Below are 41,687 nucleotides of genomic sequence, written 5' to 3'. Positions count from 1 at the left end.
GCTGCTACGCATGGCTTCCAATCGTTGGGGAAACCGGTAACTCACGCCGTCAACACGGTATCGGCTCCACGCTTACATTGAGGTGAAGTCTACTTCCAGTGTAATTCGGGAGCACGAATTCTCGCTGCGGCAAGTCCGGTCCGGGTGGCCGGACGACTTCATAGCAAGTGTGGTGCTTCGTAGCAGCGCGGACGGACTATCAGTCCTAGACCTTGCGCGCCGCATCACGCCGCAACTCACCGATGCGGGGCAGGCAAAGCTGTGGCAACTGGTTATCGAGACCTTGGGCGACGACGCTGAATCGACCGAGTGGCAGACCTTTGATGTGGCGTCTGCGACCGCGTCGCTTATGCTGGTGCCAGCTAGACACATACCGGCGCCCACAATTGCAGCAGGTGACTCGCGGTTTATCTCAGATGTTCGCTTCCGGGCGCAGATTGGAGAAATCTGCAGTCAACATGCGATGCCGCTTTCGGCGCTCCTTTAAGTTAGGGAATTGCGAGGTGGAGGCGGCGGTGTCGTGCGAGAGGGGGGCGCGGCGTCGACCACGCCGGTAATATTCACCGGGAACCGCGATTGTGCAACTGATGCGGGAATCAGTCGCTGCCGCGTTCGCCGTTCAATGTGGCTCGGGCGGGGTTTATTCGCCGTCGAGGAACAGCCGCAGCCGTTCCGGCAGGTCTTCCAAGGCCGATTCACACTCCCATACGACAAGGACTGACCATCCGGCTTTCTCCAGTTGCAGCATCGCCGCGGCATCGCGCTCGATATTGCGATGGAGCTTGGGGTGCCAATAGTCAATGTTTGTTTTCGGGAGGTTTGTTAGCGAGCACCCATGCTGGTGCCAGAAGCAGCCGTGCACAAACACCGCTTTCCTCCGGCGCGCGAACACGATGTCTGGAGTGCCGGGCAGACTTTTGACATGGAGCCGATAGCGATATCCCATCCGCCAAAGGGTGCGCCGGACAATCCATTCCGGTGCGGTGTCTCGGCTCCGGATGCGCCGCATTCTCTCGCTGAGGCTCGTGGCACGGTGCTTTCGGGATTTGAGCATGGCGGAAAGCTGGACATAGGCGCAGATGTGCTTCTGAATTTACTCCTGCCGGCCGCGAACGAGCTTCTCAAAGCTCTTGAGAAGCTCGTTGGAAGCTGACCGAATACCGGGTTGACCCTCATGAACTTGTCGGCGCCCGAGTGCGTCCACGGCGCCTCGCCGAACTACATGCGATTGAACTGACTCTTGAGCAGTGCGCCCATCCGTTCCGCGCCATCGTTGCTGCGCAGCCCCGCATAGTGCTTCTCCACGGTTTGGGTCCGGTCGTTCAGTACCAATGCTGCAGTCTTGTAATCACCGCCGTCTGCCTTCAGGATTGAGGTCGCGACCAAGTGGCGGAACGCGTGAGCGCTGATGCCGGCGCACCGCGGAAGGTACTTGCCGGTGAGCTCGTAGACGCGTTTGCTCAAGTCGGCCCACGACACATGGCCTTTCTTGGCACCCCGTTTCCGTGTCAGGAAGACCAAGTCGGTTGGTGCTCGCAGCAGCGTCGGACGATAAATGAACAGATATCGTTCAATGTCCGGCCACGCGCTTGGCTGCACCATGCAGTCATAGTTGTGTTCGCCAGCAGCGCCGCGGCGATTCTTGAACTTGGTTTTCGATATCCGTATCCACCACGATTTATCCAGGCGTTGATACAGTTCCCCCGTATTGTCTGCACACCAGGTGAGGTGAGCGAGATTACGCCGGCGCAACGGATTGCTGGCCAGAGTCTTGATGAGAACCATGTCGCGAGCCCAGATTGCTTCCTTTCTCGGTTGGCCAATAGGACGGTCGGCCCGCATGCGCTGAATCATGTCGGCGACCACGTCCATCGGTTGGGGCAATTCAATGAAATGCCTGATGGGTTCGAAGGAGTCCCGGGACACGTCGATTTCGTTTCGATAGCTCGCGACAAGTTGCCGGGTGAGTTCGAGCTGGCGTTCGCACATCACCTCCCAGTCGAGGTCTTGATACGCGCTTGGCAGGGTGGACTGGAACTCGGGGCGTTGCCACAGATAGCCGAACCGTGGCCGCACGAGCGATGCCACGAACGCGAGAAACTGATTAACGCCTTGATTGCGTTTGCCAATACGCGACCGAGTCCAGTCGAGGAACGCCTCAAGGTAGTCCGGCACGGCGAGCCAAGCGAGCGTCTGAATAGCCTGCTCGGCGAGCCCGATGCCGCCCTGGTGGGAAGGGATGGTTAGCCAGCCGAAGTACGCCGACGTTTTCATCCAGGCGATTCTGGCCGACGCGACCTCCTGCCCCTTGTAGAATGCCCACCAGTTGGCAGCGGTTTCAGGGGTCAGCGGACACGGTGAAAATCTCCATTGCCCGCGTTCAGTACGCTTGTACGGCGGTACAGCCGCCGTCTTGTAGCGCAGATATTCCATCCATTGCCCGCGTAGTGGCGACTCCTCGGTGGGCTTGTAGCGGAACGCGACCTTGGTGAGCTTTCCGATGGTTTCGTTGTATGGGATTGGCGCGGGTGGCCCGCCGACAGCAACCTTGTGGCCGGAGACCTTCATGCCGGAGAGGTTGAGCAGGCTATTGCGCTCCAGCCCGAAATAGGCTTCAAGGCGAAGGATATATCGGGCATTGCTGGCGCGAGGCGTCTTGCCGCGAAGCCATCCCCAGAGCATGCCCTTCGGCACCGCGGCATCTCTCGCGACGCGCGCGACGGACTGGTCGTCCAGAACGCTCTTGAGTGCCTGCATGAAGGGAGTGCCATTGTCCTGGTCGATGGCCACGCGGGTGTCATGCTCAATAACGAACTCCTTCCACGGCCGAAGTGCGGACCGCGTGTTCGTAATGTTTCTGGCGGAGCGCCCGACCGCCTGCAGGGCGGTGACAAAACGCTCGATAGCCTCGGGATAACGCATGCGCATCTCGTCGCCAATTACGTCGTCTTCGGTCAGGCAATTGGCTCGCAGGAAGGCGCGCAGCGCGGAGACGCGGTTCGCGGCAGTTTGCTCGTTGAGATTCTCGAGTTGCACCTTGCGGGCGTGGTCGTCCAGCATGATGCGGTAGGTAAGGGGTACGGCCATACGGCTCCCTGGCGCCCGGCCCCTCACGCTGCTCGTCTGCGATGCTGTTAAAGACGATGGAGTGAAATACCTGCAAATCCTATAACTCGATGATTTGTCGAGTTTTTGCGTGGTCATGGCGCTCCCCCCTTTTGGTTGGAGGGCGGCGCAATTGCAGGTAATACTCGGGCGAAAAAGAGGGCGGGCAGAAATCTGCGTCGCGAACCGTATAGCTCAGTACGTGGGGCATGTCTGGATATAATTTCTCAGGCTACGGGGAAATGAAGCCGACGCGCGGGGCGACTATGGGCGAAGACAAGTGGTTTGCGAGCTTCTGCGGCAAGCTCCGAATCGACAAGGACAAGCGCGAATCCATCGCGTACCATTGGGGCCTCAACACGTTGAGCCTACATGCAACTGAAGGGGCTGCACCCTGCGTCAACTATATGGTTTTCGGCGTTACCAAATTCGAATCGCCTAGTCGTAAGCACTTCCGTGAAACACTGAGGGTACGCGCGAGCAGTCGTTAGTGTGCTGCCCCCCGCCCCAAGGAGTTTTGCCGGCCGGTTGCGGCCTGCCGTCGTGACCGCTTAGTGAATTCGCGCGCGGTGCTTGTAAACGGTGATGGCCGTCTTGCTATTGCGCCGGGCCACAATGGTGACAGCTTGACCTGACTCGACTGCGAGTCGATATTTTGGCTGCTGATTTTGCGAATCCGTTAATTTGATAAATAAAACTCATGAGAAAATGGTTTCTCGATGGTGATAATGGATTAAAGCGCTTCTACGTCACCATCCTGCTAATTTCACTGCTTGTGCTGGTATCTCTCGGGTTGACGTGGGCAACTCTGCCAGTGCAAATTTGGCCATTTGATTCTAGTTACGGCATCTACAACAAAGATTTTTGGTCTAGTTGCCTCGTGAATTTCCACACAAGTGTAGTTGATTTTGCGCTGCTGACGATTATTGCAGGAAAAATCACAGACAAAATTGACAAGGCGAGAGAGGAAAGTAGAATTAAAAGCGAGAATGTTAGGCGCATCAATGATGAACTACGCATCTTCGAGGAGTCGCGCATTCTTGGAAAGGCAAGCCTGCTCGCAAATAATGGAGTTTCCCACAAAGCTTTTTTTGCGTTGCTTCAGCTGGGGAAAATGGACACGGAAGGATTCGACTCGAAGACATTAGATGCGAGTGAGCTCAATTTTTCTGGATTAAGCACGTCGAAAGGTGCCAGCTACGCGAATTTCAATTTCTCGCAGAGCGATTTCAGTGGATGCTCTCTAGAAAAATGGGAGTTTATTGGGTGTCTGATGAGGTTTGCGATATTTTCTGGGAATAATACGAAAATCTCCAAGACTCAATTTACAGGCTGCAACCTTGAGGGTGGGGTGCTCGACAACGTGAACTTGCTGCGCTCCGAATTCACTTCATGCAGCTTAAAGAAGTCATCTTTTAAGGGTGCTACGCTCGCGCACGTTATTTTCAGACGGTGTGATTTTGATAGAATTGACTTTTCAGGGGCGAATTTGAAGAACTGCTCGTTCCACGAAAAATACCCGACGATTAAATCGCTGCAAGCGGCGATAAATATCTTCCCGGTAACCCTCGATGGCAAGGTTTGCCAGAACTGGCTCGAATATAAACAGGCAGGCGGGAAGTAGCGGCTTTCGGGTGGAGGAGTCGAACCTCCCGACGCCCAAGTTGCCTTAGGTTGCACCGGCCCCGCAATATAAGTCTGCGGGACGATTTGCAGTCTGTCAATAAGAGTTCCAGATGAACGGATGCGACAGGTCGGGCAACGGAATGCACGATGTGGGCGCGCGCGGCGAGCAAATGCGTTCCTCCAGCGTTTCGTACCTTTCCGGTGACGCGAGCTTCACGTAAGCGGCCATCCGGAGCAGCATTCCCCGCGCTCCCTTCACCCTCCACCAGCCTCCCTACGGAGGGGCATTGTTTGGGCAGCGACCGGGACTAGGCGATTCAGCCGGCGACACGTTTCTTATTAGCTCCCCTGTAGTCAGGGGGCGGAGAAGCCGGATACCTTCGCCGGTCTAGTAGGGGCTCCCATGAAGGTTTGCGCATGAAGGGCGCAATGGACCATCACGACCGGGCGCGACTGATTCAGTACAAGCAACGAGCAACGCTCCGTGAAGCCACATATCTCGTCACCAGAAGTCTTGGTGGCGCATGGAACGACGCCGTTTCGCTTCTCACCGAGTTGGTGCAAACGGACGGCCACGGTGCTCGATACGAATCGTTGGCTGATTGCTTGCGTTAGCAACGTCTGCCGCTAGATTCTAGTTAACCGCAAGAACCTCTTCGTTAATCAGGCGAGCGCTGGCGCTGTGTATGTCATGGGTTGTGAAAATGGCCAGTTGCTCGCGTTGCGCCTGTTCGCGCAATTCTGCCACTGTATCGTCCAGCGCCGCATACTCGCTGTTCCGGTAGATGGGAAGCCCGGGAGCGGGCACCCAAGCGGTCAGTTCAACCCGGTCGGGCGTCGCGAAACCGAACGCATCCCTCGCCCTTGCAAGGCGCCACAACGCCGCGGATGCGGTGCGCAGGCGAACCTGGCTTCTACCTCGCGGATTGATGGCTGCGTAGCACGTCGCGTAGGCGTGCCCGATGTAGTCGATGGAGAAACCGCTGCTGACACCGGTCAAACTGAACGGCCTGTTGAATCCAGGTTCTAGGGACGGTCTGCGGCCCACGACCTCAGCTTTCACAGCATGAACAAAGCGGCTTTCCTCTGCCGGACGGGGAACGCTTTCCTCTATCACCGCAGATGCCGCGACGGGAGCCGGCGGATGGAACAGGGCGCATCGTTCGAGCGCCACCATCACGAGGTCGTCCTCGGTATCCGCCTCGATGGCGAAGGACGGGCCAACCTGAACACCAAGCAGAGGAGGCTGCCATTGCTCGACAGCGGTCGTCGCTAGATAGTCTGCGACCAAAAGGGTGCCGTAGGTGTAGCAGGCATAGCCCAGTTCCTGCGGAAGACACTTCAGGATTTTCGACGTGACAGGGCGTGCGAAAGGCTTGCCGGACTCAAACACGCCAATCACCGCTATCGCAATCGATTCACCGGTTGCATCCAGGTTCAGCCGGACGAAACGCGCCGACCCGGTGCAGACGGGGAGTTCGGGCAGGAAAAAATCGGGCTGCATACCGGGTTACGTGGCAGAAGGTTGTAGGCCAGGAGGATTGAGCCCCGGCAGGTCGCGGATACCTAGCGTCGATTCCAGTGTATCTCGAAGTTTTTCTGCTCGCCCTTGCAGATACTGGCGCATCGGTTCGCGCAGCACCTCCGGATGGACCAGCTGCTCGTACGGTAGGCGCAACACCGCATTGACGCAAGCCGCACAGAAGTGTCTCAGGTCGGCTTTCAGCGTTGCGCGTTCTGGCAACGGAAGCTCACGGACCCGCTCGAGTAGCCGGTTGGGGCCGAGTGGAGGCTGCGACGAAAACAGGTCCAGCCCGGTGCCCCCGAGGGCACGTTCATGGTCTATCAGGACAATCGTGCGGTTCGGGGTCAATAACATGTTGCCGTCGTGGCGGTCGTCGTTGCCTATGAGTTCGTCGAACAGTGCAATTTTCGCCATGAACAGGGCGTCCAAGCCATACATTCCTGTGAGGGTTGCCTGAGTCTGACTAGTTAGTCGCACAGGCAGTGCGACTGGAATGGCGCCTGTTCCGAAGCACACCCGCTGTTCAACTGCGTCACCGAACGGCCAGAATCCGTGCATACGACCCCGATGAACTGTTACCCAGAACACCTCGGGCATCGGCAGCCCCAGTTCGCGTGCGAGCCAGGCACATACAGATTCGATACAGAACTGCAGCTCTGGAAGCAGTTTGACGTAAGCGTCAATGCCGCATGCGCGGACGGGGACCTGAATGCGCCCCTTCACAACCGGGTGAGCAGTGGTTGTGGAGAGGTCGAATGGGTCCCGATACAGCCGGGCGAGTTCGAACGGAGGAAGCACAATCGACATGAAGGCGGCCCTAGCTCTTACGGCCTTCTTTTTCTCGGGCGACGCCCTTGTAGGGTGTTCCATCGGCCTTCTGGCCCGTGAAGCGCCCCGTTTCGTCGTTGCGCTTGACCCACTGCCCCGTCTTCGAGTTAAGGACCTGCGAGCGCGCATCGACCGAGCCGATGCGGAAGTCCTTGCCTGTATTCTTCGCCATTGGTTCCTCCATGGAACACAATATACGGTAACGATATGGCACAACGACACTAAGTATAGTGTACTTTGGCAGTGTGGATTGACGGTTCGTGGCGAAAATGCGGCGGAAAGGAAAAGGAGCCGACAGGCAAGTGGCATTCCTTCGTGCGGCGTGCGAATGCACGAGGCGCGCCTCCATCGGTTGGTATTGGCCGGATTGCCGGGACCGACAATCCGTATCATAGGGCAGTGCTACGCATCGCCGGCGCACGGGAGGTGGCCCAGTTCGAGACCGGAAATTGACTACTTTTCCATAGCCTAGCCTCGACAAGCACTTCAAAGAGCAGGCGATTTCCACCTTTCTCGGTAGGCTATGCAGCTCGTTTCGTGCACGCCATACCAGTTCTTCAAGAACGTCCTTGTCGATATTGGATGCCGGCGGGTGCTGCGGTGCGATATCAGGAGCGCGACGTTCCCAGACGCATTTACGGGGCCGGGGAGCTGGGCCTTCGCACCACGCCGAACTTCGGCCGCCAGTCGGGCAGAACTCTTCGGCTTGCGGCCGTACTCGACGGTACGGCGCCATTGTGAAAATGTGTCAATTCGCTTGCTAAGCAGCCACTGCGTCCGGTCGCCCAATGGACAAACACATTCTTCTGACCTAATAATTCGCGTGGCGATAATGACGTAGAGAGACGTCTTGATAACACAAACAGCACAAAGCGATTTTTCGCCCGGGCAGGTATTTTTCCCTGAGCCGTCCCTGTATCTGGTGGCGAACTATGAGCCTCGCCCGGACAATCCGAATTGGGTCAACGTGTTGTGCGAACGGCACGATGGGGGCGACGCAATCTGCGCATACCTCTCGCCGGTGGATGCCATGCTCGACGCAATCTTCGCCTCGAAGCAAGGCAAGCGCTACTACGCAATTCCCGCTAGCGGATTCGTTCCGACGACATTCATTGACGACAACAACGGTCGTCTTGCGCTCGACGTGCACCTGGGCTGGCCGGCGCGGAACGGCCAGTTGATTGCCCGGCGCAACGGCAAGCCCGTCTCCTGCGCTTCGCATCACGAGATGCAGGTTCCACCCGAGCACGCTTATCACATCGTGTTCAGACTTGAACAGCGCACCCTGGCAGTTCTCGACGAGCTATATATGAGCGCCGGCCTGTTTGCGTACCGAGAGACGTTCAACACGATGATGGGCTGGCCTGAAACGCGCCGCAACCGAGCCGTTACGGCGGCCGTGCAAAAGATGGGCGGCCTCGCGCCGGCGGAGAGCGAGTACAACCAGATGGCGCTCTACGACGCTGAGTTCGAGCAGTGGCATTTTGTATCCCCTGCGCCACTGGCAAAGCTTTGACTCGACGACTGAAGTTGTTGGTTTCCCGGCAAGAACGGATTTGCGGGAAGCCAGGATGGTTCTACGGCCACTAGCCTGTTCAACGTTTTTAAAGGTATCACCAGCATGAGGCGCAGCTACTTGATGGTGGGCGACAAGTCGTCTGCCAACGGAACGGTGATTGAAGGGGTGCCTATGACGACCCATCACGGCACCGAACCGACCTTTCTCGGTGCGCAGGTGACTTGTCCGGCCTGCAAATCCGTCGGCCGTATTGTCCCGACGGGGCCACGCTGGCCGGGTTCAATGATGGGTAAGGAGCCAGCGCTGGAAGGTGACATCTGCGCCTGTAAATGCGACCCGCCCCCGGTGATGATTGCCTCTCAAACCGACATGTACATGACCTTCGAGAGCAATCATTTGGCCGACCTCGGTTTTGCGCCAAGCGGCGAGCTGATTGAGCACGCGTTCAAGACGCACGACCAGCACTTTCGGATTATCAACAGCGACGGGGAGCCAGTGGAAGGGTTGCCTTATATGCTCAAGAGCGCGGATGGAAAAACCGTGCAAGGCATTACATCAGCGAACGGGAAAACCGAACTCATCTCAGCTGACCAAGCGCATGATGTCCAGTTCTTTCTTCACTTGGCGGGAGGGAGTGAGTAATGCAGCTGGCCAACGCGCTGATGACCCCCAAGGACGAACGTAAGGCCGTCACGGTTCAACACAAAATCTACTGGATTCACCGGCATGAATGGAATGCCCAGTGGATAGCTCAATACCATGCTGCAGTACCCGCACTGGCCAAGGAAATACAGGCTCGAAAGGTCGATATGTCGAAGCTGGAGAGCGAACCCATCGACGGGTCACCTACCGGTGGAAATGACACGAACCGATTTACCTGTGAGGATTTCGCCTTCGAAATCCTCATTGAGTTCGCCTCCCGCAACAAGTTGCCCTTGAAAATCAAGACCGGCTCCGCGGTCTTTAAAAACATCGACATGGACTATCAGTCCGGAAACAAGACGGCTCCGCCGACACCGGCTGGATTTGCTCTTGATGTCGCTTATGCCAGCGGCGCGCCCGACGTGCTGAAAAACTCGCTCCCTGTAGCGGACAGTGACCTGTTGCCAGGCGACCTCTTCGTCGAATTTAACGGCGGGCATATCCAGGTCGTAACCGGCGCGGGGCCAGGGCGGATAGAAATCATGCAGGGCAACTTCCCTGGACCGGGCGAGACACCCCGCCGAAAGTGGACAAGCTATCTGGAACTCGGTCCCTGGATTCGCGCGACGAATACTGGCAACCGGGAAAGCTCGAACTACCTGGGCTCCCCTGTTCAAAATGCCGTGTACGAGCAGCGCAATGGCAAGTGGATGTATCAGCGTCTCTACGGCGACTATCGAGACTGGGACGCCGATGTCTGGGGAAGCATGAACAAGCACGTGCGCTGGAACTTCGCCGAGTTCAACAACCTATGAAACTGAGACTCACCGTTGCTATGCTTGCGGCGCTCGTGCTGTGCTACGTCGCAGCTGGCGTCCCTTCCATCGGCTTGCTCCTTAGGCCTTCCGTAATAGGAGAGGCCCTCGCATTGAAGCCAATCACCTATCATTGGGCTAACCGACTGGACCGCGCGATACCGGAAGCGGAATTGCTGGCGAGCCGTTTTTATGTCTTGGTGTTGGCGGCCATCAGCTTGGCAGCGAGTGGATTGGTGTTCCGAGGCGCGCGCACCGGCAAGAGCTTCGCATTTGTGCTTGGGTGGTCCGTTGCATTGCTCGTCATCCTGCTCTACGCGCAAACTCAAGCTTTCTATACGGTCGGCTAACTTATGAAGAAGCGGACGCAAATCGCGCTGGCGACAGCGGCATCCATCCTCTCCCTGGTGGGCATGGTCTTCAGCGTTGGTGCGCTGCTTTCTCTCAGGAGCGTCGACCAACTCCATCACCTGCTGAGCTACGATTACCTCAGCTTTGTGGATGGTCAGACTGCCGGCGGTCTGGCGACTGACTTCTTCACGGGTATCGCGTTGGTGCTCATCGGGAGCATTCTGTTCACCAAAACCCAGCGTGCTGGTGACGTGGGCAAGGCGGTGGCCAGCTTCCTGCTCCTGTTCATTGCCTGTACTCTCATCTACGCCTGCCTGAACCCTCGCATCGGTGTTCGGCCGTATTGAAGGGTGCTGATGCGGCGTCCGCGTCATTCTCACGTTTATAGCGTGATGCCTTCCAGAACGGCTGCATACGGCTTGAGCGATGGGCATGCCTTCAGGAGCTTTTCGGGCTCGATGACCACGCCATAGAGAAACACATCCAGAGCCTGCTCGGGCAGCGAAGAGTTCGCGTGAATGCCCGCCGCTCGCAAAGCACGCCGAATTTGGCCATTCCGGCGAAGTGCCGCGGCCATGGGCATGGTTACTCCACCACGATTGCGGTTCATTTCGGCAAGCAGCTCTTCCACCGTCAAATCGTCGAGACCCGGCTTCAGCTTACGGATTGCTGTACGTGCCTGCGCCTCAAGTTCAGCCGCCCTGGCGCCTGTTGCCGTCAGTGCCGCATCGCTCGTCGTGTGGAAATCTTCTTGACCCGCGCCGGCCACCGCCGTGCCAGCGACCAGCTTCAGATGCGCCATAACAATTCCCTCCTCAGAAACGATATCGGCAATGAGGTAGGCGGGCTGAACCCCTGAATCCCGGTACCAAGGACCGATATTTTCGCCGTGCCCGCGCTCTGCCATCGAAGGTCACTTCGGAGAGTTCGCACAACCTACCGTTCACGCAGTGGGCCACGGCGTTTGCCGACGACCAGACGCTCACGGCTGCCATGCTCGACCGGCTCTTGCATCACGCCCACATCGTGCAAATCAGTGGCGAGAGCTACAGGCTGAAGGACAAGCGAAAGGCAGGGCAAACGGGAACGCGGACAAGCGCGAAAGCGGCCGCGTGACACAGACCCCGGGTGGGTCAGGTTTACTTCGGCGTATCGCCGAAAAGTGGGTCAGATTTCAATCGGCGTTGACAACTATGTTCGAGAAGAATGCGGCTTGCACAAAATGCAGACCAGCTTTCAGGGCGTTGTCGCCGCACACGCGGAGCCGCCCGCTCCCTGACGAGCTTCGCTCAGGCGTGCGCTGCGCGCCGCTAATTCTGCAGGCGCTCTTTCTGGCTCATGTCGAGCAGGACCAGGCTGCCACGCCTGTATCACGGATGAAGCGATTTTCGAGGTTTCCCGCTACGAATCCGGCCCGAAGCGTTGTCCGGCCGTTGTTGGCACATCCTTCGCTTCGGGTAAGAGGTCGGCAAGGAGGAGGCAATCATGCGCAGACTCGTTCATTCGTTGCTGGGGCTGTTGTGGATTCTGGCGGGGCCTAGCGCCGCACCGGGTGCGTGGGCGACGACCACGTTGACGTTCGATGACGTACCGACCGGGTCGCTCACCAATCAATACCAAAGCTTGGGGGTGATGGCGTCCGGCGTGGACGTGGCTAATGCGGCCTTTACCGTTTATGCCGCCAACACGCCCCCAAACATCGCCTTCGCACCGAACGGCCTGATGACATTTACCATTGACCCCACCGTCATCGGCAACGTCCAATCGATATCGGCCTACATCGGGCCAAGCACAACCACCACCCTCTCGGCGTACGACGCGTCTGGCGCTTTGGTTGGGCAAACGGTCTTGCCGGCCAGCCCAACGTACTGGAACTTGGCGCCCGCTTCAGTGACGTCCTCGGGCAACCCGATTGTGTCGGTCCAGATTCAGGGGGGAGCCTCGGATTATGCAATCGACACGCTGACGTTCGCAACCGACGTGCCGTTCGCGAAGTACGCCGCGACCGTGTACCTGGCACCGAAGGTTTCGTATTTCTCGGCCACGGAAACCTTCACGTTGGGCGCTGCCAGCATTGGCATCAATCCGCCTGCGCAGGCGGTCACGCTGACCTTCGGCACCCTCTCGCTGACCATCCCGCCCGGCTCCTTCGCCAAGGACCTGCCGCCCCGGGGCAGTTCGTACGTCTACCAGGGCGCGCTTAATGGCGGGATTCTCTACGTGTCGATTAAGCCGACCAAGACGCCCAACACCTACCAGCTGTTTGCGCTGGGCTCCGGCTACGCAATCCCGTCCGGCCTGTCGACGATGCCGGTGAGCTTGAGCATCGGTGACAGCGACGGGCACACGACTGTCACGCCGAACTATGTGCAGCATGTGCCGACGTCACCCTAACGTTCCCGGCTGATTGCACTCGACGTTGCTCCGCGGATGCCAGTGCGTATCGTTGGCGTGACGTTGATGATGTCCGCGTCGCATATGCGCCTCTGCCACCCGCAGGTATCCCTCGTTGTCGTCCAGTAGCGGTTCTCATAAGATGAACGATGCCATTGCCCATCGCGAGGGGAAAAATGAACGTCTATCGGGGACCGAGCAGCAAGGACTTTGGCGATGACACCCATCAGCTCGTATCAAGTAACGAGCTTTCAAAGGACATGAAACCGTGGTCGGGGCACTATATGACGTCGGCCAACCTCACTAAGGGGGTTGCGCCCGAACGGCAGTCGATTGCTCACATTGGCCTCAGTGAGGCTGACGTACTGGCGTTATATCGCGCGTTGATTGACGAAAAATTCCGGTTATTCGATGCCCTGCAGCATGAAAACATAAATCTCAAAACAAAGATTCTGAGACTCGAAAACAAGATTACCGACCTCAATGTCATCGCTGGTGTACCGGGCAACACCGACAAGGAGCGAGTAGCAAAGATTCGAGAACGGCTCAACAAGCGCTAAACATGCAAAATCATGGCGTAGTGCTCGATTGTTCAATAAGGACGGTGGTGCGTCATCACCGCTCCATTTCGCGAAGCGGGCAAGTAGTCCGCGACGTTGAAGCGTCTCAACGACGGGTTTGTTACCGCCCGCGATGATGTGTGCGCCCATCGCGCTCCATCATGCGCACGACCGAAGGGTTGGCCTGCGAAAGATGGTCGATTTCCGCTCGATAGCCGTATAGTCGATGGAGCGCCAAGGCGATGGCGCATGAACGTGAATATCCGCCCTCGCAGTGCACGACGACCGACACCACGTCAGTCGGCAAGGCGCCGACGAAGGAGTGAATGGCCTGAGCCTGTTCTGCGGTGAACGCGTGTGCGAGCTTGCCTCGCGACTTGTTCGAGAGGTTCGGGCTCAGGAAATCGACGTCCGCAAAACTGAGCCGTAGCAGATGGGCGAAGCCATCTAGGCTGGCTAGTGGGCGCTCCGGCGCGGTGACCGAGATGACGGCAATCGACGGTAGCCGCGGCAGCTTCTCGGCGTCGCCACGCGGCAGCGCGAATACCTGGCGCGAACCATTCGCCGGCGGCTTGTACAGCTTGCCCACAACCTCTTGAAGTCGCTGGACCATCGGCTGGATACTAGAAACTTAGGGAGAGGGGGCAGCGGCGGCGCATATGATGCCGCGAGTTGGCGGCCTAAATGTCGTCATCAATGTCATGTTCGTAGACTTGTTCAGAAATTGCCTTCCGGGTTTTGGACTTTCCTACACGTGCAGGAGCGCAATCACCCTTTTCCACGACGATTTTTCCCGCATGGACGCCTTGCGTTTCGAGTTCGCATTTGGGCCACCCAGTCACGAGCTTGACAGCAGCGAGAGCAGGAAGCAACACGTCGAGCCACTTGCTTTGCTGCATTCCCTGTCGTCCCGCCAGCGGTAGCAACGTCTCCGGAAGCATGGGATAAGGGGTCGACCATGTCGAGAAAAGGGCGTGCAAGCCTTTCGCGAGGGGTTTGCCGTCAAGGAGCCGCCGCTGTGACCGCCGGAGAATCGTCCACTGATTACCGTCGAACAATCGGGCCAGCTCGACATCGAGCAGAATGTCATAGTCCTCGCCGGCCGCCGTCGTTTTATCGAGTTGATGCATCTTGAGAATGAGCCGGGACTTGCCAGACAAAAGGCCATGCACCGAAAACTCGAACTCGGCGCGATAGAGGCGGTCCAGCGATTCATCCAGAAGCTTCCGGGTCTTGCCGCCGGCGCTTCGTTCGAGCGCCCTTAGCAACTCGGCGCGACTGAACACGACGTGGGACTCGCGGCACGTTTCGTTGCCGCTGACAAATACACGCCTCAGAAGCTCATAGAAGACATCGGCGTCACCCTGGTCGAGTTGGTGGCCAGCCGTCTGGAAGACCTCAATGTCGCTCGTTGATGGCAACCGGGTTCGTTCGCGATACAGAGGCCGTTCGGCATGGCTACGATAGAACCGCGTACTGAAGATGGAGCTACGCGCGAGCGCGTGCGCCGTCACCACGTTATTGTTCAACCCGTGCTTGAGTCGCAGCTTCGGCCACGTCACTGGGCTGGCGTTCTGGAGGGCGGTCATTGCATCTCTCTCGTGTAGTCCCGTGGCCGCCCAACGGACGGCAGGTAGTATAGTTGCGGAATCATTCATGCCGGCCAGTCAGGGGACTTGCGGATAATGCCGCCGGGACTTGCGGATGAAATGTGGGGACTTGCGGAACGGCGCGCAGAAAAAATTGCCAGCGAATAGTGCGGATTCTTCCTGGCGCCGGCCGGGCAATTCATAAACAGGAGAATTTCAAACAAGGCGCTGTGGGGCAGGGCAGCTCGCTCCGCTCGCGGCAGCTAACACGCGGCGTCTTCGCTCGCTCTGCGGGCGGACATCATTCCGCCCTCGCGGCACTGGCTTGCCAGGACGGGCGGGATTGCGGAAACGGGTGTGCAAATGCTTCCGCCCGTGGCTTCCCGCGGCGGTCGCTTCCGAGGTGCCGTGCCGGCCCCTGGTAGCAGGAAGGGCAACCGGTGCGCAGTCGGCTATGTTCGCGGGATGCAGCCCGCTCGTTCAAGTCATTTGCCAAAATTGGGTGCAGGGACTTATGGCTAATGGCGAGCGCTGTTGTACGGGCACGGAGCATAGACGTACTCGTGGCGGCAGCTTTCGTCGGCCGTCGCTATGTGACGCGGAAACTGGTTGCGCCCCGCCGCTCTGCTAGAACCGGAGCTTTTGCTGCTTGGCTTCGCAAGCGCCGGTTGCGCGCGCCGGATGGTCGAAGCGGCTGATAGCCGTAGTGTAGGAAAATTCGCCGCTCGACCGTGATACCCGGAAGATGTCATTCGAGAAGTGCCAGCCCCGGACGACATACTCGGTGCCGTCCTCGGCGAGCTTCTCCACTGGCACCTCAATCGCCTTCCCCCTCGGAAAATAGCTGGTCGTCGATTCTTCCGCCTTGCAGAGCAGTTGCGTGAATTCGGCGCAGTGAGCCGCGAGCGAAAACAAAAACAAGGCCGCAGCCAAGGAGATTTTCTTGAGCGTCATAACGTTGTCGAACTGCATAGCCTTTTGATGCCGAATCCAGCATGGCGTTGCGAAATGCTCGAGAGCCGTCTCGGGTACCACATGGCGACGCGCATCGCGCACGCCACTTCACCACGGCCGGTGTCGGGATGTCATTCGTTGGCCATTCCCTCCTGGCCGCGGGCTCGGTCGTTGTGCCAGCCTCGCTCGCAGTCATCAGATAGGCGGGCCTGTACGCTCCAATCGGCACGCTCGTGCCACACATTCTACGAATAACGTAGGTCCGCGACAAGTGCGACCCTTCGAATCTCGTAGGTCGGGAGCGCCGGTTGCCAACGACGGGGCAGCAGGGAGGTTTTCTCAGATTCGCTGAGAAAACGTGAGAAAAAAGCGTCGTGTCGTCGGCGGCGACCGGCCGGCCAACAACACGGTCAATCTCTTCGCGGTGCGTTCACGACTCCGGCTCTTCCGCGATGCAGTCGTTGCAGTACACGCGCGACCAATATTTGCGGAACGTGCCGGCACTGCCGCAGCATTCGCAGACAGTTCGCGCAAGAAGCTCCGCCTTCTCGACCGCGTCACGGATGCGATTATGCGATGGCATGTCGAAGAAGAATCCTAATGTCAGCTTGATGTCGAGCAGGCCGTTCGTCGTTTCAATGCTTCTGCAGAGCGGGAGTACCGGGTACGGGTTGTACTCCTCCAGAAGAGATTGCTCCCGCAGTGCCTGTTCGAGCGACACGAGGAAGGCGGGCAAGCGTGCCTCGTTCGCCCATAGCGCCTGAATTTCACGCTCAATCTCGTCCGCGAGCAGAGCAATTACCGAGTACCACCCGGCGCCACACTGGATGCCGTGGAGCGCAATGTTCGACGGGTATGCCTCCGGACAATTCATGGCGCGGAAGAACAGCGGATACGCCGAGGCCAGGCGCTGCTGCAGTTCCATCGACATTCGCGCACGCGGCTCATTGTTGGCCGGCTCGGTAGCTTCAATCGCTGCTGGCCGGCGTGTCCGATGACCGTCCACAGATGGACCTCCTTCCGGATATTTGTTTCGGGTCGTGCGTGTCCTGCGGCGAATCGGGAGCCGGGAATCGGGTGTGGCATTAAATGCGCAGCCAAAAGCTTACCAAGGCGGCTCTGGCTTGTTCGAGGCGGTTGGCGGCGCCGAGGGGCGGCGTCGGATTCTACGAATTACGTAGAGAAACGGCAAGGGATTCCTACGATATTCGCAGCATGAGGATAAAGGAGCCTGCCACCCTATTCGGCCGCCGCCTACGGGCAGCGCGGCAGCGGGCCGATATCCCGCAAGACCGGCTGGGAGTCCAGATTGGGCTCGACGAGGGTACGGCGAGTGCCCGAATGAGCCGCTATGAAACGGGCACACATGAGCCTCCGTTTGGCATCGCCGTCAAATTGGCGCGGGCGCTCCATCTTCCCGCCGCATACTTCTATTGCGAAGACGACGAGCTTGCCGACCTCGTGCTGGCGTGGGTGCGCCTGCCCAAGACCGAGCGCAAGCATATCAAGGCCATGATTGACGTCATCCTGGCAGGCAGGCGTAGCAAGTAGTGGCCGTCACGCGACCCGGCGGGCAAAGTCGACGCGGATGACGTTCCCGGTCGAGCCGGTTGACATCGGTGATGAGACCGGCTCCTCTGTTTGCTGACGCGTGCCAGCGTCGCGGTTCTCGCGACTGCTTGTTGAAGACTGCATCGCATTGATGGCCTTGGCAACTTGCGCTGACGGCGCGGCGTCATAGGCAAGCGGGGCGGTTGACGGTGCCGGCGCATGGTCGTCCAGCACCTCCTTGAGCGAGACGGACGCGCCCTGTTTGAGCCGAAGCCGGCCACGGTGGAGTGTCGAATCGGGCGAATTGACCTGAAAGGCCTCATCCAAGCGCTTGGCGAAGCTTCCCGCGCACAGATGCGCATAGCGCAGCAGCATGCGGGTATCGCGGTGGCCGCTGAAGTGCTGAAGGTCGACCAGCGAGAACCCGCCGGGCGTGCGGCTGCCGGCCTCGGCGACGCGGGAAATGGCTTCATGGCGCAGGTCATGGATGCGCACCTCGCCGCTGCCAGTCAGGCCTGCGGCGATGCAAATGCGCTGCCAGGCCTTGCGCAGGCCGTCGACGCCAATTGGGAACGCCAGCTGGCTGGTGCGCGGCAGCTGGCGCAGCAGCTCGACGAGGTCGCTGCGAAGGGGCAAGGTGCGGGGCCGGCCATTCTTGGTTTCGGGCAGAAACGCGGCCTGGCCGTCCAGGTCCACGTTGGACCAAGTCAGCGTCAGCGTCTCGCTTCGGCGGGCCCCGGTCATCAGCTGGAAGTGGATGAAAGTCTCCAGCAACGGAATGTGCTCGTACGTCTCCTCGGCTTCCGCCTGGTAGCGCTGTCGAGCGCCCTTGATAACCTGCTTGCGCCGGTACACGGTGGTCGCGCTGTTTGCGTCCTCGCGCTCTGCTGCCATCAGCAGCTCGAGGCGCAGAGCGATGGACTGCGCGCGGTCCTCCTCACGGGCGGCGGCCAGCAAGCGCGCCTCCTCGCCATCCTTCAGGCGGCGGTCCCGTTCGTTGTAGTAGCGGGGCCGGCGTACACCGTCCATCGGGTTCTTGGCGACGTGAATCCGCCAGGTGTCAATGGCGATGTGGCAGACCGCCGAGAAGATGTCGATTTCGCGGTCGACCGTGCTCGGCTCGACCACCTGGCAGCGCTCGTCGATGTAGTCCGCGAAGTCGTCCGGGACGATGGTGGCGAACGGCTTGCGGATGAACTTGCCGGTCGCCGAGGGCTGCCCGACGCGCGTGCCCGTGGACCTACGGATTTTCATGGCCGTGACCTTGGGGCAAGGATTGGGGTGCGCGTCGCGAATCTCAGAGAGGTCCTGCCGGGGCAACCCAGCGTCCTCCAGCCACGCATTGATTTTGTAGCCGAGGACTTCGAAGCTTTTGTCGCGCGGCGCCTCGTCGCGCAGGTAGCGAATCAGCAGGTCGGCGAGGGTCGTCTGCTGCCCCTTCGCATAGTCGATGAAAAGCCCCTGGCGCTGCTCGCTCTCGATGCGCTCCTTGATTTTGATGGCTTCCGCTTCGCTACCGGCTCTCAACGTCTGGTTCTTGTGCGCGACGCTGCGCGTGCGGACGACATAGTGGTCATCGAGGCTCGCCAGCCGAGGCTTTAGCCCCTGCGACTGCAGCGTCTGCACGTAGCGCTGGATGGCCTGGTCGGCGTTGCGGGCGAAGGTCCGCGTGAGGTCGTCGCGGTTGCGGACGGTGACGCGGATGCGAGAGCGGTTTTCGATGGACGCCATGGCAGTGATGCTCCAAGGTTGGGGAGCACCGTATAGGCGTAGGGCAGGGGGATGATTCGCGATTTGTAGCGAAGTGGCGGAGATTGCCACTGATTTGCCACTGCGGACCCTGAAAACAAAAACAGCGGACATCTAGTCCGCTGTTTTTGAAGGGAAACCTGGTCGGGGTGAGAGGATTCGAACCTCCGGCCTCTACGTCCCGAACGTAGCGCTCTACCAGGCTAAGCTACACCCCGATTTTTTGCTCTTCCGACTCAGGCGCCTTCGTGAAGATCGCTGCGTCGTCTCAAGCAAGAACGTAACTATAACGATGTTTTTTCTAAAAGGGAATACCTTGGTGAAGAAATTTTTCGAGGCAAGGTATCGCGTTCCCTTCGCGGCGCGTTTACGACTGCCGCGACGTCGAGTACGAGCACAGCCCGAGCAGGCTTTCCTTGTAGATCGAATCCGGGAACGCGGCGATCGCGGCCGCAGCGGCCTGTGCTTCCTGGCGCGCACATTCGAGCGTATGGTCGAGCGCGCCCGAACGCGTGATCGCGTCGAAAATCGTATCGAAGCGATCGGTGCCGCCTTGCTCGATCGCCTCGCGCGCGCGCGCCGACTGTTCGGGCGTGCCGCGTTCGATCAGATAGATGAGCGGGAGCGTCGGTTTGCCTTCGCGCAGATCGTCGCCGGCATTCTTGCCCATCGCTTCGGCCGTGCCCGCGTAGTCGAGCCAGTCGTCCATGATCTGGAATGCGGTGCCGATCCGGCGGCCGTATTCGGCCGCGGCGGCTTCGGTCGGCGCATCGGCGCCGGCGAGCACCGCGCCCAGGCGGGCCGATGCCTCGAACAGCTTCGCCGTCTTGTAGCGGATCACCTGCATGTAGCGCGACTCGTCGACGTCCGCGTCGTGCATGTTCAGAAGCTGCAGCACTTCGCCTTCGGAGATGATCGTCGTCGCTTCCGACAGGATTTCCATCACGCGCATCTTGCCGACGCCGACCATCATCTCGAACGAGCGCGAATAGAGGTAGTCGCCGACCAGCACGCTCGCCGCATTGCCGAACAGCGCGTTCGCCGTCTGGCGGCCGCGCCGCAGTTCGGATTCGTCGACGACGTCGTCATGCAGCAGCGTGGCCGTGTGGATGAACTCGACGACGGCGGCCAGCACGTGCCGCTGATGCGACGTCTCGCCGAGCGCACCGGCGACGAGCAACAACAGGGCCGGACGCAGCCGCTTGCCGCCCGCGCCGATGATGTACTCGGCGATCTGGTTGATCAGCAGCACGTCGGACGCGAGGCTTTGCCGGATAACGCGATTCACCTGCTCCATGTCGCTGGCGATCGGGGCGAGCAGGTGGGCGGCGCTGAGGGTGGGGGAGGCGGTGGACGACGACATGATGATCGAAATGGGTGATGCCGCGGATTATAAGTCGAATCCGCGATATCCCGGTCTGTCGGACGTGCCGGCACCGTGATTTTGGCCGTCCGGCCAGGGCTTGCGCGCGGCAATCGCGGATCGGCTTTGACTTGGGTGCTAACCCCATGTATAATCACGTGTTTTCCGCGCGTGGTGTGCGGAAAAATTGGATCCAGAGTGAGGTTCTCAATGTACGCGGTCATAAAAACCGGTGGCAAGCAGTACAAGGTTGCCGTTGGCGAAAAACTCAAAGTAGAACAGATACCGGCTGACATTGACGCTGAAATCACGCTCGACCAGGTTCTCGCAGTGGGCGAAGGCGAATCGATTAAGTTCGGTACGCCGCTGGTCAGTGGGGCTTCCGTCAAGGCCACCGTTGTGTCGCACGGTCGTCATGCCAAGGTCACCATCTTCAAGATGCGTCGCCGGAAGCACTACCAAAAGCACGGCGGCCACCGCCAGAACTACACTGAGCTGCGCATCGACGCGATCAACGCGTAAGCGCCTCGGTAAAGGAGCAATCAGATGGCACACAAAAAGGCAGGCGGCTCTTCCCGGAACGGCCGCGACTCCGAGTCGAAACGTCTCGGCGTGAAAGTGTACGGCGGCCAGGCGATCAACGCTGGCGGCATCATCGTGCGTCAGCGCGGTACGCGCATGCACGCTGGCGAGAACGTCGGCATGGGCAAGGATCACACCCTGTTCGCGCTGGTCGACGGTCACGTCAAGTTCGCGACCAAGGGCGCGGACAAGAAGCATCTGGTCATCGTCGTCCCGGCGGCTGCCTAAGTTCAGGCACCCACGGGCTTCGTAGCCGAAAGGCCCCGCAGTCTTCGCGGGGCCTTTTTTTATTTGGCCGCCGGGCGCATGTGCGCACCGGCGGCTGTCGCGAAACGGCGGGCAATCGGCCGAACGGCAGATTGTTCAAGCGCGCCGGCGCGCGGCACAATAGCGGAAATACTGGTCGGAGTGACGAATGAAGTTCATTGACGAAGCACGAATCGAAGTCATCGCCGGCGACGGAGGCGATGGCAGCGCGTCGATGCGCCGCGAGAAATTCGTCCCGTTCGGCGGGCCGGATGGCGGCGACGGCGGCCGGGGCGGCAACGTCTACGCGATCGCCGACCGCAACATCAATACGCTGATCGACTACCGTTACGCGAAGAAGCATCTGGCGCGCAATGGCGAAAACGGCCGCGGATCCGATTGCTACGGCAAGGGCGGTGACGACGTCACGCTGCGCATGCCGGTCGGCACGGTCGTGACGGACATGGACACGGGCGAATTGATCGCCGACCTCACCGAGCACGATCAGCAGGTGATGCTCGCGAAGGGCGGCGCAGGCGGCCTCGGCAACCTGCATTTCAAGTCGAGCACGAACCGCGCGCCGCGCCAGAAAACCGACGGCAAGCCGGGCGAACGGCGCATGCTGAGGCTCGAACTGAAGGTGCTCGCCGACGTCGGTCTGCTCGGCATGCCGAACGCCGGCAAGTCGACCTTCATCTCGTCGGTGTCGAACGCGAAGCCGAAGATCGCCGACTATCCGTTCACGACACTCGCGCCGAACCTCGGCGTCGTGCGCGTCGGGCCGAGCAAGAGCTTCGTGATCGCCGACATCCCGGGGCTGATCGAGGGCGCAGCCGAAGGTGCGGGCCTCGGCCACCAGTTCCTGCGACACCTGCAGCGCACCGGTGTGCTGCTGCATCTCGTCGATTTGGCTCCGTTCGACGAAAGCGTCGATCCGGTCGCGGAAGCAACCGCGATCGTCGGCGAACTGCGCAAGTACGACGAGGCGCTCTACGAGAAGCCGCGTTGGCTCGTCCTCAACAAGCTCGACATGGTGCCGGATGACGAGCGCGAGGCGCGCGTCGCCGATTTCCTCGACCGTTTCGGCTGGGACGGCCCGGTGTTCGAGATTTCGGCGCTCACGGGTCAGGGCTGCGAAGCGCTTTGCTACGCGATCTACGACTACCTCGCCGAGCATTCGGACGCGCATCGCGCGGCGGAAGAGGAAGATCTGGCCGCGGACGTGCGCTTCCGCGATGCGCCGCCCGCCGATGGCGGCGCGACGCCCGGCGACGACGCCTGAGCGGGGCCGGAACGCACCGGGCGTCGCGCCTGGTGCCGGAATTTAATCGCGCCCTGTCGGGCCGGCATCAGATACAGGAGACAGCGCACGATGCGTTCGATCATCGCGGATTCGAAGCGATTGGTGGTGAAGGTGGGCTCGAGCCTCGTAACCAACGACGGTAAGGGGCTCGATCATGCTGCGATCGGCCGCTGGGCGGCCCAGATCGCCGCGCTGCGCACGCAGGGCAAGGAAGTCGTGCTCGTCAGTTCGGGCGCGATCGCTGAAGGGATGCAGCGGCTCGGCTGGAGCAAGCGTCCGCGCGAGATCGACGAGTTGCAGGCCGCCGCCGCGGTTGGCCAGATGGGGCTCGCGCAAGTCTACGAAAGCCGCTTTACCGAGCACGATATCCGCACCGCGCAGATCCTGCTGACACATGCCGACCTTGCCGATCGCGAACGCTACCTGAATGCGCGCTCGACGCTGCTTACGCTGCTGCGGCTCGGCGTCGTGCCGATCATCAACGAGAACGACACGGTCGTCACCGACGAAATCAAGTTTGGCGACAACGACACGCTCGGCGCGCTGGTCGCGAACCTGATCGAAGGCGATGCGCTGATCATCCTGACCGATCAGTCCGGGCTCTTCACCGCCGATCCGCGCAAGGATCCGAACGCGACGCTGGTCGCGGAAGCCAGTGCGGGCGCACCGGAACTCGAGGCGATGGCGGGCGGAGCCGGCTCGAGCCTCGGCCGCGGCGGAATGCTGACGAAGATCCTCGCGGCGAAGCGCGCAGCGCACAGCGGCGCGAACACCGTGATCGCGAGCGGCCGCGAAGCCGACGTGCTGGTGCGACTGGCGGCGGGCGAGGCGATCGGCACGCAGCTGATCGCGCGCACCGCGCGGATGGCTGCGCGCAAGCAATGGATGGCCGATCATCTGCAGGTACGCGGGCACGTCGTGATCGACGCCGGCGCGGTCGAAAAGCTGACGGCTGGCGGCAAGAGCCTGCTGCCGATCGGCGTGATCGGCGTGCAGGGCGCATTCGCGCGCGGCGAGGTGATCGCATGTGTCGGCCCCGACGGACGCGAAGTGGCGCGCGGTCTCACGAACTACAGCAGCGCGGAAACGAAGCTGATTCACCGCAAGCCGAGCGGCGAGATCGAGGCGGTGCTTGGCTACATGCTGGAACCGGAACTGATTCACCGCGACAACCTCGTGCTCGTGTAATCACTCGGCCAAGGCGTCGCGAGACACTAAAAAAGCCCGCGTTATGCGGGCTTTTTGTTGCAACTGGCGAGAGGCAGGGCCGGGCCGGCGCCCTGCGTCACATCGTCAGCGCAGCTGGCTCATCGCGGTGCGGTGGAACCGGATGTTCTCGAGAATCTGCTGGGTCGTGCCCTGTGGCATCTTGTTCGAGCAGAAGTAGTCCTGGTACAGCGCCGAGTGGTACGCGTTCAGCTCACCGTTCTCGATGCGACGCCAGTCGTTCTCGACCGTACGGTCCCAGCCGTCGTGGTCCGAATTCAGGCCTGCATACTGACGCCATTCGTAGGTGTCGCAGCGGATGCCTTCGTAGTTCACGTTGCGTGCGCCGGCCGGGCTCGTGATGACGACCGCATAGCGCACGACGCCGTCGGTGCCGACCGCGAGCGACTTCGCATCGACGGAGAACTTGAGCGGCGTGTTCTGCGATACGTTGAACGGCAACAGGTCGCCTGCTTGCGGAAGCGGCGGCAGCGTGTCGACCGGGTTTTCCTTCCAGTTGCCCTGGCGGTCCAGCAGGTACACGAACTCGCTGTCATCCTTGTTGGTCGGCGTCTTCGAATTCGCGCAACCGGCCAGCGTGGCCGCCGCGACAATCGATGCGAGCGCGAGAGCAATCGCTTTCAATATGCATTCCTCGTAAAAAAAGGGCGCGACACAAGGTCGCGCCCGGTCATGCAGTCCGACTCGTCATTTGCCGATGATCTCGCGGGGCGGCATCTCGTCGAGCGTGCTCGCCTCCACTTCGATCTCCGAACAGACCACCGATGTGTCGACAATCGTCAGCGTCTGCTGGACCTGCGCACCGATGACGCGCGGATAGCGCGACGGACGCGGCCCACGCGGCTTTTCGGCTCGCTGCGCCGGGCGGCGCAGGAAGCGCGACAGTTCCGTCAGCGCCAACTGATAGACATCCCGCTTGAACTCGATCACCGCATCGAGCGGCACCCAGTACTCGTTCCAGCGCCACGCATCGAACTCCGGGTGATCGGTCGCGCGCAAGCAAATGTCGCAATCGCGTCCGACCATCCGCAGCAGGAACCAGATCTGCTTCTGGCCGCGGTAATGGCCGCGTACTTCGCGTTTGATGAACTTGTCAGGCACCTCGTAACGCAACCAGTCGCGGGTGCGGCCGATTATCTTGACGTGTTCCGGGTGCAGTCCGGTCTCCTCGTGCAGTTCCCGGTACATCGCCTGCATGGGGGTCTCGCCGTACTTGATCCCACCTTGAGGAAACTGCCAGGAATGCTCGCGGAGCCGCTTGCCCCAAAACACCTCGTTGCGCGCGTTCAAGAGGATGATGCCGACGTTCGGGCGAAAGCCTTCACGATCCAGCATACAACCACCTTCGAATCCTTTAAAATTGCTTTGATTATAAACAGATAACGGGCGCTGCGCACCGTGACGGAGCGAATCCGCGCGGGGCGCACCGGCTGAATTGTCCCTGATTAGTCTGCTACGTCATCTGCGCCATCGTCGTTCGTCGCGCGCAGCTTTTTCACCTTGAAACTTTTTCGGGCGCCCCGCCTGGGGGCGCCGTATTTGGAACCGTCCGCATGAAAGCTTCCCGTTTCTTTATCGGCACCCTCAAAGAAGCACCGGCCGACGCAGAGATCGTCAGCCACAAGCTGATGGTGCGCGCCGGCATGATCCGTCGCGTCGCCGGCGGCATCTACAACTACCTGCCGGTCGGCCTGCGTTCGATTCGCAAGGTCGAGGCGATCGTGCGCGAGGAAATGAACCGGGCAGGCGCCATCGAACTGCTGATGCCGGCCGTGCAACCGGCCGAGCTGTGGCAGGAATCGGGGCGCTGGGAACAGTACGGCCCGGAACTGCTGCGCTTCAAGGACCGCAAGGACAACGACTTCGTGATCGGGCCGACGCACGAGGAAGTCGTCACCGACATCGCGCGCAACCAGATCAAGAGCTACCGGCAGATGCCGGTGAACTTCTATCAGATCCAGACGAAGTTCCGCGACGAGATTCGTCCGCGCTTCGGCGTGATGCGCGGCCGCGAATTCATCATGAAGGACGCGTATTCGTTCGACAAGGACGCGGCCGGCCTGAACGAGTCGTATCGCAAGATGTATGACGCATACGTGCGCATCTTCACGCGCCTCGGCCTCGAGTTCCGCGCGGTCGCGGCCGACAGCGGCTCGATCGGCGGCAACTTCTCGCACGAGTTCCACGTGATCGCCGATACCGGCGAAGACGCGATCGCCTACTGCCCGACGTCCGACTTCGCGGCGAACGTCGAAGCGGCCGAAGCGCTGCCGCTGACGCCCGCGCGCGCCGCACCGGCCGAAGCGATGGAGAAGGTTTCGACGCCCGGCAAGGCGAAGTGCGAGGCCGTCGCCGAACTGCTGGCGATCCCGCTCGAGCGCACGATCAAGTCGATCGTGCTTGCCACCGACAACGAAGGCGCCGAGCCGACCATCTGGCTCGTGATGCTGCGCGGCGACCACGATCTGAACGAGATCAAGGTGTCGAAGCTGCCGGGGCTGAAGAACCACCGCTTCGCGACCGAGCAGGAAATCGTCGAGTGGTTTGGCACGCCGCCGGGCTATCTCGGCCCGGTCGGCACGAAGAAGCCGGTGAAGGTGATCGCCGATCGCACGGTCGCGAACATGAGCGATTTCGTCGTCGGCGCGAACGAGGTCGACTATCACATCGCGGGCGTGAACTGGGGCCGCGACCTGCCGGAGCCGGACGTCGCCGACGTGCGCAACGTCAAGAAAGGCGATCCGTCGCCGGACGGCAAGGGCGAGATCGACATCTGCCGCGGCATCGAAGTCGGCCACGTGTTCCAGCTCGGCACCAAGTACTCGGAAGCGATGGGCGCGACGTTCCTCGACGAATCGGGCAAGCCGCAGCCGATGCTGATGGGCTGCTACGGCGTCGGCGTCACGCGCATTCTCGGCGCGGCGATCGAACAGAACTTCGACGATCGCGGCATCATCTGGCCCGAGTCGATCGCCCCGTTCGAGGTCGTGCTGTGCCCGATGGGCTACGATCGCAGCGACATGGTTCGCGAGGCGGCCGACAAGCTGTACGCGGAACTGGCCGCTGCCGGCATCGACGTGATCCTCGACGATCGCGGCGAGCGCCCGGGCGTGATGTTCGCCGACTGGGAACTGATCGGCGTGCCGCATCGCCTGGTGATCGGCGAACGTGGCCTGAAGGAGGGCAAGATCGAGTATCAGGGCCGCCGCGACGCCGAAGCGACGCTGCTGCCGGCCGACGCGGCCGCGGCGACGGTGACGGAGAAGATCCGCGCCGCGCTCGAGCGCTAAGCGCTGCAACCGGGGGACACGGTGGAATACACCTTCCTGTCGGCCACCGTGCTCCTCGTGCTGATCACGGATCCGCTCGGCAACATTCCGCTGTTCATCACGGCGATGCGGGACGTGCCGCGCGAGCGGCGCGTGAAGCTGATCCTGCGTGAAGTGGGGATCGCGTTCGTGATCCTGCTGTTCTTCATGGTGGTCGGCGATCGTTTCCTGCGGATGATGAGCCTCACCGACCTGTCGCTGAGGCTCGGCGGCGGGATCGTGCTGTTTCTGATCGCGCTGCGGATGATCTTCCCGCATCCGGACGGCGCGCTCGGCAGCGATCCGCGCGCAGGCGGCGAGCCGTTCATCGTGCCGCTCGCGATTCCGGCGCTTGCCGGGCCGTCCGCGCTCGCGACGGTGATGCTGCTGACGTCGCAGGCGCCGGGCAAGATGTTCGAGTGGGTGGGCGCGCTGACGGTCACGATGATCGTCTGCGCGATCACGCTGGTGCTGGCCGAACGGATCCAGCAGTGGCTCGGCGAGCGGACCGTCGCCGCATTCGAGCGGCTGATGGGTTTGGTGCTCGTCGCGATCTCGGTTGAGATGCTGCTGGCCGGCATCCGGGCGTTCGTGCACCAGCTGTAGCGCGGGCGGTGCGGCGCGTGCCGACGCAAAAAAGCGGCGCTCCGGGAAACCGGGGCGCCGCTTTTCTTTGTGGCGGGCAGGGCGGTCAGACGTTCGCGGTCAGCGCGCGGATCGTCGGCAGATTGCGCCAGTAGCCCTTTGCGTCCATCCCGCAGCCGAACACGTAGCGGTCCGGCACCGAGAAGCCGCAGAAGTCGGGGTGCAGCGGTTTCGCCTTCGTGAGCGTCTTCTCGCACAGCACGGCGGACATGAAGCGCTTCGCACCCATGTCGAGGATGCGGTCGCGGATCGCCGCCATCGTCTCGCCTTCGTCGAGGATGTCGTCGAGCACGAGCACGATCCGGTCCTTCACCGATTCGCGCGGCGCGACGCGCCAGTGCATCTCGGGGCTGCCCTGCGTCGTGTTGCGGTAGCGGGTCAGGTGGATGTAGTCGAATTCCAGCGGGAAATCGAGATGCGGCAGCAGCATCCCGGTAAACACCGCGGCGCCGCCCATCACCGAGAGCACGAGCGGGAACGCGTCGCCGATGTCGGCGCGGATCGCGTCGGCCATCCGGGCGATCGATGCGTTGACGGCATCGGCCGAGACGATCTCTTCGGAGTGGTCGAAAATGTGGAGGGCTTCTTCGCGGTTCATGTGTTCTGGCGGGCAGTCGGTATACAAATAAGGATGAAGCAGAACGGCCGGCGCGCGCTACGGCAAAAACCCGCGCGCCGACCGACGGGCGGAATCAGCGCATGCCGGGCATCATGCCCTTCAGGCCGCGCATCATCTTCTGCATGTTGCCGCCCTTCAGCTTCTTCATCATCGTACGCATCTGGTCGTACTGGTTCAGCATCCGGTTGACTTCCTGCACCGGCACGCCCGCGCCGGCTGCAATGCGGCGCTTGCGCGTCGCCTTGATGATTTCGGGTTTCGCGCGCTCGGCGGGCGTCATCGAGCTGATGATCCCTTCCATGCGGCGGATCTGCTTCTCGGCCTGGCCCATGTCGGCGCCGGCCGCCGCCTGCTGGAACTGCGCGGGCAGCTTGTCCATCAGCGACGACAGGCCGCCCATGTTCTTCATCTGCGAGATCTGCGCGCGGAAATCGTTCAGGTCGAAGTCGCCGCCTTTCTTCACCTTGTCGGCGAGCTTCTGCGCGGCCTGCACGTCGACGCCGCGCTGGGCCTCCTCGACGAGCGCGAGGATGTCGCCCATGCCGAGGATCCGGTTCGCCATCCGGTCCGGGTGGAACACCTCGAGGCCGTCGAGCTTCTCGGCGACGCCGACGAACTTGATCGGCTTGCCCGTGATGTGGCGCACCGACAGCGCGGCACCGCCGCGCGAATCGCCGTCGAGCTTGGTCAGCACGACGCCGGTGAGCGGCAGCGTGTCGTTGAACGCCTTCGCGGTGTTGACCGCGTCCTGACCGAGCATCGCGTCGACGACGAACAGCGTTTCGGCCGGCTTCAGCGTGCCGTGCAGCGCGGCGATTTCCTGCATCATCGCCTCGTCGATACCGAGGCGGCCGGCCGTGTCGACGATCAGCACGTCATGGTAGTGGCGCTTCGCCCAGTCGACGGCCGCGAGTGCGATGTCGACGGGTTTCTGGTCCGGCGTCGACGGGAAGAAATCGGCGCCGACCTGTTCGCTCACCGTTTTCAGCTGCATGATGGCGGCCGGGCGATACACGTCGCACGACACCGTCAGCACCTTCTTCTTGTACTTCTCGCGCAGCAGCTTCGCGAGCTTGCCGGCGGTCGTCGTCTTGCCGGCGCCCTGCAGGCCGGCCATCAGGATCACGGCGGGCGGCGTGACGGCGAGGTTCAGCTCGGCGGCCTTGCCTTCGTAGTCGCCGCCGATCACGGCGGTCAGTTCCTTCTGGACCACGCCGACGAGCGCCTGACCCGGCGACAGGCTGCTGATCACTTCCTCGCCGAGCGCCTTTTCCTTGACCTTGGCGATGAATTCGCGAACGACGGGCAGCGCGACGTCGGCTTCCAGCAGCGCGAGACGCACCTCGCGGAGCATCTCCTGGGTGTTCGCCTCGGTGAGCCGGGCCTCGCCGCGCAGCGTCTTGACGACGCGCGCCATCCGTTGAGTGAGATTGTCGAGCATGGGGAGCGATGGACAGTGGGGCCCGAAGGCGCAACGGAACCGAACAAAGGGAGCCGTCGCGGGAAGGGGGCCTAGTGTAAACTTCGAACATGGATATTGTACTGTATGCCCTCACCGCGTTCCTGTACGGCGGCCTCGCCGTCGCAGGCTGGCGCACGCACCGCCAGGGCGCGACCTCGCTCGTCGCGAGCGTGCCGGCCGTGCCGGTTCCGGCGTCCGCCGCGTCGGGCATGAGCGGGGCCGGCCGCACACTGCTGTTCGCGGCGCTCGTCGCGCACGGCGTGCTGCTGCACATGACGATTTTTCCGCACGACGCGATGGTCTTCGGCTTCGCGTTCGCGCTGTCCGCGATGTTCTGGCTCGGCGCCGGCATCTACTGGATCGAGAGCTTCTTCTTCCCGCTCGACAGCCTGCGCCTGCTGGTGCTGCCGCTCGCGTGCGGCGCGTCGCTGCTGCCGCTCGTGTTCGGCGGCGTGCGGGTGCTGCCTTATGCCGCAGCGCCGCTGTTCAAGATGCACTTCCTGATTGCGAACATCGCGTACGGCCTTTTCGCGATCGCCGCGCTGCACGCGGTCCTGATGCTGATGGTCGAGCGGCGTCTTCAGTCGCTGAGGAGCGGCGGGCGCGACGGCTCGACCGGCTGGATCGCGAGCTGGCTCGAAACGCTGCCGCCGCTGCTCACGCTCGAGAAGCTGCTGTTCCGCCTGATCGGCGCCGGCTTCGTGCTGCTGACGCTGACGCTCGCGTCGGGGATCCTGTTCAGCGAGCAGGTCGATGCGCGCGCGCTGCGGCTCGATCACAAGACCGTGTTCGCGGTGCTGTCGTGGCTGATGTTCGGCGGCCTGCTGGTCGCCCACAAGACGTCGGGCTGGCGTGGGCGCGGCGCCGCGCGCTGGGTGCTCGTGTCGTTCGCCGCGCTGCTGCTCGCGTATGTCGGCAGCCGGTTCGTTTTCGAGGTGCTGCTGCACCGCTCCGTGGTTTGAACGCAGGTTTCCGATGCGACAGATTCTTCTCCTGATCCTTCTCTTCTTCGCGGGTTCGTGGCTCACGCGCAAGCTGCGCCAGGCCCAGGAGCACGCGCAGGCGCGCAACGGCCGCGGTGGCGGCTTCGACGGCGCGCCCGGTTCCGGCGGCGCCGGGACGGCACGCCCGAACGGCGATGCGCGCTCGCTGCCCGAACCGATGGTGCGCTGTGCCGAATGCGGCGTGCATACGCCGAAAGGCGACGCCGTCGCCGCGGGTGGCGAATACTTCTGCAGCACCGAGCACGCGCAGCGCCACGGCGCACACGCGAGCGGCCGCGACGCCCGATGAGCGACGCAGCGCTGCTGTCGGTCGACGCGCACGGCTGGGTGCGCGAAGCGCGCCACGCGCCGTCGCCGAATTTCGAGGCGCGGCCCGCGGGCGCGGTGCCGACGCTCGTCGTCGTCCACAACATCAGCCTGCCGCCCGGCGAGTTCGGCGGCGACGCGATCGAGGCGCTCTTCCTGAATCGCCTCGATTGCGATGCGCACCCTTATTACCAGAGCCACCTGCGCGGCGTGCGCGTGTCCGCGCATTTCCTGATCCGTCGCGACGGTGAGCTCGTGCAGTTCGTGTCGTGCGACGAGCGTGCATGGCATGCGGGCGCGTCCGAGTTCTTCGGCCGGCCGCGCTGCAACGACTTCTCGATCGGCATCGAGCTCGAAGGCGCGGACGACGTGCCGTTCGACGCGGCGCAGTACGCGACGCTCGGCGTGCTCGCGCGCACGCTTGCCGCGCGCTATCCGATCGATGCGGTGGCCGGGCATTCCGACGTCGCGCCGGGCCGCAAGACCGACCCGGGACCGCACTTCGATTGGCAACGCTTCGCAGGCGATGCCGGCTTTTCCGCCGAATACTTTCCTTTCCGTCAGCACTGAGCGCAGGGTTTTTTGACCGGGGAAAGTTTTTTCTCCGACCAATGCCTTGTCGTGTCTGCGCGCGAGCGATGTCAAGACCTCCATCGCAAATTATCCGTTTTGACCTCGTCCGAATGTCCACTATACTTGGTGCCAGTTGAGCAGTTCTGTACTAGATATAGTGTGTGTCGCAGGGGAAACCCGAGCGGCACCGGCCGGCGGGCAACGCCGGCGGACAGGGTTCTCAGGGCGGCGCGCCAGGCCGGGCGGTCCGGGCGTCGCGATCAAGCGCAGCGAACTTCGACGGGGCAGGGTATACATGACGAAGCACACGACCGGAACGGTTGTCGCGCATCGACCGAACCGGCTTCCCCGACGCATCGCTCGCCTCTTACCGCTCGCGCACGCCATTGCGCAGCGTTCGTTTTAATCCGCGGTTCTCTCCGCACCATCCAACACCAGGAGCTTTGCACATGCAAACCACCGACAACGCGACGTCCCAGTACGAGAGCGCCTCGAGCCGTCCGCTCGGCGGGACCGAACAGGGCGCACAGGCGCTCGCGCCGCAGGCCACGTTCGCCGACTACAAGGTGATCCGCCGCAACGGCAGCGTGGTGTCGTTCGAGCCTTCGAAGATCGCGATTGCGGTGACCAAGGCTTTCCTGGCCGTCAACGGCGGGCAGGGCGCGGCATCGGCGCGCGTACGCGAACTCGTCGAGCAGCTGACGCACAACGTCGTGCGCGCGCTCGTGCGCAGCCGTCCGAACGGCGGTACGTTCCATATCGAAGATATCCAGGACCAGGTCGAACTCGCGCTGATGCGCGGCGGCGAGCACAACGTCGCGCGTGCGTACGTGCTGTATCGCGAGAAGCGTCACCTCGAGCGTCAGCATGCGGGCGAGGAAGCAGCGGCCGCGGGCGGCGAGGCGAGCACCGGCATCAACGTCGTCGACAACGGCGTCACGCGTCCGCTCGACCTGAACGCGCTGCGTGCGTTGATCGTGTCGGCGTGCGATGGCCTCGGCGCTGCGGTTAACCCTGACCCGATCGTCGCGGAAACGGTGAAGAACCTGTACGACGGCGTGCCGATGGGCCAGGTCTACGACTCGGCGATCCTCGCTGCGCGCACGATGATCGAAAAGGATCCGGCATACAGCCAGGTCACGGCCCGCATCCTGCTGCACACGATCCGTCGCGAGATCCTCGGCGAGGAAGTGGTCCAGGCCGACATGTCGGCCCGCTACGCCGAATACTTCCCGCAGTTCCTGAAGCGCGGCGTCGACGCCGGCCTGCTCGACGACAAGCTGCTGCAGTTCGACCTGAAGCGTCTGGGCGAAGCGCTCGACGCGAACCGCGATCTGCAATTCGGCTACCTCGGCCTGCAGACGCTGTACGACCGCTACTTCCTGCACGTTGACGGCGCCCGCATCGAAATGCCGCAGGCATTCTTCATGCGCGTCGCGATGGGCCTGTCGCTGAACGAGATCGACCGCGAAACGCGCGCGATCGAGTTCTACAACGTGCTGTCGAGCTTCGACTTCATGAGCTCGACGCCGACGCTGTTCAACTCGGGCACCCACCGCTCGCAGCTGTCGTCGTGCTATCTGACGACGGTCGCGGACGACCTCGACGGCATCTACGAAGCGCTGAAGGAAAACGCGCTGCTGTCGAAGTTCGCCGGCGGCCTCGGCAACGACTGGACCCGCGTGCGCGCACTCGGCTCGCATATCAAGGGCACGAACGGCAAGTCGCAAGGCGTGGTCCCGTTCCTGAAGGTCGTCAACGACACGGCCGTCGCGGTCAACCAGGGCGGCAAGCGCAAGGGCGCGGTGTGCGCGTACCTGGAATCGTGGCACCTCGACATCGAGGAATTCCTCGAGCTGCGCAAGAACACGGGCGACGACCGCCGCCGTACGCACGACATGAACACGGCGAACTGGATTCCCGACCTGTTCATGAAGCGCGTGATGGAAGGCGCCGACTGGACGCTGTTCTCGCCGTCGACCTGCCCGGATCTGCACGACAAGTTCGGCGCGGAGTTCGAGAAGGCTTACACGGCTTACGAAGACAAGGTCGCGCGCGGCGAGATCAAGCTGTTCAAGAAGATCCCGGCGCAGCAACTCTGGCGCAAGATGCTCGGCATGCTGTTCGAAACCGGCCACCCGTGGATCACGTTCAAGGATCCGTGCAACGTGCGCTCGCCGCAACAGCACGTCGGTGTCGTCCATTCGTCGAACCTGTGCACGGAAATCACGCTGAACACGAGCGACACCGAAATCGCGGTGTGCAACCTGGGCTCGGTGAACCTCGTCGCCCACCTGGTGAAGCAGGCCGACGGCAGCTACGCGCTCGACCACGACAAGCTGAAGCGCACGATCAGCGTCGCGATGCGCATGCTCGACAACGTGATCGACATCAACTACTACGCGGTGCCGAAGGCGCGTAACTCGAACCTGAAGCACCGTCCGGTCGGCATGGGCATCATGGGCTTCCAGGACTGCCTGCACCTGCTGCGCACGCCGTACGCGTCGGAAGCGGCCGTCGAGTTCGCCGATCGTTCGATGGAAGCGGTCTGCTACTACGCGTACTACGCGTCGACCGAGCTGGCCGAGGAACGCGGCCGCTACTCGAGCTACCGCGGCTCGCTGTGGGATCGCGGCATCCTCCCGCAGGACACGCTGAAGCTGCTGACGGAAGCGCGCGGCGGCTACGTCGAGGTCGACACGTCCGAGTCGCTCGACTGGACGACGCTGCGTTCGCGGATCGCCGCGCACGGCATGCGCAACTCGAACTGCGTCGCGATCGCGCCGACGGCGACGATCTCGAACATCATCGGCGTGTCGGCATGCATCGAGCCGACCTTCCAGAACCTGTACGTGAAGTCGAACCTGTCGGGCGAATTCACGGTGGTCAACGAGTACCTCGTTCGCGACCTGAAGGAACGCGGCCTGTGGGACGAAGTGATGGTCGCCGACCTGAAGTACTTCGACGGCATGCTGTCGCGCATCGACCGCATCCCGGCCGACCTGCGCGCGATCTACGCGACCGCGTTCGAAGTCGACCCGACGTGGCTGGTCGAAGCGGCGTCGCGTCGTCAGAAGTGGATCGACCAGGCGCAGTCGCTGAACATCTACATGGGCGGCGCGTCGGGCAAGAAGCTCGACGAGGTCTACAAGCTCGCATGGCTGCGCGGTCTGAAGACGACCTACTACCTCCGCACGATGGCGGCGACGCACGTCGAGAAGTCGACGGTCGCACACGGCGCGCTGAACGCAGTGCCGACGAGCGGCGGCTCGAGCAGCGGCGGCGCGCAAGGCGCGGCAGGCGGCTTCGGTGCGGCGGGCGGCGATGCATCGTCGGGCGCGATCAATGCTGCACCGGCGCTGGCGCCGGTCGAAGCAGACGGTCCGGTGTGCACGATGCGTCCGGGCGATCCGGGCTTCGACGAGTGCGAAGCCTGCCAGTAACGCAGCGCGCATGACCTGAAGAAGGTTCGGGCGGCGCGCACGGCAACCGATCGAGGTTGAAGTGTGCGCCGCTCTCTACTAAAAAAATGATAAGGAATCTGTAACGCGGCACTTGCGTTGCAGGCAGTGACAAGCGATCGAAACATCCCCGACGACGTCGCGTTTCGATCAGCGTTCGATGCGTCGAGCGCACCTCGCGATACATGCGTGACACGCGTCGCGCTCTGCATGAACGACGATGCGTTGCTCAAAGTGTTGTATCGAGGTCGCAACGCGAATCGAAAAAAGGATTTTTCGTGAGCGAACCCTTTTATCGCTCAGGAAAAGATGGTACAAACCGTTCTAAATTGATGGTGAGAATTTATGCTCAACTGGGATGACGAGAAGACTGCCGTAACCCCCGCGAGCGGAGCGCAGCAAAACGCGATGCGCACCTCCGCAGGGATGGCTGTCGGACTGCAGGCTGCAACGCCTGCCGCCCATCAGGTCCGCGACATTTTCGAAGGCGATCTTGCGGTGCCGCCGCAAGCATCGGCTGTTCCCGCTGGCGGTTCGGAAGCGCGGGTCAATGTCGCCGACAAACGCATCATCAACGGCCAGACTGACGTCAATCAGCTGGTGCCGTTCAAGTACAAGTGGGCGTGGGAAAAGTATCTGGCGGGTTGCGCGAACCACTGGATGCCGCAGGAAATCAACATGTCCCGCGACATCGCACTGTGGAAGGACCCGAACGGTCTGACCGAGGACGAGCGCCGCATCGTCAAGCGCAACCTCGGCTTCTTCGTGACGGCCGATTCGCTCGCCGCGAACAACATCGTGCTCGGCACGTACCGCCACATCACGGCGCCCGAATGCCGGCAGTTCCTGCTGCGCCAGGCGTTCGAGGAAGCGATCCACACGCACGCGTATCAATACATTGTCGAATCGCTCGGTCTCGACGAAGGCGAGATCTTCAACGCGTACCACGAGGTCACGTCGATCCGCGCGAAGGACGAATTCCTGATCCCGTTCATCCACACGCTGACGGACCCGGCCTTCAAGACCGGCACGCTCGAAGCGGATCAGAAGCTGCTGAAGTCGCTGATCGTGTTCGCCTGCATCATGGAAGGCCTGTTCTTCTATGTCGGCTTCACGCAGATCCTCGCGCTCGGCCGCCAGAACAAGATGACGGGTGCTGCAGAGCAATATCAGTACATCCTGCGTGACGAGTCGATGCACTGCAATTTCGGCATCGACCTGATCAACCAGATCAAGCTCGAGAACCCGCATCTCTGGACCGCGGAATTCCGCGCCGAGATCCGCGAGCTGTTCAAGCAGGCTGTCGAACTCGAATACCGCTACGCCGAGGACACGATGCCGCGCGGCGTGCTGGGTCTGAACGCGTCGATGTTCAAGAGCTATCTGCGCTTCATCAGCAACCGTCGTTGCCAGCAGATCGGCCTCGATCCGCTGTTCCCGAACGAGGAAAACCCGTTCCCGTGGATGAGCGAGATGATCGACCTGAAGAAGGAACGCAACTTCTTCGAGACGCGTGTGATCGAGTATCAGACGGGCGGTGCGCTGTCCTGGGAATAACCCGCAGCAGCGAACCCGTCACATGATGGAGCAGCCGGCGGCCTCTCGGTCCCGGCCCAAGGTTTAGGAGCAAGAACGCCTGATGCAAAGCATGCCCGGTGCCTTATCGGCCCAACGACATGATCGGCACTTTGCGAACCCTTCAGTGGGATGGGCAAACTTCCCTCCGGAAAAAGCGGGCGGCCGTGTGGCGGTCCGCTTGATCAAGCGATTAGGGGTAGCGGCGCGAGGTGCGCCGGCTACCGACTTGATTTGGCGCGCGAGGCCATGGGGTCACGCGCGCCATACCGTATTCATTAGCGTAAGCGCGTGGTATCCGCGTACGCCGATGAATAGCCCGCTTCGAAGCGCACGTCCTGAACAGCGTCCGCGGGAAGCGGGTTTTGACGAAGGGTGTAGTTTGAACTGACTCTCATCTGAACCTGAAGGAGAACAACATGGCTACTGCCAAGAAAAAACCGGCTGCTAAGAAGGTCGCTGCCAAGAAGACCGTTGCGAAGAAGGCTGCTGCTCCGGCGAAGAAGGCCGCTGCGGTGAAGAAGGTTGCTGCGAAGAAGGTCGCGGTGAAGAAGGTTGCCGCGAAGAAGGCAGCACCGGCGAAGAAGGCCGCTGCGAAGAAGGTCGCGGCAAAGAAGGTCGCAACGAAGAAGGTTGCAGCCAAGAAGGTTGCTGCGAAGAAAGTCGCGGTGAAGAAGGTTGCCGCGAAGAAGGCAGCACCGGCGAAGAAGGCCGCTGCGAAGAAGGTTGCAGCCAAGAAGGTCGCAGTGAAGAAGGTTGCTGCGAAGAAGGCCGCACCGGCGAAGAAGGCTGCTGCGAAGAAGGCAGCGCCGGCGAAGAAGGCTGCCGCGAAGAAGGCTGCGCCTGCGAAGAAGGCCGCTGCGAAGAAAGCTGCTCCTGCCAAGAAGGCTGCGCCTGCGAAGAAGGCTGCCGCTGCACCGAAGGCTGCCGCACCGAAGGCCGCTGCCCCGGCGAAGAAGGCTGCTGCTCCGAAGAAGGCCGTCGTGAAGAAGGCTGCACCGGCAACCACCGCGTCGACCGCATCGGTCGCGCCGGCATCGGGCGTGAAGACCGCGCTCAACCCGGCAGCGGCATGGCCGTTCCCGACCGGCAGCCGTCCGTAATCGCGGCTGACCAGTACCACCCGGACACTCACGTGGTGTCCGCGGGTTGAGTAGCGCTACTCAATCGGTCCCGCCATCTGGCTCAGGTGGCGGGATTTTTTTCGTCCGTATTCGTCGATGCGTCGACCGGCTGCCGCGCACGGACGAAAAAAAACGCATGTGCAGCTTCGCACATGCGTTCGACCGCGGCTTGCGCCGCGTGCTGAGGATGCTCGTTAGTGCGTGACGCGCGTGACGCCGCCGCTCGACAGCAGTCGCACACGCTCGCCGGCGCGGAACACTTCGCCGCTCGCCGCCTGCGTGATCGAGCGCAGGTCGCCGTTGTCGAGGCGCACGGTGATTTCGACACCGTTCGCCGTGCTGAGGTTTTCGCCGACCGCGTTGCCCGCGACCGCGCCGACGAGACCGCCCGCGATGGCCGTCAGGATCGACCCCTTGCCGCCGCCGATCGCGCTGCCCGCGACCGCGCCGAGCGCACCGCCACCGAGCGTGCCGATCGCGCTGCCGCCGCCGTCGGACTGGATGCGCACGGCACGGACGCTTTCGACCGTACCCATGCGGACGGTTTGTTCGCGCTGCGCCTGGCCGACGCTATAGACATCTGCCGAGCCCGGCGCCGTGAAGCAGCCCGCGAGCGTCAGCGTGGCCGTCAGCATGGCGGCGAGCGTGAGGGTTTTCTTGGTCATCATTTTTGATCTCCCACAATATTCATTTGAGACTGTACCCGAAGGCAGCCTCGAAACGCGCGTCGATTTCGGCGCGCGTCAGTGCGTAAGTTTGAGGCCCCTGGTGAGCGATCTTGATCGAGCCCATCAGGCTCGCGAGGCGGCCCGTGGTTGCCCAGTCGAGGCCATTCTCGATGCCGTACAGCAGGCCGCCACGGAAGGCGTCGCCGCAGCCGGTCGGATCGACGACACGCTCGGCTTGCACGACCGGAATCTGTTCTTCGCCGTTTTTGTGAAGAATAGTGGAGCCGTGCTCGCCGCGCGTGATGATCAACGCCTGAACCCGGCTGGCGATTTCCTGTTCGGACCAGCCCGTCTTGTCGCTGACGAGCTTGCCCTCGTAGTCGTTGACCGCGACGAAGGTCGCGAGTTCAATGATGCGGCGCAGCGTCGCACCATCGAACAGCGGCAGGCCCTGGCCCGGATCGAAGATGAACGGGATGCCGGCCTTCGCGAATTGCTCGGCGTGCTGGACCATCCCGTCGAAGCCGTCCGGCGCGACGATGCCGAGCTTCACGCCCGACACTTCGTCCGCGCGGTTCAGGTGCGACTGCATCATCGCGCCCGGGTGGAATGCGGTGATCTGGTTGTTCTCGAGATCGGTCGTGATCATCGCCTGCGCGGTGTGCGTTTCGGGCACCACGCGCACGCTGGCCTTGGACAGGCCGAGGCTGTCGAGACGCTCGAGATAGCGATCGGCGTCGTTCGCGCCGACCGTCGCCATGATGCGCGCGTCGCCGCCGAGCATGTGCAGCGCGTAAGCGATGTTCCCCGCGCAACCGCCGAATTCGCGACGCATCGTCGGCACGAGGAAGCTCACGTTCAGAAGGTGAACCTGGTCGGGCAGGATGTGCTCGCGAAACCGGCCTTCGAAGGTCATGATGTTGTCGTAGGCGAGCGAGCCGCAAATCAGCGTAGTCAAGGCGTGCGTTCCTGTAGAGAGCAAAAGGAAGCGGCCGCCCGGCCGGTGCGGCGAGGCCGTCGGGCCTCGCGCGGCAGCGCCGGGCGGCAGCGGGTTACTTCAGTGCGGCGAGCGCTGCGTCGTAGTTCGGCTCGTCCTTGATCTCGCCGACGAGTTCCGCGTGGATCACCTTGTCCTGCGCGTCGAGCACGACGACCGCGCGGGCCGTCAGGCCGTTCAGCGGGCCGCTCGTCACGTCGACGCCGTACGCGTTCGCGAACGCGCGGGCGCCGCGGAACGTCGAAGCCGTCACGACGTTCGCGAGGCCTTCCGTCGTGCAGAAGCGCGTGGCGGCGAACGGCAGGTCGCCGGATACGACGATCACGACCGTGTTGTCGAGCGACGACGCGGCTTCGTTGAACTTGCGGGTCGACGTTGCGCAGGTCGGCGTGTCGAGGCTCGGGACGATGTTCAGCACCTTGCGCTTGCCGGCGAAGCTGGCGAGCGACAGATCGGCGAGGTCCTTGCCGACCAGCTTGAAGTCGGGGGCTTGCGAGCCGACGGCCGGGAACGTGCCGGCGAGATCGATCGGGTTGCCACCCAGCGTAACTTTGCTCATGTTCGTGCTCCGAAATAGCGCGCCGCTGCGGCGCGCGGGTTGAGACGGCGCGCATGCGCGCGCCGCGGGGCGTCACGGATAGAAGATCTGGACGCGGAAATTCGAGGCGGGCGCGCCGTTCGTGTCGAGACGGACGACCATCGTCCGCGTCGTGCCGGGCGGCAGCCCGGCGTCGATCGGCGTGCCCGGGCGGACGTAGTCGCGCGGCGCGAGCACGCGGCGCACGGTCACGTGATTCGTGTCGTCGAGCAGCGTCAGCTCGAGCGACGGGTAGGCGAGTGCGACGCGGTAGCGGTTCGTCAGCGGCACCTTCAACTCCAGCACGCGCGGGCCATCGAGCTGGCGCAGGTCGGCCGCGTCGAGCCGCAGCCCGTCGATCGCGCGCGGCGGCGTGACCGTGCAGCCGAGCGGCGCGCACGCCTGCCGGAACCAGCCCTGCGTGACCGGCCAGTCGATCATCACGGTTTCGCGCTGCCACCACGCGAGTTGCGCGACGAGCAGCACCGCGAGCGCGGCGGCGACGAGTCCGCCGAAAAAGCCGCCGAGCATCCCGCGTCGCTGCGGCGCGCGTGTCTCGCGGGTCACGGCGAAGTGCGGGCGATCGTCGTCGGCCAGTGCGGCGGGGAAGGGCGCGGCCGGTTGGACGTCCGCTTCGCTGGCGGCCGCGGCCGGTGCGGGGGCGCGCTCGTCGGCGCCGGGTTCAGGGACGGCTTGCGCCGGCGTGAATGCGAAGCGCGGTTCGCGCGGTGCGCGTTCGTCGTCGGGTACGGAGAAGTGCGCGTTGCCGACAGGTTCGTCCGCGTCGGCGGCTGACGGCGTGTGCGCGACGAAGCGCGGTTCGCGCAGGTCGGGTTCGGCGGGTGGCGTGGCCCGCGATGCGCCGGATGAGTCGGTTTCGTGGCGCGCCCAATCCGGCTCGGCCGACGCGACAGCGTGCAGTTCGGCCGGAGCCGATGCGATCGGGGCAGGCGTGCCGGACAGGTGGACGACGCCGGCGTCCATGGCCGGCAGCGCGAGCGGTACCAGCGGCACGGTGCGCACGGTCTGCACGGTGTGCTGCAGGGACGGGTCGACGCCGGCATCGAGCCACGGCGCCCACATGTCCCAGCCTTCGGGCTGGTAGTCGGAACCGGACGTCGGCTCGACCGGTGCGTCGGTGGCGAAGAGCCGCGCGGGCGCGGCTTCGTGTTGCGGTACGGCGGCGGCCGGCCCGGCCGCCGCCGCTTCGGTCAGCGCCGGCTCGGGAACGAGCGACTGCGACGCGTTGAAGACCTGATGGCAGTGTCCGCAGCGCACGAGCCCGTCATGCAGCGAGAGCTGTTCCTGCTGCAGCCGGAAGACGGTTTCGCAATGAGGGCAGCGCGTCGCAAGAAGCATGTCGAGCCGGGCGGCCTGCTGGCCAGAGTGAAGGACAGCGCTATTCTAATGGCTTTCCCGCCGCGTTCCGGCGAGGCATA

At 62.4% G+C, this 41,687-nt stretch carries 43 protein-coding genes, 1 tRNA gene and 1 pseudogene (1 of these 45 cut by a window edge); 23 read left to right on the top strand and 22 right to left on the bottom strand.

Annotated features, from left to right (window positions below; genetic code table 11):
* Positions 1 to 640: 640 nt before the first annotated feature.
* Together WS46_RS01750 and WS46_RS36280 are read right to left on the bottom strand one after the other, a co-directional pair.
* A complete protein-coding gene (locus WS46_RS01750) occupies positions 641 to 1,054 on the bottom strand; it encodes a very short patch repair endonuclease (protein ID WP_226189374.1) in 414 nt (137 codons plus the stop codon).
* Positions 1,055 to 1,218: 164 nt separating this feature from the next.
* Positions 1,219 to 3,087 carry a hypothetical protein gene (locus tag WS46_RS36280; RefSeq protein WP_257129901.1) on the bottom strand — a complete coding sequence of 623 codons (1,869 nt, stop codon included), beginning with the start codon at positions 3,085 to 3,087 and terminating at the stop codon, positions 1,219 to 1,221.
* A gap of 718 nt (positions 3,088 to 3,805) precedes the next feature.
* Here WS46_RS36280 and WS46_RS01740 point away from each other — a divergent pair.
* On the top strand, positions 3,806 to 4,729 hold the full coding sequence (locus WS46_RS01740) for a pentapeptide repeat-containing protein (protein ID WP_059689127.1): 924 nt from the start codon (positions 3,806 to 3,808) through the stop codon (positions 4,727 to 4,729).
* Positions 4,730 to 5,365: 636 nt separating this feature from the next.
* On the opposite strand, the gene WS46_RS01735 is transcribed toward WS46_RS01740, so the two are convergent.
* Genes WS46_RS01735 through WS46_RS01725 form a run of 3 tightly spaced genes read right to left on the bottom strand, consistent with a single transcriptional unit; the run spans position 5,366 to position 7,256 of the window.
* Positions 5,366 to 6,235, bottom strand: coding sequence for a hypothetical protein (locus WS46_RS01735; RefSeq protein ID WP_059689126.1), 870 nt, complete (start codon positions 6,233 to 6,235; stop codon positions 5,366 to 5,368).
* Positions 6,236 to 6,241: 6 nt separating this feature from the next.
* Positions 6,242 to 7,063, bottom strand: a complete 822-nt coding sequence (locus WS46_RS01730; protein ID WP_156443060.1) for a HipA family kinase — start codon at positions 7,061 to 7,063, stop codon at positions 6,242 to 6,244.
* A 10-nt stretch (positions 7,064 to 7,073) separates the two neighbouring features.
* The gene (locus WS46_RS01725; RefSeq protein WP_059689138.1) at positions 7,074 to 7,256 is read right to left on the bottom strand and encodes a hypothetical protein; all 183 of its coding nucleotides are present in this window, start codon (positions 7,254 to 7,256) and stop codon (positions 7,074 to 7,076) included.
* 678 nt (positions 7,257 to 7,934) lie between these two features.
* Here WS46_RS01725 and WS46_RS01720 point away from each other — a divergent pair.
* The 5 genes from WS46_RS01720 (at position 7,935) to WS46_RS01700 (ending at position 10,758) form a co-directional block, all read left to right on the top strand.
* Positions 7,935 to 8,600, top strand: a complete 666-nt coding sequence (locus tag WS46_RS01720; protein WP_257129900.1) for a hypothetical protein — start codon at positions 7,935 to 7,937, stop codon at positions 8,598 to 8,600.
* Positions 8,601 to 8,705: 105 nt separating this feature from the next.
* Entirely contained in the window at positions 8,706 to 9,245 is a 540-nt protein-coding gene (locus WS46_RS01715; RefSeq protein WP_059689124.1) for a PAAR domain-containing protein, read from the top strand.
* Positions 9,245 to 10,060 carry a hypothetical protein gene (locus WS46_RS01710; RefSeq protein WP_059689123.1) on the top strand — a complete coding sequence of 272 codons (816 nt, stop codon included), beginning with the start codon at positions 9,245 to 9,247 and terminating at the stop codon, positions 10,058 to 10,060. Before WS46_RS01715 ends, WS46_RS01710 begins: the two co-directional genes overlap by 1 nt.
* Positions 10,057 to 10,410: a hypothetical protein gene (locus WS46_RS01705; protein ID WP_059689122.1), complete on the top strand. Its 354-nt coding sequence runs from the start codon at positions 10,057 to 10,059 to the stop codon at positions 10,408 to 10,410. The genes WS46_RS01710 and WS46_RS01705 overlap by 4 nt, the downstream gene beginning before the upstream one ends.
* A gap of 3 nt (positions 10,411 to 10,413) precedes the next feature.
* Positions 10,414 to 10,758 carry a hypothetical protein gene (locus tag WS46_RS01700; protein WP_059689121.1) on the top strand — a complete coding sequence of 115 codons (345 nt, stop codon included), beginning with the start codon at positions 10,414 to 10,416 and terminating at the stop codon, positions 10,756 to 10,758.
* Between the two features lie 35 nt (positions 10,759 to 10,793).
* Here the strand turns inward: WS46_RS01700 and WS46_RS01695 are convergent, their stop codons facing one another.
* The gene (locus WS46_RS01695; protein WP_156443059.1) at positions 10,794 to 11,318 is read right to left on the bottom strand and encodes a hypothetical protein; all 525 of its coding nucleotides are present in this window, start codon (positions 11,316 to 11,318) and stop codon (positions 10,794 to 10,796) included.
* 26 nt (positions 11,319 to 11,344) lie between these two features.
* Here WS46_RS01695 and WS46_RS01690 point away from each other — a divergent pair.
* The 3 genes and pseudogenes from WS46_RS01690 to WS46_RS01680 form a co-directional block, all read left to right on the top strand.
* Positions 11,345 to 11,527, top strand: a pseudogene (locus tag WS46_RS01690) (ATP-binding protein); the annotation flags it as partial.
* Positions 11,528 to 11,896: 369 nt separating this feature from the next.
* Positions 11,897 to 12,805 carry a hypothetical protein gene (locus tag WS46_RS01685; protein ID WP_059689118.1) on the top strand — a complete coding sequence of 303 codons (909 nt, stop codon included), beginning with the start codon at positions 11,897 to 11,899 and terminating at the stop codon, positions 12,803 to 12,805.
* A 176-nt stretch (positions 12,806 to 12,981) separates the two neighbouring features.
* Positions 12,982 to 13,365, top strand: a complete 384-nt coding sequence (locus WS46_RS01680; protein WP_059689117.1) for a hypothetical protein — start codon at positions 12,982 to 12,984, stop codon at positions 13,363 to 13,365.
* 121 nt (positions 13,366 to 13,486) lie between these two features.
* Here WS46_RS01680 and WS46_RS01675 read toward each other — a convergent pair whose 3' ends face one another.
* The 4 genes from WS46_RS01675 to WS46_RS01660 form a co-directional block, all read right to left on the bottom strand.
* Positions 13,487 to 13,978 carry a hypothetical protein gene (locus tag WS46_RS01675; RefSeq protein ID WP_059689116.1) on the bottom strand — a complete coding sequence of 164 codons (492 nt, stop codon included), beginning with the start codon at positions 13,976 to 13,978 and terminating at the stop codon, positions 13,487 to 13,489.
* A 67-nt stretch (positions 13,979 to 14,045) separates the two neighbouring features.
* Positions 14,046 to 14,954, bottom strand: a complete 909-nt coding sequence (gene trfA / locus WS46_RS01670) for a plasmid replication initiator TrfA (protein ID WP_059689115.1) — start codon at positions 14,952 to 14,954, stop codon at positions 14,046 to 14,048.
* Positions 14,955 to 15,581: 627 nt separating this feature from the next.
* Positions 15,582 to 15,908, bottom strand: coding sequence for a hypothetical protein (locus WS46_RS01665; RefSeq protein ID WP_257129899.1), 327 nt, complete (start codon positions 15,906 to 15,908; stop codon positions 15,582 to 15,584).
* Positions 15,909 to 16,338: 430 nt separating this feature from the next.
* On the bottom strand, positions 16,339 to 16,833 hold the full coding sequence (locus tag WS46_RS01660; protein WP_257129898.1) for a hypothetical protein: 495 nt from the start codon (positions 16,831 to 16,833) through the stop codon (positions 16,339 to 16,341).
* A 290-nt stretch (positions 16,834 to 17,123) separates the two neighbouring features.
* Here WS46_RS01660 and WS46_RS01655 point away from each other — a divergent pair, with 290 nt between their 5' ends.
* Positions 17,124 to 17,459: a helix-turn-helix domain-containing protein gene (locus tag WS46_RS01655; RefSeq protein ID WP_059689112.1), complete on the top strand. Its 336-nt coding sequence runs from the start codon at positions 17,124 to 17,126 to the stop codon at positions 17,457 to 17,459.
* Positions 17,460 to 17,465: 6 nt separating this feature from the next.
* Here the strand turns inward: WS46_RS01655 and WS46_RS35895 are convergent, their stop codons facing one another.
* From WS46_RS35895 to WS46_RS01640, 3 genes are all read right to left on the bottom strand, one after another.
* Positions 17,466 to 19,190: a site-specific integrase gene (locus WS46_RS35895; protein WP_059689111.1), complete on the bottom strand. Its 1,725-nt coding sequence runs from the start codon at positions 19,188 to 19,190 to the stop codon at positions 17,466 to 17,468.
* 159 nt (positions 19,191 to 19,349) lie between these two features.
* A tRNA-Pro gene (locus tag WS46_RS01645) sits at positions 19,350 to 19,426 on the bottom strand.
* Between the two features lie 149 nt (positions 19,427 to 19,575).
* A complete protein-coding gene (locus WS46_RS01640; protein WP_059689110.1) occupies positions 19,576 to 20,571 on the bottom strand; it encodes a polyprenyl synthetase family protein in 996 nt (331 codons plus the stop codon).
* 210 nt (positions 20,572 to 20,781) lie between these two features.
* Here WS46_RS01640 and rplU point away from each other — a divergent pair, with 210 nt between their 5' ends.
* The 4 genes from rplU (at position 20,782) to proB (ending at position 23,890) form a co-directional block, all read left to right on the top strand.
* Positions 20,782 to 21,093: a 50S ribosomal protein L21 gene (rplU, locus tag WS46_RS01635; protein ID WP_006025184.1), complete on the top strand. Its 312-nt coding sequence runs from the start codon at positions 20,782 to 20,784 to the stop codon at positions 21,091 to 21,093.
* A 24-nt stretch (positions 21,094 to 21,117) separates the two neighbouring features.
* A complete protein-coding gene (rpmA, locus tag WS46_RS01630) occupies positions 21,118 to 21,381 on the top strand; it encodes a 50S ribosomal protein L27 (RefSeq protein ID WP_006476999.1) in 264 nt (87 codons plus the stop codon).
* Between the two features lie 187 nt (positions 21,382 to 21,568).
* A complete protein-coding gene (gene cgtA / locus WS46_RS01625) occupies positions 21,569 to 22,681 on the top strand; it encodes an Obg family GTPase CgtA (protein WP_059689109.1) in 1,113 nt (370 codons plus the stop codon).
* 90 nt (positions 22,682 to 22,771) lie between these two features.
* Entirely contained in the window at positions 22,772 to 23,890 is a 1,119-nt protein-coding gene (gene proB, locus WS46_RS01620) for a glutamate 5-kinase (protein ID WP_059689108.1), read from the top strand.
* Between the two features lie 105 nt (positions 23,891 to 23,995).
* On the opposite strand, the gene WS46_RS01615 is transcribed toward proB, so the two are convergent.
* Together WS46_RS01615 and WS46_RS01610 are read right to left on the bottom strand one after the other, a co-directional pair.
* Positions 23,996 to 24,553 (bottom strand): CNP1-like family protein, encoded by a 558-nt coding sequence (locus WS46_RS01615; protein WP_059465329.1) that lies wholly within the window; start codon positions 24,551 to 24,553, stop codon positions 23,996 to 23,998.
* A 63-nt stretch (positions 24,554 to 24,616) separates the two neighbouring features.
* A complete protein-coding gene (locus tag WS46_RS01610; protein ID WP_059535199.1) occupies positions 24,617 to 25,264 on the bottom strand; it encodes an RNA pyrophosphohydrolase in 648 nt (215 codons plus the stop codon).
* A 218-nt stretch (positions 25,265 to 25,482) separates the two neighbouring features.
* On the opposite strand from WS46_RS01610, the gene WS46_RS01605 reads away from it, so the two are divergent.
* Together WS46_RS01605 and WS46_RS01600 are read left to right on the top strand one after the other, a co-directional pair.
* Positions 25,483 to 27,219, top strand: coding sequence for a proline--tRNA ligase (locus WS46_RS01605; protein ID WP_059689107.1), 1,737 nt, complete (start codon positions 25,483 to 25,485; stop codon positions 27,217 to 27,219).
* Positions 27,220 to 27,240: 21 nt separating this feature from the next.
* On the top strand, positions 27,241 to 27,843 hold the full coding sequence (locus WS46_RS01600; RefSeq protein WP_012363042.1) for a MarC family protein: 603 nt from the start codon (positions 27,241 to 27,243) through the stop codon (positions 27,841 to 27,843).
* Positions 27,844 to 27,928: 85 nt separating this feature from the next.
* Here WS46_RS01600 and WS46_RS01595 read toward each other — a convergent pair whose 3' ends face one another.
* Both WS46_RS01595 and ffh read right to left on the bottom strand, forming a co-directional pair.
* Complete coding sequence (locus tag WS46_RS01595) at positions 27,929 to 28,480, bottom strand: hypoxanthine-guanine phosphoribosyltransferase (RefSeq protein ID WP_059535202.1); 552 nt, start codon at positions 28,478 to 28,480, stop codon at positions 27,929 to 27,931.
* 94 nt (positions 28,481 to 28,574) lie between these two features.
* On the bottom strand, positions 28,575 to 29,942 hold the full coding sequence (gene ffh / locus WS46_RS01590) for a signal recognition particle protein (RefSeq protein WP_059465333.1): 1,368 nt from the start codon (positions 29,940 to 29,942) through the stop codon (positions 28,575 to 28,577).
* 89 nt (positions 29,943 to 30,031) lie between these two features.
* On the opposite strand from ffh, the gene WS46_RS01585 reads away from it, so the two are divergent.
* The 7 genes from WS46_RS01585 (at position 30,032) to WS46_RS01560 (ending at position 37,985) form a co-directional block, all read left to right on the top strand.
* Positions 30,032 to 30,925 carry an inner membrane protein YpjD gene (locus tag WS46_RS01585; RefSeq protein ID WP_059689106.1) on the top strand — a complete coding sequence of 298 codons (894 nt, stop codon included), beginning with the start codon at positions 30,032 to 30,034 and terminating at the stop codon, positions 30,923 to 30,925.
* 13 nt (positions 30,926 to 30,938) lie between these two features.
* A complete protein-coding gene (locus tag WS46_RS01580) occupies positions 30,939 to 31,256 on the top strand; it encodes a PP0621 family protein (protein WP_059535206.1) in 318 nt (105 codons plus the stop codon).
* Positions 31,253 to 31,843 (top strand): 1,6-anhydro-N-acetylmuramyl-L-alanine amidase AmpD, encoded by a 591-nt coding sequence (gene ampD, locus WS46_RS01575; RefSeq protein ID WP_059608190.1) that lies wholly within the window; start codon positions 31,253 to 31,255, stop codon positions 31,841 to 31,843. Before WS46_RS01580 ends, ampD begins: the two co-directional genes overlap by 4 nt.
* Positions 31,844 to 32,295: 452 nt before the next feature.
* Positions 32,296 to 35,289, top strand: a complete 2,994-nt coding sequence (locus WS46_RS01570) for a ribonucleoside-diphosphate reductase subunit alpha (protein ID WP_059689105.1) — start codon at positions 32,296 to 32,298, stop codon at positions 35,287 to 35,289.
* A gap of 363 nt (positions 35,290 to 35,652) precedes the next feature.
* Complete coding sequence (locus tag WS46_RS01565; RefSeq protein ID WP_059535212.1) at positions 35,653 to 36,864, top strand: ribonucleotide-diphosphate reductase subunit beta; 1,212 nt, start codon at positions 35,653 to 35,655, stop codon at positions 36,862 to 36,864.
* Positions 36,865 to 36,946: 82 nt separating this feature from the next.
* Complete coding sequence (locus tag WS46_RS33145) at positions 36,947 to 37,273, top strand: hypothetical protein (RefSeq protein WP_082721943.1); 327 nt, start codon at positions 36,947 to 36,949, stop codon at positions 37,271 to 37,273.
* A 28-nt stretch (positions 37,274 to 37,301) separates the two neighbouring features.
* The gene (locus WS46_RS01560; RefSeq protein WP_059451920.1) at positions 37,302 to 37,985 is read left to right on the top strand and encodes a histone H1-like DNA-binding protein; all 684 of its coding nucleotides are present in this window, start codon (positions 37,302 to 37,304) and stop codon (positions 37,983 to 37,985) included.
* Between the two features lie 215 nt (positions 37,986 to 38,200).
* Here the strand turns inward: WS46_RS01560 and WS46_RS01555 are convergent, their stop codons facing one another.
* The 5 genes from WS46_RS01555 to prmA form a co-directional block, all read right to left on the bottom strand.
* The gene (locus tag WS46_RS01555) at positions 38,201 to 38,674 is read right to left on the bottom strand and encodes a glycine zipper 2TM domain-containing protein (protein ID WP_059535216.1); all 474 of its coding nucleotides are present in this window, start codon (positions 38,672 to 38,674) and stop codon (positions 38,201 to 38,203) included.
* Between the two features lie 19 nt (positions 38,675 to 38,693).
* Positions 38,694 to 39,632 (bottom strand): carbohydrate kinase family protein, encoded by a 939-nt coding sequence (locus tag WS46_RS01550; protein ID WP_059689104.1) that lies wholly within the window; start codon positions 39,630 to 39,632, stop codon positions 38,694 to 38,696.
* A gap of 94 nt (positions 39,633 to 39,726) precedes the next feature.
* A complete protein-coding gene (tpx, locus tag WS46_RS01545; protein WP_059535219.1) occupies positions 39,727 to 40,230 on the bottom strand; it encodes a thiol peroxidase in 504 nt (167 codons plus the stop codon).
* 72 nt (positions 40,231 to 40,302) lie between these two features.
* A complete protein-coding gene (locus tag WS46_RS01540; RefSeq protein ID WP_059689103.1) occupies positions 40,303 to 41,607 on the bottom strand; it encodes a DUF3426 domain-containing protein in 1,305 nt (434 codons plus the stop codon).
* A gap of 45 nt (positions 41,608 to 41,652) precedes the next feature.
* Positions 41,653 to 41,687, bottom strand: the final stretch of a protein-coding gene (gene prmA / locus WS46_RS01535) for a 50S ribosomal protein L11 methyltransferase (protein ID WP_059689102.1). 868 nt of this gene lie beyond the right edge of the window; the window shows 35 of its 903 coding nt (coding positions 869–903); the start codon falls outside the window, past its right edge — the gene reads right to left on this strand; the stop codon is at positions 41,653 to 41,655.

The sequence above is a fragment of the Burkholderia sp. RF4-BP95 genome, assembly GCF_001521985.1.
In the GTDB taxonomy this organism is placed as follows: Bacteria; Pseudomonadota; Gammaproteobacteria; order Burkholderiales; family Burkholderiaceae; genus Burkholderia; species Burkholderia diffusa.
The sequence above is the reverse complement of the archived record's forward strand: the minus strand, read 5'-3'. Positions and strand labels throughout refer to the sequence as shown.

Excerpts from the sequence above, each read along its gene's own strand:
- WS46_RS01750 (WP_226189374.1), bottom strand. The coding sequence starts at position 1,054 with ATGCTCAAATCCCGAAAGCACCGTGCCACGAGCCTCAGCGAGAGAATG.
- WS46_RS36280 (WP_257129901.1), bottom strand. The coding sequence starts at position 3,087 with ATGGCCGTACCCCTTACCTACCGCATCATGCTGGACGACCACGCCCGC.
- WS46_RS01740 (WP_059689127.1), top strand. The coding sequence starts at position 3,806 with ATGAGAAAATGGTTTCTCGATGGTGATAATGGATTAAAGCGCTTCTAC.
- WS46_RS01735 (WP_059689126.1), bottom strand. The coding sequence starts at position 6,235 with ATGCAGCCCGATTTTTTCCTGCCCGAACTCCCCGTCTGCACCGGGTCG.
- WS46_RS01730 (WP_156443060.1), bottom strand. The coding sequence starts at position 7,063 with ATGTCGATTGTGCTTCCTCCGTTCGAACTCGCCCGGCTGTATCGGGAC.
- WS46_RS01725 (WP_059689138.1), bottom strand. The coding sequence starts at position 7,256 with ATGGCGAAGAATACAGGCAAGGACTTCCGCATCGGCTCGGTCGATGCG.
- WS46_RS01715 (WP_059689124.1), top strand. The coding sequence starts at position 8,706 with ATGAGGCGCAGCTACTTGATGGTGGGCGACAAGTCGTCTGCCAACGGA.
- WS46_RS01710 (WP_059689123.1), top strand. The coding sequence starts at position 9,245 with ATGCAGCTGGCCAACGCGCTGATGACCCCCAAGGACGAACGTAAGGCC.
- WS46_RS01705 (WP_059689122.1), top strand. The coding sequence starts at position 10,057 with ATGAAACTGAGACTCACCGTTGCTATGCTTGCGGCGCTCGTGCTGTGC.
- WS46_RS01700 (WP_059689121.1), top strand. The coding sequence starts at position 10,414 with ATGAAGAAGCGGACGCAAATCGCGCTGGCGACAGCGGCATCCATCCTC.
- WS46_RS01695 (WP_156443059.1), bottom strand. The coding sequence starts at position 11,318 with ATGGCAGAGCGCGGGCACGGCGAAAATATCGGTCCTTGGTACCGGGAT.
- WS46_RS01685 (WP_059689118.1), top strand. The coding sequence starts at position 11,897 with ATGCGCAGACTCGTTCATTCGTTGCTGGGGCTGTTGTGGATTCTGGCG.
- WS46_RS01680 (WP_059689117.1), top strand. The coding sequence starts at position 12,982 with ATGAACGTCTATCGGGGACCGAGCAGCAAGGACTTTGGCGATGACACC.
- WS46_RS01675 (WP_059689116.1), bottom strand. The coding sequence starts at position 13,978 with ATGGTCCAGCGACTTCAAGAGGTTGTGGGCAAGCTGTACAAGCCGCCG.
- trfA (WP_059689115.1), bottom strand. The coding sequence starts at position 14,954 with ATGACCGCCCTCCAGAACGCCAGCCCAGTGACGTGGCCGAAGCTGCGA.
- WS46_RS01665 (WP_257129899.1), bottom strand. The coding sequence starts at position 15,908 with ATGACGCTCAAGAAAATCTCCTTGGCTGCGGCCTTGTTTTTGTTTTCG.
- WS46_RS01660 (WP_257129898.1), bottom strand. The coding sequence starts at position 16,833 with ATGGAACTGCAGCAGCGCCTGGCCTCGGCGTATCCGCTGTTCTTCCGC.
- WS46_RS01655 (WP_059689112.1), top strand. The coding sequence starts at position 17,124 with ATGAGGATAAAGGAGCCTGCCACCCTATTCGGCCGCCGCCTACGGGCA.
- WS46_RS35895 (WP_059689111.1), bottom strand. The coding sequence starts at position 19,190 with ATGGCGTCCATCGAAAACCGCTCTCGCATCCGCGTCACCGTCCGCAAC.
- WS46_RS01640 (WP_059689110.1), bottom strand. The coding sequence starts at position 20,571 with ATGTCGTCGTCCACCGCCTCCCCCACCCTCAGCGCCGCCCACCTGCTC.
- rplU (WP_006025184.1), top strand. The coding sequence starts at position 20,782 with ATGTACGCGGTCATAAAAACCGGTGGCAAGCAGTACAAGGTTGCCGTT.
- rpmA (WP_006476999.1), top strand. The coding sequence starts at position 21,118 with ATGGCACACAAAAAGGCAGGCGGCTCTTCCCGGAACGGCCGCGACTCC.
- cgtA (WP_059689109.1), top strand. The coding sequence starts at position 21,569 with ATGAAGTTCATTGACGAAGCACGAATCGAAGTCATCGCCGGCGACGGA.
- proB (WP_059689108.1), top strand. The coding sequence starts at position 22,772 with ATGCGTTCGATCATCGCGGATTCGAAGCGATTGGTGGTGAAGGTGGGC.
- WS46_RS01610 (WP_059535199.1), bottom strand. The coding sequence starts at position 25,264 with ATGCTGGATCGTGAAGGCTTTCGCCCGAACGTCGGCATCATCCTCTTG.
- WS46_RS01605 (WP_059689107.1), top strand. The coding sequence starts at position 25,483 with ATGAAAGCTTCCCGTTTCTTTATCGGCACCCTCAAAGAAGCACCGGCC.
- WS46_RS01595 (WP_059535202.1), bottom strand. The coding sequence starts at position 28,480 with ATGAACCGCGAAGAAGCCCTCCACATTTTCGACCACTCCGAAGAGATC.
- ffh (WP_059465333.1), bottom strand. The coding sequence starts at position 29,942 with ATGCTCGACAATCTCACTCAACGGATGGCGCGCGTCGTCAAGACGCTG.
- WS46_RS01585 (WP_059689106.1), top strand. The coding sequence starts at position 30,032 with ATGGATATTGTACTGTATGCCCTCACCGCGTTCCTGTACGGCGGCCTC.
- WS46_RS01580 (WP_059535206.1), top strand. The coding sequence starts at position 30,939 with ATGCGACAGATTCTTCTCCTGATCCTTCTCTTCTTCGCGGGTTCGTGG.
- ampD (WP_059608190.1), top strand. The coding sequence starts at position 31,253 with ATGAGCGACGCAGCGCTGCTGTCGGTCGACGCGCACGGCTGGGTGCGC.
- WS46_RS01570 (WP_059689105.1), top strand. The coding sequence starts at position 32,296 with ATGCAAACCACCGACAACGCGACGTCCCAGTACGAGAGCGCCTCGAGC.
- WS46_RS01565 (WP_059535212.1), top strand. The coding sequence starts at position 35,653 with ATGCTCAACTGGGATGACGAGAAGACTGCCGTAACCCCCGCGAGCGGA.
- WS46_RS33145 (WP_082721943.1), top strand. The coding sequence starts at position 36,947 with ATGCAAAGCATGCCCGGTGCCTTATCGGCCCAACGACATGATCGGCAC.
- WS46_RS01560 (WP_059451920.1), top strand. The coding sequence starts at position 37,302 with ATGGCTACTGCCAAGAAAAAACCGGCTGCTAAGAAGGTCGCTGCCAAG.
- WS46_RS01555 (WP_059535216.1), bottom strand. The coding sequence starts at position 38,674 with ATGATGACCAAGAAAACCCTCACGCTCGCCGCCATGCTGACGGCCACG.
- tpx (WP_059535219.1), bottom strand. The coding sequence starts at position 40,230 with ATGAGCAAAGTTACGCTGGGTGGCAACCCGATCGATCTCGCCGGCACG.
- WS46_RS01540 (WP_059689103.1), bottom strand. The coding sequence starts at position 41,607 with ATGCTTCTTGCGACGCGCTGCCCTCATTGCGAAACCGTCTTCCGGCTG.